The 55,116-nt window shown below is 64.1% G+C and carries 56 protein-coding genes, 4 tRNA genes and 1 riboswitch (1 of these 61 only partly in view); of the genes, 53 read left to right on the top strand and 7 right to left on the bottom strand.

The annotated features are described in order from the left end of the window. Positions 1 to 17: 17 nt before the first annotated feature. Positions 18 to 2,591, bottom strand: coding sequence for a 5'-nucleotidase C-terminal domain-containing protein (locus AUP43_RS07205; RefSeq protein ID WP_067554390.1), 2,574 nt, complete (start codon positions 2,589 to 2,591; stop codon positions 18 to 20). Positions 2,592 to 2,797: 206 nt separating this feature from the next. Between AUP43_RS07205 and AUP43_RS07200 the strand changes: the two genes are divergently transcribed. The 31 genes from AUP43_RS07200 (at position 2,798) to AUP43_RS07050 (ending at position 32,745) form a co-directional block, all read left to right on the top strand. Next, a complete protein-coding gene (locus tag AUP43_RS07200) occupies positions 2,798 to 3,580 on the top strand; it encodes an HpcH/HpaI aldolase family protein (RefSeq protein WP_084462624.1) in 783 nt (260 codons plus the stop codon). Between the two features lie 2 nt (positions 3,581 to 3,582). Beyond that, positions 3,583 to 5,052, top strand: coding sequence for a bifunctional ADP-dependent NAD(P)H-hydrate dehydratase/NAD(P)H-hydrate epimerase (locus AUP43_RS07195; RefSeq protein WP_067554383.1), 1,470 nt, complete (start codon positions 3,583 to 3,585; stop codon positions 5,050 to 5,052). Between the two features lie 87 nt (positions 5,053 to 5,139). Beyond that, a tRNA-Leu gene (locus tag AUP43_RS07190) sits at positions 5,140 to 5,224 on the top strand. 65 nt (positions 5,225 to 5,289) lie between these two features. Continuing rightward, positions 5,290 to 6,846 carry a trigger factor gene (gene tig, locus AUP43_RS07185; RefSeq protein WP_067554380.1) on the top strand — a complete coding sequence of 519 codons (1,557 nt, stop codon included), beginning with the start codon at positions 5,290 to 5,292 and terminating at the stop codon, positions 6,844 to 6,846. A gap of 111 nt (positions 6,847 to 6,957) precedes the next feature. Beyond that, positions 6,958 to 7,596: an ATP-dependent Clp endopeptidase proteolytic subunit ClpP gene (gene clpP, locus AUP43_RS07180; RefSeq protein ID WP_067554377.1), complete on the top strand. Its 639-nt coding sequence runs from the start codon at positions 6,958 to 6,960 to the stop codon at positions 7,594 to 7,596. A 188-nt stretch (positions 7,597 to 7,784) separates the two neighbouring features. After that, on the top strand, positions 7,785 to 9,053 hold the full coding sequence (gene clpX / locus AUP43_RS07175) for an ATP-dependent Clp protease ATP-binding subunit ClpX (protein ID WP_067554374.1): 1,269 nt from the start codon (positions 7,785 to 7,787) through the stop codon (positions 9,051 to 9,053). A gap of 210 nt (positions 9,054 to 9,263) precedes the next feature. Beyond that, positions 9,264 to 11,669, top strand: a complete 2,406-nt coding sequence (gene lon, locus AUP43_RS07170; RefSeq protein ID WP_067554371.1) for an endopeptidase La — start codon at positions 9,264 to 9,266, stop codon at positions 11,667 to 11,669. A 268-nt stretch (positions 11,670 to 11,937) separates the two neighbouring features. After that, positions 11,938 to 12,210: an HU family DNA-binding protein gene (locus tag AUP43_RS07165; protein ID WP_067554433.1), complete on the top strand. Its 273-nt coding sequence runs from the start codon at positions 11,938 to 11,940 to the stop codon at positions 12,208 to 12,210. Positions 12,211 to 12,304: 94 nt separating this feature from the next. Continuing rightward, a tRNA-Val gene (locus AUP43_RS07160) sits at positions 12,305 to 12,379 on the top strand. A 210-nt stretch (positions 12,380 to 12,589) separates the two neighbouring features. Further along, a tRNA-Asp gene (locus AUP43_RS07155) sits at positions 12,590 to 12,666 on the top strand. Between the two features lie 274 nt (positions 12,667 to 12,940). Then, entirely contained in the window at positions 12,941 to 13,306 is a 366-nt protein-coding gene (locus AUP43_RS07150) for an NADH-quinone oxidoreductase subunit A (RefSeq protein ID WP_067554369.1), read from the top strand. After that, positions 13,297 to 13,863 (top strand): NuoB/complex I 20 kDa subunit family protein, encoded by a 567-nt coding sequence (locus AUP43_RS07145; protein WP_067554366.1) that lies wholly within the window; start codon positions 13,297 to 13,299, stop codon positions 13,861 to 13,863. Before AUP43_RS07150 ends, AUP43_RS07145 begins: the two co-directional genes overlap by 10 nt. Positions 13,864 to 13,889: 26 nt before the next feature. After that, positions 13,890 to 14,525 (top strand): NADH-quinone oxidoreductase subunit C, encoded by a 636-nt coding sequence (locus AUP43_RS07140; RefSeq protein ID WP_067554364.1) that lies wholly within the window; start codon positions 13,890 to 13,892, stop codon positions 14,523 to 14,525. Next, entirely contained in the window at positions 14,525 to 15,703 is a 1,179-nt protein-coding gene (locus AUP43_RS07135) for an NADH-quinone oxidoreductase subunit D (protein WP_067554361.1), read from the top strand. The genes AUP43_RS07140 and AUP43_RS07135 overlap by 1 nt, the downstream gene beginning before the upstream one ends. Continuing rightward, positions 15,700 to 16,338 carry an NADH-quinone oxidoreductase subunit NuoE gene (gene nuoE / locus AUP43_RS07130; RefSeq protein ID WP_067554358.1) on the top strand — a complete coding sequence of 213 codons (639 nt, stop codon included), beginning with the start codon at positions 15,700 to 15,702 and terminating at the stop codon, positions 16,336 to 16,338. Before AUP43_RS07135 ends, nuoE begins: the two co-directional genes overlap by 4 nt. Further along, positions 16,338 to 17,630 carry an NADH-quinone oxidoreductase subunit NuoF gene (gene nuoF, locus AUP43_RS07125; protein ID WP_067554355.1) on the top strand — a complete coding sequence of 431 codons (1,293 nt, stop codon included), beginning with the start codon at positions 16,338 to 16,340 and terminating at the stop codon, positions 17,628 to 17,630. Before nuoE ends, nuoF begins: the two co-directional genes overlap by 1 nt. A gap of 23 nt (positions 17,631 to 17,653) precedes the next feature. Then, positions 17,654 to 19,729, top strand: a complete 2,076-nt coding sequence (nuoG, locus tag AUP43_RS07120) for an NADH-quinone oxidoreductase subunit NuoG (protein ID WP_067554352.1) — start codon at positions 17,654 to 17,656, stop codon at positions 19,727 to 19,729. Continuing rightward, positions 19,722 to 20,732 carry an NADH-quinone oxidoreductase subunit NuoH gene (nuoH, locus tag AUP43_RS07115; protein ID WP_067554350.1) on the top strand — a complete coding sequence of 337 codons (1,011 nt, stop codon included), beginning with the start codon at positions 19,722 to 19,724 and terminating at the stop codon, positions 20,730 to 20,732. The genes nuoG and nuoH overlap by 8 nt, the downstream gene beginning before the upstream one ends. 95 nt (positions 20,733 to 20,827) lie before the next feature. Further along, on the top strand, positions 20,828 to 21,316 hold the full coding sequence (gene nuoI, locus AUP43_RS07110) for an NADH-quinone oxidoreductase subunit NuoI (protein WP_067554347.1): 489 nt from the start codon (positions 20,828 to 20,830) through the stop codon (positions 21,314 to 21,316). 71 nt (positions 21,317 to 21,387) lie between these two features. After that, the gene (locus AUP43_RS07105) at positions 21,388 to 22,002 is read left to right on the top strand and encodes an NADH-quinone oxidoreductase subunit J (RefSeq protein WP_067554344.1); all 615 of its coding nucleotides are present in this window, start codon (positions 21,388 to 21,390) and stop codon (positions 22,000 to 22,002) included. A 4-nt stretch (positions 22,003 to 22,006) separates the two neighbouring features. Beyond that, on the top strand, positions 22,007 to 22,315 hold the full coding sequence (gene nuoK / locus AUP43_RS07100) for an NADH-quinone oxidoreductase subunit NuoK (RefSeq protein ID WP_067554341.1): 309 nt from the start codon (positions 22,007 to 22,009) through the stop codon (positions 22,313 to 22,315). Positions 22,316 to 22,321: 6 nt separating this feature from the next. Continuing rightward, entirely contained in the window at positions 22,322 to 24,253 is a 1,932-nt protein-coding gene (gene nuoL, locus AUP43_RS07095; protein WP_067554338.1) for an NADH-quinone oxidoreductase subunit L, read from the top strand. A 3-nt stretch (positions 24,254 to 24,256) separates the two neighbouring features. Beyond that, positions 24,257 to 25,783 carry an NADH-quinone oxidoreductase subunit M gene (locus AUP43_RS07090; RefSeq protein WP_067554335.1) on the top strand — a complete coding sequence of 509 codons (1,527 nt, stop codon included), beginning with the start codon at positions 24,257 to 24,259 and terminating at the stop codon, positions 25,781 to 25,783. Between the two features lie 20 nt (positions 25,784 to 25,803). Further along, positions 25,804 to 27,252, top strand: coding sequence for an NADH-quinone oxidoreductase subunit NuoN (nuoN, locus tag AUP43_RS07085; RefSeq protein WP_067554332.1), 1,449 nt, complete (start codon positions 25,804 to 25,806; stop codon positions 27,250 to 27,252). Beyond that, positions 27,249 to 27,998 (top strand): biotin--[acetyl-CoA-carboxylase] ligase, encoded by a 750-nt coding sequence (locus AUP43_RS07080; protein WP_067554330.1) that lies wholly within the window; start codon positions 27,249 to 27,251, stop codon positions 27,996 to 27,998. The genes nuoN and AUP43_RS07080 overlap by 4 nt, the downstream gene beginning before the upstream one ends. 17 nt (positions 27,999 to 28,015) lie before the next feature. Next, positions 28,016 to 28,789 carry a type III pantothenate kinase gene (locus AUP43_RS07075; RefSeq protein WP_067554327.1) on the top strand — a complete coding sequence of 258 codons (774 nt, stop codon included), beginning with the start codon at positions 28,016 to 28,018 and terminating at the stop codon, positions 28,787 to 28,789. Continuing rightward, a complete protein-coding gene (locus AUP43_RS07070; protein WP_084462623.1) occupies positions 28,786 to 30,531 on the top strand; it encodes a ribonuclease J in 1,746 nt (581 codons plus the stop codon). Before AUP43_RS07075 ends, AUP43_RS07070 begins: the two co-directional genes overlap by 4 nt. Positions 30,532 to 30,571: 40 nt before the next feature. Then, positions 30,572 to 30,976, top strand: coding sequence for a methylmalonyl-CoA epimerase (gene mce, locus AUP43_RS07065; RefSeq protein WP_067554324.1), 405 nt, complete (start codon positions 30,572 to 30,574; stop codon positions 30,974 to 30,976). A 6-nt stretch (positions 30,977 to 30,982) separates the two neighbouring features. After that, positions 30,983 to 31,216, top strand: a complete 234-nt coding sequence (locus AUP43_RS07060; protein ID WP_067554321.1) for a DUF1467 family protein — start codon at positions 30,983 to 30,985, stop codon at positions 31,214 to 31,216. Between the two features lie 2 nt (positions 31,217 to 31,218). Continuing rightward, positions 31,219 to 31,755 (top strand): DNA-3-methyladenine glycosylase I, encoded by a 537-nt coding sequence (locus AUP43_RS07055; RefSeq protein ID WP_067554319.1) that lies wholly within the window; start codon positions 31,219 to 31,221, stop codon positions 31,753 to 31,755. Positions 31,756 to 32,358: 603 nt separating this feature from the next. Further along, complete coding sequence (locus AUP43_RS07050; protein WP_067554316.1) at positions 32,359 to 32,745, top strand: hypothetical protein; 387 nt, start codon at positions 32,359 to 32,361, stop codon at positions 32,743 to 32,745. Positions 32,746 to 32,804: 59 nt separating this feature from the next. Here the strand turns inward: AUP43_RS07050 and AUP43_RS07045 are convergent, their stop codons facing one another. Both AUP43_RS07045 and phnF read right to left on the bottom strand, forming a co-directional pair. Then, complete coding sequence (locus AUP43_RS07045) at positions 32,805 to 34,028, bottom strand: acyl-CoA dehydrogenase (protein WP_198154840.1); 1,224 nt, start codon at positions 34,026 to 34,028, stop codon at positions 32,805 to 32,807. 94 nt (positions 34,029 to 34,122) lie between these two features. Next, positions 34,123 to 34,842 carry a phosphonate metabolism transcriptional regulator PhnF gene (gene phnF, locus AUP43_RS07040; protein ID WP_067554312.1) on the bottom strand — a complete coding sequence of 240 codons (720 nt, stop codon included), beginning with the start codon at positions 34,840 to 34,842 and terminating at the stop codon, positions 34,123 to 34,125. 187 nt (positions 34,843 to 35,029) lie between these two features. On the opposite strand from phnF, the gene AUP43_RS07035 reads away from it, so the two are divergent. After that, positions 35,030 to 35,248 (top strand): DUF6898 family protein, encoded by a 219-nt coding sequence (locus AUP43_RS07035; protein ID WP_067554310.1) that lies wholly within the window; start codon positions 35,030 to 35,032, stop codon positions 35,246 to 35,248. 19 nt (positions 35,249 to 35,267) lie between these two features. Here AUP43_RS07035 and AUP43_RS07030 read toward each other — a convergent pair whose 3' ends face one another. Next, on the bottom strand, positions 35,268 to 35,714 hold the full coding sequence (locus tag AUP43_RS07030) for a MucR family transcriptional regulator (protein ID WP_067554307.1): 447 nt from the start codon (positions 35,712 to 35,714) through the stop codon (positions 35,268 to 35,270). Between the two features lie 353 nt (positions 35,715 to 36,067). Here AUP43_RS07030 and rpiB point away from each other — a divergent pair, with 353 nt between their 5' ends. The 12 genes from rpiB to AUP43_RS06970 all read left to right on the top strand — a co-directional run bounded on the left by rpiB (position 36,068) and on the right by AUP43_RS06970 (position 47,591). Then, entirely contained in the window at positions 36,068 to 36,502 is a 435-nt protein-coding gene (rpiB, locus tag AUP43_RS07025; RefSeq protein ID WP_067554304.1) for a ribose 5-phosphate isomerase B, read from the top strand. Between the two features lie 40 nt (positions 36,503 to 36,542). Beyond that, a complete protein-coding gene (gene glyA, locus AUP43_RS07020) occupies positions 36,543 to 37,850 on the top strand; it encodes a serine hydroxymethyltransferase (protein WP_067554302.1) in 1,308 nt (435 codons plus the stop codon). 63 nt (positions 37,851 to 37,913) lie between these two features. Next, positions 37,914 to 38,384: a transcriptional regulator NrdR gene (nrdR, locus tag AUP43_RS07015; protein ID WP_067554300.1), complete on the top strand. Its 471-nt coding sequence runs from the start codon at positions 37,914 to 37,916 to the stop codon at positions 38,382 to 38,384. 14 nt (positions 38,385 to 38,398) lie between these two features. Next, positions 38,399 to 39,490, top strand: coding sequence for a bifunctional diaminohydroxyphosphoribosylaminopyrimidine deaminase/5-amino-6-(5-phosphoribosylamino)uracil reductase RibD (gene ribD, locus AUP43_RS07010; RefSeq protein ID WP_067554423.1), 1,092 nt, complete (start codon positions 38,399 to 38,401; stop codon positions 39,488 to 39,490). A gap of 75 nt (positions 39,491 to 39,565) precedes the next feature. Next, positions 39,566 to 39,716, top strand: a riboswitch (FMN riboswitch). Between the two features lie 138 nt (positions 39,717 to 39,854). After that, positions 39,855 to 40,469: a riboflavin synthase gene (locus AUP43_RS07005; protein WP_067554297.1), complete on the top strand. Its 615-nt coding sequence runs from the start codon at positions 39,855 to 39,857 to the stop codon at positions 40,467 to 40,469. 5 nt (positions 40,470 to 40,474) lie between these two features. After that, on the top strand, positions 40,475 to 41,623 hold the full coding sequence (gene ribB / locus AUP43_RS07000) for a 3,4-dihydroxy-2-butanone-4-phosphate synthase (protein ID WP_067554295.1): 1,149 nt from the start codon (positions 40,475 to 40,477) through the stop codon (positions 41,621 to 41,623). Between the two features lie 13 nt (positions 41,624 to 41,636). Next, positions 41,637 to 42,065 carry a 6,7-dimethyl-8-ribityllumazine synthase gene (locus tag AUP43_RS06995; protein WP_067554292.1) on the top strand — a complete coding sequence of 143 codons (429 nt, stop codon included), beginning with the start codon at positions 41,637 to 41,639 and terminating at the stop codon, positions 42,063 to 42,065. Between the two features lie 3 nt (positions 42,066 to 42,068). Continuing rightward, on the top strand, positions 42,069 to 42,593 hold the full coding sequence (gene nusB, locus AUP43_RS06990; protein ID WP_067554290.1) for a transcription antitermination factor NusB: 525 nt from the start codon (positions 42,069 to 42,071) through the stop codon (positions 42,591 to 42,593). Further along, positions 42,590 to 43,585 carry a thiamine-phosphate kinase gene (gene thiL / locus AUP43_RS06985; RefSeq protein WP_067554287.1) on the top strand — a complete coding sequence of 332 codons (996 nt, stop codon included), beginning with the start codon at positions 42,590 to 42,592 and terminating at the stop codon, positions 43,583 to 43,585. Before nusB ends, thiL begins: the two co-directional genes overlap by 4 nt. A gap of 38 nt (positions 43,586 to 43,623) precedes the next feature. Beyond that, positions 43,624 to 44,085 (top strand): flagellar basal body-associated FliL family protein, encoded by a 462-nt coding sequence (locus AUP43_RS06980; RefSeq protein WP_067554284.1) that lies wholly within the window; start codon positions 43,624 to 43,626, stop codon positions 44,083 to 44,085. 59 nt (positions 44,086 to 44,144) lie between these two features. Further along, positions 44,145 to 45,359 carry an MFS transporter gene (locus AUP43_RS06975; RefSeq protein WP_067554281.1) on the top strand — a complete coding sequence of 405 codons (1,215 nt, stop codon included), beginning with the start codon at positions 44,145 to 44,147 and terminating at the stop codon, positions 45,357 to 45,359. A 150-nt stretch (positions 45,360 to 45,509) separates the two neighbouring features. After that, positions 45,510 to 47,591 carry a sodium-translocating pyrophosphatase gene (locus AUP43_RS06970; RefSeq protein WP_067554278.1) on the top strand — a complete coding sequence of 694 codons (2,082 nt, stop codon included), beginning with the start codon at positions 45,510 to 45,512 and terminating at the stop codon, positions 47,589 to 47,591. 66 nt (positions 47,592 to 47,657) lie between these two features. On the opposite strand, the gene AUP43_RS06965 is transcribed toward AUP43_RS06970, so the two are convergent. Further along, entirely contained in the window at positions 47,658 to 48,152 is a 495-nt protein-coding gene (locus AUP43_RS06965; protein WP_232314905.1) for an outer membrane protein assembly factor BamE, read from the bottom strand. A gap of 169 nt (positions 48,153 to 48,321) precedes the next feature. Here AUP43_RS06965 and AUP43_RS06960 point away from each other — a divergent pair, with 169 nt between their 5' ends. The 8 genes from AUP43_RS06960 (at position 48,322) to AUP43_RS06925 (ending at position 52,940) form a co-directional block, all read left to right on the top strand. Then, positions 48,322 to 48,870, top strand: coding sequence for a ubiquinol-cytochrome C chaperone family protein (locus AUP43_RS06960; RefSeq protein ID WP_067554272.1), 549 nt, complete (start codon positions 48,322 to 48,324; stop codon positions 48,868 to 48,870). Further along, on the top strand, positions 48,867 to 49,439 hold the full coding sequence (locus AUP43_RS06955; protein WP_067554269.1) for a YceD family protein: 573 nt from the start codon (positions 48,867 to 48,869) through the stop codon (positions 49,437 to 49,439). The genes AUP43_RS06960 and AUP43_RS06955 overlap by 4 nt, the downstream gene beginning before the upstream one ends. Positions 49,440 to 49,555: 116 nt before the next feature. Beyond that, positions 49,556 to 49,735, top strand: coding sequence for a 50S ribosomal protein L32 (gene rpmF / locus AUP43_RS06950; RefSeq protein WP_067554266.1), 180 nt, complete (start codon positions 49,556 to 49,558; stop codon positions 49,733 to 49,735). Between the two features lie 27 nt (positions 49,736 to 49,762). Continuing rightward, positions 49,763 to 50,809, top strand: coding sequence for a phosphate acyltransferase PlsX (plsX, locus tag AUP43_RS06945; protein WP_067554263.1), 1,047 nt, complete (start codon positions 49,763 to 49,765; stop codon positions 50,807 to 50,809). Further along, positions 50,809 to 51,783 (top strand): beta-ketoacyl-ACP synthase III, encoded by a 975-nt coding sequence (locus AUP43_RS06940; RefSeq protein ID WP_067554260.1) that lies wholly within the window; start codon positions 50,809 to 50,811, stop codon positions 51,781 to 51,783. The genes plsX and AUP43_RS06940 overlap by 1 nt, the downstream gene beginning before the upstream one ends. 115 nt (positions 51,784 to 51,898) lie before the next feature. Beyond that, positions 51,899 to 52,204 (top strand): integration host factor subunit alpha, encoded by a 306-nt coding sequence (locus AUP43_RS06935; RefSeq protein WP_067554257.1) that lies wholly within the window; start codon positions 51,899 to 51,901, stop codon positions 52,202 to 52,204. 74 nt (positions 52,205 to 52,278) lie between these two features. Continuing rightward, positions 52,279 to 52,767: a MerR family transcriptional regulator gene (locus AUP43_RS06930; protein WP_067554254.1), complete on the top strand. Its 489-nt coding sequence runs from the start codon at positions 52,279 to 52,281 to the stop codon at positions 52,765 to 52,767. 96 nt (positions 52,768 to 52,863) lie between these two features. Next, positions 52,864 to 52,940 (top strand) — tRNA-Pro (locus AUP43_RS06925). A gap of 22 nt (positions 52,941 to 52,962) precedes the next feature. Here the strand turns inward: AUP43_RS06925 and AUP43_RS06920 are convergent. After that, complete coding sequence (locus AUP43_RS06920; RefSeq protein ID WP_067554249.1) at positions 52,963 to 53,418, bottom strand: hypothetical protein; 456 nt, start codon at positions 53,416 to 53,418, stop codon at positions 52,963 to 52,965. Positions 53,419 to 53,502: 84 nt separating this feature from the next. On the opposite strand from AUP43_RS06920, the gene AUP43_RS06915 reads away from it, so the two are divergent. Beyond that, entirely contained in the window at positions 53,503 to 54,237 is a 735-nt protein-coding gene (locus AUP43_RS06915; RefSeq protein WP_067554247.1) for an aldolase, read from the top strand. A gap of 39 nt (positions 54,238 to 54,276) precedes the next feature. Here AUP43_RS06915 and AUP43_RS06910 read toward each other — a convergent pair whose 3' ends face one another. Beyond that, on the bottom strand, positions 54,277 to 55,116 hold the 3' portion of the coding sequence (locus AUP43_RS06910; RefSeq protein ID WP_067554244.1) for a response regulator. It continues 228 nt past the right edge of the window; only the last 840 of its 1,068 coding nucleotides appear in the window; its start codon lies off the right edge, out of view; it ends in the stop codon at positions 54,277 to 54,279.

The following is a 55,116-nucleotide window of genomic DNA, read 5'->3' as shown; positions in this document are numbered from 1 at the left end:
AGTGTTTAGGTGCCCGATTAGGCAACGGCGAAATCCGCCACCGACAGATCGGCCAGGGCCACGCCCTGCAGGGTGATGCTGTTGCCGCCGCCGAAATCGATCACGACATTGCCGCCGCTGGCGACCGCCAGGTCGAGCAGGTCGGCCGCGCTGGCCACGCCGCTGCCATTGATGTTGGCGGTGAAGCTCAGCACATCGACGCCGGCCTCGAAGTCGGTCACCACATCTTCGTTGTTGGTGTCTTCGAAGAAGAAGGTGTCGGCCCCGTCGCCGCCAGTGAGCGTGTCGCGGCCCAGGCCACCCCAGATCAAATCGTCGCCAGCGCCGCCATCGACCGAATCATGGCCCTTGCCGGCATGCAGCTCCTCGTTCGCGGTGCCGCCCAGGATCGTGTCGCCGTTGCGGTTGCCGTTCACGTAGGTCTCGCCGGTATCGTCGGTGAGGTCGATGAGATCGAAGCCGTCGCCGGCCTCAATCGTGTCGTTGCCGGCGCCGCCGGTGATCGTGTCGTCGCCCGCGCCGCCGCGGATGCTGTCGGCGAAGTCGCCGCCCTCGATGGCCTCGCCATCATCCCCGGCTTCACGGACATCGACCAGCACCGCGTCGTCGCGGAATTCGAGATTCTGGATGCGTCGATCCTCGCTGGCCGCGGTGTCGGCCTCGGCGAACGGGGTGTCGCTGTATTGGGCGGCCATGTATTCGGCCAGGGCATCCTGCTCGGTGCCCGGATCGGCGAAGGTAGCCGCGCCCGCATCGGTCATGGCATCCGCAAGATCGACGCGGTTGGCGAAGTCCGGATTGGCGGCGATGAAGTCGTCGATCGGATAATTGTCGCCGCCCTCGGCCAGGAAGCTCAGCGTGACGATACGGATCGCCCGGCCGGCATCGCCGACCAGCTCGCCATCCTGCACGATCACGTCGGCGATGAAGCCGTTATCGTCGACGATGGCCATGTTCTGGATGCGGCTGCCGGCGGCCTGGGTGGTGTCGAAGCTGAACCGCACGCCGCCCCATTGGCCGAACTGGCCCGGCGTGGCGCTGCCGCCCGAGGCGGCCACGGTGTGCTCGGCGATCTGCTTCAGCTGATCGGCGGTCACGGTGACCAGCGACAGCGCATTGTTGAAGCGCAGCGAATTCAGGATGTCGAGCTGCGAGACCTCGCCCTCTTCCTTGCCCGACAGCTCGTTGGCCTGCGGCGGGGCCGGCTCGAACACGCCCGGCGAGGTTTCGGTGATCTGGCCGATGGCGGCGCGGATGCCGCCGCCATTCTTCACCGATACCAGCACCGTATCGTCAAGCTCCTGGGCGACGAACAGGTTGGCGTCGGCGGTAAGGTTGCCGAGGTTGGTTTCCTCGGAGCGCACCGAGTTGCGCACGCCGTTCAGATACACCTCGGTCGCGCCGAAGATGTTGCCGTCCTGGGCCGAGACGATGCTCTCGACCGCGCCGGTCAGCTCGCTCACCAGATCGCCCTTGGAACCGTCGGCGAAGGCGTCCCCGCTGCCATACAGCGCTTCGACCTGCTCCTCGGTCGCGGCGAACGCGCCGCTGACAGCCTCGTCAAGGCTCGACGTATCCAGCACGCCGTCATCGTCGAAGGTGACGACAAGGCGGCCGACATAGCTGTATTCGCCGTCGGTGCTGACAATGGCGACCGGGTCGCCGTCCGCGTTGGTGGTCAGGAACGGGTAAGTCTCGGCCGGGGTGTCGCCGTCCTGCAGACCGCGCTCGACATCCTCGGCATCGGCCAGCAGCGTGTCGGAGCCGCCGGCGATGATCACGTCAACGCCGCTCAGCAGGCCCGCCAGAGCCTTCTCCAGCGCGATCTGCTGCAGGTGGCTGACCAGCACGATCTTGTTCACGCCAGCGTCCAGCAGCTTGTCGATTTCCGGCTGGATGATCTCGGCCAGCGCTTCCATGTCGTCGACGCCGCCCGACAGCACCTCGACATTGCCCGGCGAGGAGATGGAGGCCAGAACCTGGGTCGTCGCGCCGATCACGCCGATCTGCTCGCCGTCGCGCTCGATGATGGTGGAGGCGGCCAGCTTCGGCGCGCCAGTGACCAACTCGCCATCGGCATTCAGCGACTGGAAGTCGGTATTTGCCAGCAACTCGTCGGTATATAGCGCGTTCAGGCTGCTGTTAGCGGAGAAATCCAGGTTCGCGCTGAGGTAGGGGAACATGGTGCCGAGCCATCCGGTGTCGGCTGTCGTCTCGCCCAGGCTGGGGCTGATGACCGACAGAAGCCCGTCGGTGCCGGCATCGAAATCGTGGTTGCCCAGCGCCGACGCGTCGAAGCCGATCGCGTTCATGATCGCGATGTCCAGGCGGCCGGACCCGGCGGACAGGCTCTCGAAGCTCTGCCCGTAAAGCTGCGTGAAGACAGCGTTCAGCGTCGCGGCAATGGAGGAATCGGCGGCGGCGTTGAAGAACGGGCCCGGAATGAAATTGTCGCCGGCGGACAACACGATGGTGTTGGCGTAGGTGTCCTCCAGATAATCGACGATGGCGGCAAAGTTTGGCGCGCGGCTGATCGCCTCGACACCGCCCTCAAGGTCTGAGGCGTGGAGGATTTGCAACGTGTAAGCCATGATGGTCCCTCGCATTATGGGGTACGGGACGCACCCGGGATCGCCACCGGGCCCGCCTGTAACCGGCCTTACCGGTTTATGGTTACGGGCTGGTGGCGGACCGATTGCCGTTCGGTGAAGCTTTCACGGCAGCTTGATTGCAGAGCGCGGAAGCCCGCATGCTGAAGCCGCGCCATACCAGCGTGAAACGATGAACGGGGACATGAATGTCGACTGATAAGTCTTTGAAGCAGCGCCTGAACGAAGGTCAACCGACCTTGGGTTGCTTTCTCAATATGGCGAATGGCATGGCGGCGGAGATTTGCGCCCGCGCCGGATTCGATTGCGTGCTGATCGATTGCGAGCATGGGCCGGGCGATATTCTGGCGGCGATCCACCAGATGCAGGCCGCCCAGGCCGCCGGCTGTCCGGCGACGGTGCGGGTGCCCTGGAACGATGCGGTTTATCTGAAGCGCATCCTGGATGCCGGGGCGCAAGGCGTGATGATACCGGCCGTCAGCAGCGCGGCGGAAGCGGCGGCGGCCGTGGCGGCCTGCCGCTACCCGCCGCGCGGCGTGCGCGGCATCGCTTTCCCGATCATCCGCGCCTCGGGCTATGGCACCGACCTGCCGAACTATCTGGAGAAGACGGTCGACGAATTGCTGATCATGGCGCAGATCGAGACGCCGGGCGGCGTCGAGAACGCGGCCGCCATCGCCGCGACAGACGGAATCGATCTGATCTTCGTCGGCCCGATGGATCTGTCCGCCGGCCTCGGCTATTTCGCGCAGCCCGATCATCCGGCGGTGCGCACGGTCATAGCCGGCGTGCAGCAGGCGGTGAAGGCGGCGGGCAAGCGTATCGGCATCATCCCGACGCCGGGCTACGACGCCCGCGCCTTGTTCGAGCAGGGCTTCGACATGGTGCTGGATGGGGCCGACATCGCCTTCCTGCGCGACGGGGCGATGGCGAAGGTGCGCGCCGTGGCCGATATCACCGGGCGCGGCTGACCATGCGGGCCGGCGATCTCGCCCTGCTGACCACGGCCGAAATGTACGCGGCCGACCGGCTGGCGATGGCGGGCGGGGTCGCCGGAACCACCCTCATGGAAGCGGCGGGCAGGGCGGTCGCCAACGCGATCCTGCGCCGCTATGGCAAGCGCCATGCGCTGGTGCTGTGCGGGCCTGGCAATAATGGCGGCGACGGCTATGTCATAGCCCGGTTGCTGGCGGCGGCGGGCTGGCCGGTCACGCTGGCGGCGCTGGGCACGCCGAAAGGCGATGCCGCCGTCATGGCGCGGACCTGGACCGGGCCGGTACAGCCTCTGGATCAGATCGCGTGGGACGGCGTTGGCCTGGTGGTCGATGCGCTGTTCGGGGCCGGCCTCAGCAAGCCGATGGAAGGCGCGCCCCGCGAGGCGCTGGAGCGGGCGGTGGCGCTGGGCCTGCCGCTCGTCGCCGTCGATGTGCCGAGCGGCCTGTCCGGCGATACAGGGGACGTGCTGGGCTATGCCCCGAAGGCGGCGCTGACCGTCACCTTTTTTCGTGGCAAGCCGGGGCACCTGCTGCTGCCGGGGCGTGATCTGTGCGGCGATGTCATCGTCTCGCCCATCGGCATACCGGACGGCTTGCTCGATGAGATCGGGCCGCGTTGCTGGCGGAATGCCCCGGCGCTCTGGCTCGACCGGCTGCCCCGGCTGCGGCCCGGCGGACATAAATACGGGCGCGGCCATGCGCTGATTCTGGGCGGGCGGATGACCGGCGCGGGGCGGCTGGCGGCGCTGGCGGCAAGGCGGGCAGGGGCGGGGCTGCTGAGCCTCGCGGTGCCGCCGGATACGGTCGATATCTATGCCGCCGACCATCCCGGCTCCATCGTGGTCGATTGGCCGGACGTGGCGGCGTTGCCCGACATATTGCGCGATCCGCGCCGTAACGCGCTGCTGATCGGGCCGGGCCTCGGCGTGGGGGAGGAGACCCGGGCCGCCGTCGCTGCCGTGCTGGCGACCGGCCGCCCCACGGTGCTGGATGCCGATGCGATCAGCGCCTTCGCCGGCGATGCCCAGGGGCTGAAGGCGCTGATCAAGGGCGAGTGCCTGCTGACCCCGCATGAGGGCGAGTTCGCGCGGCTGTTCGACTGGCAGGGCGACCGCCTCGCCCGCGCCCGCCGCGCCGCCGCGTGGCTGGGGGCGACTATTCTTTTGAAAGGCGCGGATAGCGTGATCGCGGCGCCGGACGGGCGGGCGGCGATCAATAACAACGCGCCGCCCTGGCTGGCGACCGCCGGCACCGGCGATGTGCTGGCCGGCCTGGCGCTGGGGTTGCTGGCGCAGGGCATGCCGATGACCGAGGCCGCGGCGGCCGCCTGCTGGCTGCATGGCGCGGCGGCGCAGGCGGCGGGACCGGGGATGATCGCCGAGGATATCGCCCCGGCGATTCCGGGCGTGCTGGCGCGGTTGGAGCGGATTCGCCGGCTTGGCGCTTGAGCGGGTGTTGCCGCCTTACGGCAATTGGTATACAAGCGCCCCCTTGGCGTTGCTCGGGGTAACGCTGGCGCGGCTGCGCGCCTGGAAGCGGGCGTGGTGGAATTGGTAGACACGCAGGATTTAGGTTCCTGTGGCGAAAGCCGTGGGGGTTCAAGTCCCTCCGCCCGCACCAAGCCTGCCCCGGTCGCAGCGCCTTCAGAATTTATCGCCACTGGCAGAAAACGATTCGAGAGCCCCATGGAAATCACCGAAACCAACTCCTCCGGCTTGATCCGCGAATACAAGGTCGTGGTCGCCGCCAAGGACATCGAGCAGAAGATGAATGTCCGCCTCGCCGAGGTGCAGGGCATGGTCAATCTGCCGGGCTTCCGTCCCGGCAAGGTGCCGTTGTCGCTGGTGAAGAAGCGCTTCGGCCCGTCGGTGATGGGCGAGGTGCTGGAGCAGGTGGTTCAGGACAGCTCCACCCAGGCGATGAGCGAGCGCGACGTGCGCCCGGCTCTGCAGCCGAAGATCGAGATCACCAAGTTCGATGAAGGGGCCGACCTCGAATACACCATGAAGGTCGAGGTGATGCCGGAGATCACGCCGGTCGATTTCTCCTCCATCGAGGTTGAACGCGAGACCGCCGAGGTCGCCGCCGACGAGGTCGAGAAGGCGCTGGGCCGGATCGCCGAGCAGCAGCAGCAGACCAACAAGGTCGAGGATGTTCGCCCGGTGAAGAGCGGCGATGTCGTCGTGATCGACTTTACCGGCAAGCTGGAAGGTAAGGATGACGACCGGCTGAAGGGTGAGGGCGCGCGCCTGGCGCTGGGCTCCAACAGCTTCATCGCCGGCTTCGAGGACCAGGTGGTCGGCGCCAAGGTCGGCGAGACCCGCGAAGTGAAGGTCAGCTTCCCGGAGGATTACGGCAATGCCGATCTGGCTGGCAAGGAAGCGGTCTTCACCGTCGAGGTGAAGGAATTGCACGAGCCGATCCCGGTCGAGCTGAATGACGAGTTCGCGAAGAATATGGGCTTCGACGGGCTGGATTCCGTGAAGAAGGCGATCCGCGAGCAGATCGAGGGCGAGTACAAGCAGGCTGCGCGCACCCGCGTGAAGCGCCGCCTGCTCGACAAGCTGGCCGATGCGCACAGCTTCGAGGTGCCGGAAGGCATGCTGGAAGCCGAGTACGAGGCCATCGTGAAGCAACTGGCCGACAGCGAAGGCCATGATCATGCGCATGACCACGATCATGATCACGATCACCACGGCCACGACCATGACCACGATCATCACGACCATGACCACCATGATCATGACCATGACCATGCGCACCATCATCATGCCGTGGACGAGAAGCTGAGCGACGAGGAGAAGGCCGAATATCGCGGCATCGCCGAGCGCCGTGTCCGCCTGGGCCTGCTGCTGTCCGAGGTTGGCCGGATGAACAACATCACAGTCGGCGAGGACGAGGTGCAGCGCGCCATGTTCCAGGAAGCCAGCCGCTATCCGGGCCAGGAACGCCAGATCGTGGAGTATTTCCGCAGCAACCCGCAGGCTCAGGCCAGCCTCCGCGCGCCGCTGTTCGAGGACAAGATCATCGATTTCATTCTCGAAATGGCCAAGGTCAGCGAAAAGACCGTGACCCCGGAAGAGCTGTTCAAGCCGATCGAGGAAGAGGGCGAGGACGCGTCTTCCGAGAAGAAGAAGCCGGCCAAGAAAGCCGCGGCCAAGAAGGCGAAGTCGGACGACGACGCCAAGGCCGAGGACAAGCCGAAGAAGCCGGCCAAGAAGGCCGCCGCGAAGTCGGAGTGATCCTGCGCTTGAAGCCGGGCTTGTTGCGGGCCAAATTCCCGTGACAAGATGCAGCCGCCGCCGGGCCCCATGCCCGGCGGTTCCGGTACGAAGCAGGAAAGCAGCCGAGTGATGCGTGAGCGTGATCCGATCGACGTCTACATGAATACCCTGGTCCCGATGGTGGTCGAGCAGACCAACCGGGGGGAGCGGGCCTACGACATCTATTCCCGGCTGCTGAAGGAACGGATTATCTTCCTGACCGGCCAGGTGCATGACGGCGTCTCCAGCCTGATCTGCGCCCAGCTTCTGTTCCTCGAGTCGGAAAATCCGACCAAGGATATCGCGATCTACATCAACTCGCCGGGTGGCGTGGTCACCTCCGGCCTGGCGATGTACGACACGATGCAATATATCCGCCCCGACGTGTCGACCGTGTGCATCGGCCAGGCGGCTTCCATGGGCTCGCTGCTGCTGGCGGCTGGCGCCAAGGGCAAGCGCTTCTCGCTGCCGCATGCGCGTGTGATGGTCCATCAGCCCTCCGGCGGCGCCCAGGGCCAGGCTACGGATATCGAAATCCATGCCCGCGAGATCCTGTCGATCCGCGCCCGCCTGAACCGGATTTACGCCGAACATACCGGCCAGCCGGTCGAGGAAATCGAAAAGGCGCTGGAACGCGACCGTTTTATGTCGGCCGAGGAAGCAAAAGCTTTCGGGTTGATCGATGACGTGGTCAGCAAGCGGCCGGTCCCTGCCGGAGAAGCCAAATAATCCGGTAAAACAATGCCTTGCATCCCACTCTTGGAGAATGGGACAAGGCTCACTATTTCTATGCAGGACGGTATTTACGACGCCTCTCGCTGTGCGATGCAGCGGGAGGCGCGTTTTTCACGTTGAGCCGAGCGAAAGCCTCTGGCTAACATAGGATCATTACGCGCACGTTACTCCACGGAGTGGAAATGAGTAAGTCCGGCGGTGGCGACTCGAAGAACACGCTCTACTGCTCGTTCTGCGGCAAGAGCCAGCACGAGGTTCGCAAGCTGATTGCCGGCCCGACAGTCTTCATCTGCGATGAATGCGTCGAGTTGTGCATGGACATTATCCGCGAGGAACATAAGAGCAATCTTGTGAAATCCCGCGATGGCGTCCCGTCGCCCAGCGAAATTCAGGCGGTACTGGATGATTATGTGATCGGGCAGGGGCATGCCAAGCGCGTGCTTTCCGTGGCCGTGCATAATCACTATAAGCGCCTGGCGCATGGTGCGAAGAACAGCGATGTCGAGCTGGCCAAGTCGAACATTCTGCTGGTCGGCCCGACGGGTTGCGGCAAGACTCTTCTGGCCCAGACCCTGGCGCGCATCATCGACGTGCCCTTCACCATGGCCGACGCCACGACGCTGACCGAGGCCGGCTATGTCGGCGAGGATGTCGAGAACATCATCCTGAAGCTGCTGCAGGCCGCCGATTACAATGTCGAGCGGGCGCAGCGCGGCATCGTCTACATCGACGAGGTCGACAAGATATCGCGCAAGTCCGACAACCCGTCCATCACCCGCGACGTGTCGGGCGAGGGCGTGCAGCAGGCACTGCTGAAGATCATGGAGGGCACCATCGCCTCCGTGCCGCCGCAGGGCGGGCGCAAGCATCCGCAGCAGGAGTTCCTGCAGGTCGACACCACGAACATCCTGTTCATCTGCGGCGGGGCCTTCTCTGGTCTGGAGAAGATCATCGGCCAGCGGCGCAAGGGAACCTCCATCGGCTTCGGCGCCGAGGTGCAGGGGCCGGACGAGCGCCGCACCGGCGAAATCCTGCGCGAGGTGGAGCCCGAGGATCTGTTGAAATTCGGCCTGATCCCGGAATTCATCGGTCGCCTGCCGGTGATCGCCACGCTGGAGGATCTGGACGAGAACGCCCTGGTCGACATTCTCTCCAACCCGAAGAACGCGCTGGTGAAGCAGTATCAGCGCCTGTTCGAGATGGAGGATGTGCGTCTGACCTTCCACGAGGAGGCGCTGCGCTCCATCGCGCAGAAGGCGATCCAGCGCAAAACCGGCGCGCGCGGCCTGCGCTCCATCATGGAAGGTATCCTGCTCGATCCCATGTTCGACCTGCCGAGCATGGAGGATGTGGAGGAGATCGTGGTCAACCGCGAGGTCGTCGAGAGCAAGGCGGCGCCGCTTTACGTCCATAGCCGCGACCGCGGCAAGGATGCGAACAGCAGCGCCTAGTTTGGCCGGTTGCAGCCCGCCGCCTCTGTTCCCGGGCGGGCAAATTTAAGGCTTCCTCCGGGGGCGCCGCTCAGGATGCTCTTGAAGGCGGTTTCGGAGGGGCCATTTGAGTTATCTAGGGATCGACTCCCTGTCCCGCACAACGTCTTGTGGTCTGCTTCCGCGCCACAGACATCCCATCCCGGCGGGATTTCAGTCGTAAGAGGTAATATGTACGAGCATTCGCGCGGCGGTACCTTCCCAGTTCTTCCGCTTCGGGACATCGTGGTGTTCCCGCATATGATCGTGCCTCTGTTCGTCGGCCGCGAGAAGTCGGTCCGCGCGCTTGAGGACGTCATGCGCGACGACAAGCAGATTCTGCTCGTCACCCAGAAGGACGCCAGCCAGGACGATCCGCAGTCCGGCGATATCTATCAGATCGGCACCATCGGCACCGTTCTGCAGCTGCTCAAGCTGCCGGATCAGACCGTGAAGGTTCTGGTCGAGGGCGGCCAGCGGGCACAGATCAAGCGTTTCAGCGACAACCCGGATTTTTTCCAGGCCTATGCCGAGGTGCTGGACGAGGTGACGGCGGAAAAGCAGGAGCTGGACGCGCTGTCCCGCGCCGCTGTCAGCCAGTTCGAGCAATATATCAAGCTGAACAAGAAGATTCCGCCCGAGGTGCTGGTCTCGATCAATCAGATCGACGATGCCAGCAAGCTGGCCGATACGGTCGCCTCGCATCTGGCGCTGAAGATCGCCGATAAGCAGCAGCTTCTGGAAACCGCTTCGGTCGCCGAGCGGCTGGAGCGGGTCTATGCCTTCATGGAAGGCGAGATCGGCGTGCTGCAGGTGGAAAAGCGCATCCGTAACCGCGTGAAGCGGCAGATGGAGAAGACCCAGCGCGAGTACTATCTGAACGAACAGCTGAAGGCGATTCAGAAGGAGTTGGGCGAGGGCGAGGAAGGCCGCGACGAGACCGCCGAGATCGAAGAGCGGATCAAGAAGACGCGGCTGTCCAAGGAAGCCCGCGACAAGGCGATGGGGGAGCTGAAGAAGCTGCGCTCCATGAGCCCGATGTCGGCCGAATCCACGGTGGTGCGCAACTATCTGGACTGGATGCTCTCGATTCCCTGGAAGAAGCGCTCCAAGATCAAGAAGGACATCAAGCTCGCCCAAGAGGTCTTGGACGCCGATCATTACGGCCTGGAGAAGGTCAAGGAACGCATCCTTGAGTACCTTGCCGTGCAGCAGCGCGTCGGCAAGATCAAGGGGCCGATCCTGTGCCTCGTCGGCCCTCCGGGCGTCGGCAAGACCTCGCTCGGCAAGTCCATCGCCAAGGCCACCGGCCGCAATTTCGTGCGCATGAGCCTTGGCGGCGTGCGCGACGAGGCGGAAGTGCGCGGCCACCGGCGGACCTATATCGGTTCGATGCCGGGCAAGGTCATCCAGGGCATGAAGAAGGCGAAATCCTCGAATCCGCTGTTCCTGCTGGACGAGATCGACAAGCTGGGCGCCGATTGGCGGGGCGATCCGAGTTCGGCCCTGCTGGAGGTGCTGGATCCGGAGCAGAACGCCACCTTCGCCGACCATTATCTGGAGGTCGATTACGATCTGTCGGACGTGATGTTCGTGACCACGGCGAATACGCTGCGCATGCCGCAGCCGCTGCTCGACCGCATGGAGATCATCCGTATCCCCGGCTATACCGAGGATGAGAAGGTCGAGATCGCCCGCGGTCACCTGATCGACAAGCAGGTGAAGGAAAATGGCCTGAAGCCCGAGGAATGGTCGATCTCCGAGGACGCCCTGCGCGACCTGATCCGCTACTACACCCGGGAAGCCGGCGTGCGCAGCCTGGAACGCGAGATCGCCAACCTGACCCGCAAGGCGGTGAAGGAGATCCTCTCCGAAGGCAAGGAACGCATCAAGGTAACCCGCTCGAACCTCGATAAATATGCCGGGGTGCGTAAATTCCGCTTCGGCGAGGCGGAGCTGGAGGATGCGGTTGGCGTCGTTACCGGCCTGGCCTGGACCGAGGTGGGCGGCGAGTTGCTGACCATTGAGGCGGTTACGCTGCCCGGCAAGGGCAAGGTGGCGGCCACCGGCAAGCTGGGCGATGTGATGAAGGAATCGGTGCATGCCGCCGAATCCTTCGTGAAGTCACGCGCCATCGCTTTCGGCATCAAGCCGACAATGTTCGAGAAGAAGGACATCCATGTCCATGTGCCGGAAGGGGCAACCCCGAAGGACGGCCCCTCGGCGGGCGTGGCCATGGTGACGACCATCGTCTCGGTGCTGACCGGCATTCCGATCCGTCGCGACGTCGCCATGACCGGCGAGATCACCCTGCGTGGCCGGGTGCTGCCGATCGGCGGCTTGAAGGAGAAGCTGCTGGCCGCCTTGCGCGGTGGCATCAAGACCGTGCTGATCCCGCAGGAGAACGAGAAGGACCTGGCCGACATTCCCGACAATGTGAAGAAGGGAATGGAGATCATCCCCTGCTCGGTGATCGACGATGTGCTGAAGGTCGCCCTCACCAAACCTCTGGTCGCCATTGAATGGGACGAGAACAATGTGGAGGCGGTTCCGCCGTCGAGCGAGGAAGGCGACCGGGGCGGGGTGGTTACGCATTGACCGGCAGCCCCTATCCATAACTTGAGATCATCAGCCCCCGCCTTGTGCGGGGGCTTTTGTATTTAAAGCGAATTCGACTTAAGACATCGCTTTGTGGATAAGCCTGTGTGAAACTGTCTTATCCCCAAAAAAGGTACGGATTCTGCGGTTTTCAGCGCCTTCTTCGATTGACGGCGGCAGATCGGGCGATCTAGAGTCCTTCCCGTCCTTGGGGCGTCCTTGGACATTGATGCAAGGCCTTTCTTTAGAGGATCCTAGGGGGGCTCACGTGAATAAGAATGAACTCGTAGCTGCGGTCGCAGACAGCAGCGGTCTGACCAAGGCGGACGCCGGTAAGGCGGTCGACTCGGTTTTCGACGCTATTTCCTCCGCGCTGAAGAAGGGGGACGAAGTTCGTCTCGTCGGCTTCGGTACCTTCGCCGTTTCCAGCCGTGCGGCTAGCGAAGGGCGCAATCCGCGCACTGGGGAAAAGATCAAGATCCCGGCTTCGAAGCAGCCTAAGTTTAAGGCTGGTAAGGGCTTGAAGGACGCGATCAACTAAGATCGCTCCTGTTGGGGCTTAAATCACGCCGGCGGCCCTCGGGTCGCCGGCGTGATTTTTTATGAGAAGCCTGCTATCAGAATGGCAGGGTTAAGGGCGATTAGCTCAGCGGTAGAGCGTCTCGTTTACACCGAGAGGGTCGGCGGTTCGATCCCGTCATCGCCCACCATGATCTTTGGAGAGGCCGTTTCGGCCTATCGTTTAGCGCCATGCCGGGAAAGCCGGCGCTGGTTGGTGTCGTCGTTTCCACATCGGTCCGGAGGCTGCGCAGCAGCCGCTCAATTAGCGGAAACCAATGTGTTGCAATGCGATTAAAGACCGTTGACACCTTTCGGTCGAACGGGTATCTCAGGGCTCCCTTTCACGAGGGGCCCTTTGCGGGGGTGTAGCTCAGTTGGTTAGAGTGCCGGCCTGTCACGCCGGAGGTCGCGGGTTCGAGCCCCGTCACTCCCGCCATTTCCTTACAGAAATGATTTGTCTCCAAGCGCTTGCATGACGATGTTGTGTCATGTGGCGCTTTGGTGCGCCCGCCTTTCCCGCCGGTCAGTATGTGGCGGAAATAAGGTGCGGTTTGCTTTGCCAAACACGCTGTCATCTGTATAGTGGCCGCCGAGTTGACGGCTAACGAAGGTGCGGCGCGGGGCTTTTCGCACTCGCACATGGCGAAGCGCCGTTTCGCTCTATATCATTCGCCGATGGCCTATCCGGTGTCTCGTAGGGGCCCGATCGCATGGAAGCATTGCTGAAAGAATATCTGCCGATCCTGATTTTTATCGGCGTCGCCGTCGGTTTGTCGCTGGCGATGGTGATCGGCTCCTATCTCGTCGCGCCGCAGCGCCCGGACTCCGAGAAGCTGTCCGCCTATGAATGCGGCTTCGAGGCGTTCGATGACGCCCGCAGCCAATTCGACGTGCGCTTCTACCTGGTCGCCATTCTGTTCATCATCTTCGATCTGGAAGTGGCGTTCCTGTTCCCCTGGGCGATTACGCTGGGGGATATCGGCATGTTCGGTTTCTGGTCGATGGTGGTGTTCCTTGGCATCCTGACCATCGGCTTCGTTTATGAGTGGAAGAAGGGAGCCCTGGAATGGGAGTGACGCTTCCGCGCGAGACTCTCGTGCCCGGTTCGACCGGGATGGGGTTGCAGCCCGGCGCCGAGCAGGATGTTCTGCTGCGCCGCGTGACCGACGAGATCAACGATCAGGGGTTCGTCGTCGCCCAGTTCGATAAGCTGCTGGCCTGGGCGCGCAGCGGTTCGTTGTGGCCGATGACCTTCGGCCTGGCCTGCTGCGCGGTGGAGATGATGCACACCGCCGCCAGCCGCTACGATCTTGACCGCTACGGCATCGTGTTCCGGCCCAGTCCGCGCCAGTCCGACGTGATGATCGTGGCCGGCACGTTGTGCAACAAGATGGCCCCGGCGTTGCGCAAGGTCTATGACCAGATGGCCGAGCCGCGCTACGTCATTTCAATGGGCAGCTGCGCCAATGGCGGCGGCTATTATCACTATTCCTATTCCGTGGTGCGTGGCTGCGACCGCATCGTGCCGGTCGATATCTATGTGCCGGGGTGCCCGCCGACGGCGGAAGCGCTGCTCTACGGCGTGCTTCAGCTGCAGAAGAAGATCGGCCGCACCAGCAGCTTCGCCCGATAGACTCCGCCGGTTAAGCGATTGGATTGATGACACAGGCTCTGATCGATCTGGGCGATTATATCGCCAGCGCCGCGCCGAACGAGGTGCTGAACACCGAAATCGGGGTAGGGGGGCTGTCCGTCTGGACCCGCTCGGCTTCGCTGCTGCGGCTGATGACCTTGCTGCGCGACGACAGCAATTGCCAGTTCAAGGTGCTGGTCACCGTAACCGCAGTCGATTACCCCGACCGCGAGGAGCGGTTCGAGCTGGTTTATTGCCTGCTCAGCCTGAAGCACAACCAGCGCATCACCGTGAAGCTGGCGACCGACGAGGCCAATCCCGTGCCGTCCGTGGTCTCCATCTTCCCCAGCGCCAACTGGTACGAGCGCGAGGTGTGGGATCTCTATGGCGTGCTGTTCAGCGACCATCCTGATCTGCGCCGCATCCTGACCGATTACGGGTTCGAGGGGCATCCGCTGCGCAAGGACTTCCCGCTGACCGGCTATGTCGAAGTGCGCTACGACGAGGAACAGAAGCGCGTCGTCTACGAGCCGGTGAAGCTGGTGCAGGATTTCCGCACCTTCGACTTCATGAGCCCGTGGGAAGGCATGACCCGCCAAGGGCCGGCCGTGGGGCTGCCGGGCGACGAGAAGGCCAACGTCCAGAATGAGGGCAAAGCCTGATGGCCGAGATGACGATCAAGCCGATGACGCTGAATTTCGGGCCGCAGCACCCGGCGGCTCACGGCGTTCTGCGTCTGGTTCTGGAGATGGACGGCGAGGTGATCGAGCGCGCCGACCCGCATATCGGCCTGCTGCATCGCGGTACCGAGAAGCTGATCGAGTACAAGACCTATCTCCAGGCCGTGCCCTATTTCGACCGGCTCGACTATGTGTCGCCGATGTGCCAGGAGCATGCCTACGCCCTGGCGGTCGAGAAGCTGCTGGGCCTCGAAGTGCCGGCGCGCGCGCAGTATATCCGGGTGTTGTTCTCGGAAGTGACGCGCATTCTGAACCATCTGCTGAACATCACCACCTTCGCGCTCGATGTCGGCGCCATGACGCCGCTGCTCTGGGGCTTCGAGGAGCGCGAGAAGCTGATGGAGTTCTATGAGCGCGTGTCGGGCGCGCGGCTGCATTCGGCCTATTTCCGGCCGGGCGGCGTGCATCAGGACCTGCCGGCGGGTATCGCGGACGACATGCTGGCCTGGATCGAAAGCTTCCCGAAGATCATCGACGATATCGAGAGCCTGCTGACCGAGAACCGCATCTTCAAGCAGCGCACCGTCGATATCGGCGTCATCAGCGCGGCCGAGGCTCAGGCCTGGGGCTTCTCCGGCCCGTCGCTGCGCGCCTCGGACGTGGCGTGGGATCTGCGCAAGTCGCAGCCCTACGACGCCTATGCCGATATGGATTTCGACGTGGTGATCGGCAAGACGGGCGATTGCTATGCGCGCTATCTGGTGCGCATGGAAGAAATGCGCCAGAGCCTGAAGATCATGCGCCAGGCTATCGAGAAAATGCCGTCCGGCCCGATCAAGTCGCTCGATCGCAAGGTTTCGCCCCCGAAACGGGGCGAGATGAAGCAGTCGATGGAAGCGCTGATCCATCACTTCAAGCTCTATACCGAGGGCTACCACGTCCCGGCCGGCGAGACCTATGCCGCCGTCGAGGCCCCGAAGGGCGAATTCGGCGTCTTCATTGTCGCCGATGGCAGCAACCGGCCTTATCGCTGCCATATCCGCGCGCCGGGCTATCCGTTCCTGGCGGCCATGGACTTCCTCTGCAAGGGCCACATGCTGGCCGATTCCGTCGCGATTCTCGGATCGCTCGACATCGTCTTCGGGGAGATCGACCGATGAGCGGCGGCGCTCCAGCCCAGAATTTCGTCCAGCCGGACAGCTTCGCCTTCACGGCGGAGAACCAGGCCAAGGTCGAAAAGATCATCGCCAAATACCCGGCGGGGAGGCAGCTCTCCGCAGTGCTGCCGTTGCTCGACCTGGCGCAGCGCCAGCACGATAATTGGGTGCCGCAGGCGGCGATGGAGCATATCGCCGGCATTCTCGGCGTGGCGCCGATGCGGGTGATGGAGGTCGCGACCTTCTACACCATGTTCCATCTGGAGCCGGTCGGTAAGTATCACCTGCAGCTCTGCACCACGACGCCGTGCTGGCTGCGCGGCTCGGACGCCGTGGTGTCGGCCTGCCGCAGCAAGCTGGGGATCGATTTCGGCCAGGTCACCGAGGACGGCAAATTCTCGATGGTCGAGGTGGAGTGTCTGGGCGCTTGCGTGAATGCGCCGATCCTGCAGGTGAACGACGATTTTTACGAGGATATGGATGGGGCGAGCACGGAGACGCTGCTCGACAAGCTGTCCCGCGACGAGGTGCCGCCGGCCGGTTCGATCATCGGCCGCCAGACCTCCGCGCCGGAGGGCGGCCCGACCACTTTGATCAAGAAGACGGATGCGTCCGGCAGCGATGGGGCGAAGGTCTGATGCTGAAAGACGAAGATCGCATCTTTACCAATCTCTACGGCCTGGAGAGCTGGCGGCTCGACGCGGCGCGCAAGCGCGGCGATTGGGACCAGACGAAGGATTTCATCGCCAAGGGCCGCGATTGGATCATCGATCAGGTGAAGGAATCCGGCCTGCGCGGCCGGGGCGGCGCCGGCTTCCCGACCGGCATGAAATGGTCCTTCATGCCTAAGGAGATCGGCGCGCGGCCGCATTACCTGGTCATCAACGCGGACGAATCCGAACCCGGTACCTGCAAGGACCGGGACATCATGCGCCACGATCCGCAGAAGCTGATCGAGGGCGCGCTGATCGCCAGCTTCGCCATGGGCGCGCATGCCGCCTACATCTATATCCGCGGCGAGTTCTATAACGAGGCGATGCGCCTGCAAGCCGCCATCGACGAGGCTTACGACGCCGGCCTCTTGGGCAAGAATGCCTGCGGCGCGGGCTGGGATTTCGACCTCTACCTGCATCGCGGCGCGGGTGCTTATATTTGCGGCGAAGAGACGGCGCTGATCGAAAGCCTGGAAGGCAAGAAGGGCATGCCGCGCCTGAAGCCGCCTTTCCCGGCGGCGGTCGGCCTGTATGGCTGCCCCTCAACGGTGAACAATGTCGAGAGCATCGCGGTGGTGCCGACCATCCTGCGGCGCGGCGCTTCCTGGTTCGCCGGTCTCGGCCGGCCGAAGAATGTCGGCACCAAGCTGTTCTGCATTTCCGGGCATGTGAACAAGCCCTGCAATGTGGAAGAGGAGATGGGCATTCCGCTGCGCGAACTGCTGGAGAAGCATGCCGGCGGCGTGCGCGGCGGCTGGGACAATCTGCTGGCGGTGATCCCCGGTGGTTCTTCCGTGCCGGTCCTGCCGGCCGAGCAGTGCGACGATCTCTACATGGATTTTGATACGCTGCGCGAGAAGCGCTCCGGCCTTGGCACGGCGGCGGTGATCGTGATGGACAAGTCGACCGACATCGTGAAGGCGATCTCACGCCTGTCCTATTTCTACAAGCATGAGAGCTGCGGCCAGTGCACGCCGTGCCGCGAGGGCACGGGCTGGATGTGGCGCGTCATGGAGCGCATGGTGCGCGGCGAGGCCGACGTGGCCGAGATCGATATTCTCGAAGACGTCACCCGCCAGGTCGAAGGCCATACCATCTGCGCGCTGGGCGACGCGGCGGCATGGCCGATCCAGGGCCTGATCCGGCACTTCCGGCCGGAGATGGAACGCCGGATCGCCGCCCGTAAGGGCGCGGTTACGGCCAAGGCCGCGGAATAGCGTAGGGGTTTGGGGGAAAATCCATGCCGAAAGTCACCGTAGACGGCATCGAGGTCGAAGTCCCGGCTGGGGCGACGGTCCTTCAGGCCTGCGAGGAGGCGGGGAAGGAAATTCCGCGCTTCTGCTATCACGAGCGCCTGTCGATCGCCGGCAATTGCCGCATGTGCCTGGTGGAGATGGAGAAGGCGCCGAAGCCCATCGCTTCCTGCGCCTTTCCGGCCGCCGACGGCATGGTCATCAAGACCGATACGCCGCTGGTGAAGAAGGCGCGCAACGGCGTGATGGAGTTCCTGCTGGCGAACCATCCGCTGGACTGCCCGATCTGCGACCAGGGCGGCGAATGCGACCTGCAGGACCAGGCGATGGCCTATGGCGCGGGCTCCAGCCGGTTCCTGGAGAATAAGCGCGCGGTCGAAGACAAGCATATGGGCCCGCTGATCAAGACGATCATGACCCGCTGCATCCATTGCACGCGCTGCATCCGCTTCGCCAGCGAGGTCGCGGGCGTCGACGATCTCGGCGCGGTCTATCGCGGCGAGAACATGCAGATCACCACCTATCTCGAAAAGGCGCTGGCCTCCGAGCTGTCGGCCAATGTGATCGATCTCTGCCCGGTCGGCGCGCTGACGTCCAAGCCCTACGCCTTCGAGGCGCGGCCCTGGGAGTTGAAGAAGACCCCCTCGGTCGATGTGATGGACGCCGTCGGCTCGGCCATCCGGGTCGATTCGCGCGGCTCGGAAGTGCTGCGCGTGCTGCCGCGTGTGAACGAGGCGGTGAATGAGGAGTGGATTTCCGACAAGACGCGCTATGCCTGCGACGGGCTGCTGCGCCAGCGGCTGGATACGCCCTATGTGCGCAAGAACGGCAAGCTGATGCCGGTCGAGTGGCCGGAAGCGCTGCAGACCGTGGCCGACCGCCTGCGCCGCACCCCGGCCGAGAAGATCGGTGCGATTGCCGGCGACACGGTCGATGTCGAGGCGATGTATGCGCTGAAGTCGCTGCTGGAAGGCTTGGGCGTCGCCAGCCTGGATTGCCGCCAGGACGGCACCAAGCTGACCGCCGGGCCGCGGGCCGGCTATATCTTCAACAGCGCCATCGCCGGCATCGAGGAGGCGGATTTCATTCTGCTGGTCGGCAGCAATCCGCGCGTCGAGGCCCCCATCGTCAATGCCCGCATCCGCAAGCGCTGGCTGACTGGGAAGCTGAAGGTCGCCTCCATCGGCGCGCCGGCGGACCTGACCTACGATGCGGAAAATCTGGGCGACAGCCCGACGCTGCTGGGCGATCTGGTCTCCGGCAAGCATGATCTGGCCGAGGCGCTGTCCAAGGCCGAGCGGCCGATGGTCATTGTCGGGCAGGGCGCGCTGACGCGGGCCGACGGTGCTGCGATCCTGGCCCAGGCCCGGGCGCTGGCGGAGAAGGTCAGCCTGGTCCGCGATGGCTGGAACGGCTTCAACGTGCTGCACACGGCGGCATCGCGCGTCGGCGGGCTCGATCTCGGCTTCGTGCCGGGCGCGGGCGGCAAGGACGTGGCCGGCATCCTCGCCGGGGCCGAGGCGGGCGAGATCGAGACGGTCTATCTGCTGGCCGCCGACGAGATCGACACCGACCGGCTGAAGAACGCCTTCGTGATCTATCAGGGCCATCATGGCGACCGCGGCGCGCATGTCGCCGACGTGATCCTGCCGGGGGCGGCCTATACCGAGAAGGACGGCATCTACGTCAATACCGAGGGCCGGGTGCAGCTGGGCCGCATGGCCGTGTTCCCGCCCGGCGACGCGCGCGAGGATTGGAAGATTCTGCGCGCCCTGTCCGAAGGGCTGGGCCGCACGCTGCCTTACGATTCGCTGGCGCAGCTTCGCCAGAAGCTGGTTGCCGACTACCCGATCTTCGCGCAGGTCGATCATGCCGAAGGCGGGGAGTGGGGCAGCTTCGGGACCGAGGGCACGGTGGACGCTGCCGCCTTCGCCTACCCGATCCAGAATTTCTATATGACCGACCCGATCAGCCGCGCCTCGGTGACCATGGCGAAATGCACCGAAGCCTTCGTGCTGACCAGCGCGGCCGACCAGCAGGAAAAGACGGGCACCCATGGCTGATTTCTGGGACGGCTACGCACTGCCGACGATCATCATCCTGGCCCAGATTCTGGCCATCATGGTGCCGCTGCTGGTGGCCGTGGCCTATCTGACGCTGGCGGAACGCAAGGTCATCGCCGGCATGCAGATGCGCACCGGCCCGGCCAAGGTGGGGCCGTTCGGCCTGTTGCAGCCGCTGGCCGACGGCTTGAAGCTGTTCGGCAAGGAGACCATCCTGCCGGCCGGCGCCAACCGCCTGGTCTTCATCATGGCGCCGATGCTGACCTTCGTGCTGGCGATGGTGGCCTGGGCGGTGATTCCGGTGGGCGACGGCATGGTGATCGCCGATATCAATGTCGGCATCCTGTACCTGTTCGCGATCTCCTCGCTGGGCGTCTACGGCATCATCATGGCCGGCTGGGCGAGTAACTCTAAATATCCGTTCCTGGGCGCGCTGCGCTCGGCGGCGCAGATGGTGTCCTACGAAGTCTCCATCGGCTTCGTGATCATCACCGTGCTGCTGTGCGTCGGCTCGCTGAATCTGTCGGACATCGTGAACGCGCAGAAGACGGTCTGGTTCGCCATTCCGCTGCTGCCGATGTTCGTGGTGTTCTTCATCTCGGCCCTGGCGGAAACCAACCGCGCGCCGTTCGACCTGCCGGAAGGCGAGTCGGAGCTGGTGGCGGGCTATTTCGTCGAATATTCCTCCATGTCCTTCGCCCTGTTCTTCCTGGGCGAATACGCGAACATGATCCTGATGAGCGCGATGACCACCATCCTGTTCCTGGGTGGGTGGCTGCCGCCGTTCGATATCGCGCCGCTGAACTGGATTCCCGGCCCGATCTGGTTCGCGCTGAAGATTGCCCTGGTGCTGTTCCTGTTCCTGTGGGTGCGCGCGACCTTCCCGCGCTACCGCTACGACCAGCTGATGCGCCTGGGCTGGAAGGTGTTCCTGCCGCTGTCCCTGGTCTGGGTGATCCTGACCGCGGGCGTGCTGGTGGCGTTCGACTGGTTGCCGGCCTGATGGCGGGCGTTTTCCTTGCCATCCGGGAGGCGGCGACTATGGTAGGCGCCGCATCCGGGGTGGATGTGATCTTGACGGGGTTGGAGTAAGACAGCATGGCGTTCGTCGATCGCAGTGCCCGTGCTTTTCTCCTCACGGAGCTGGTCTCCGGCATGGCGCTGACCCTTAAGTATTTCTTTCGTCCGAAGGTGACGCTGAACTATCCCTACGAAAAGGGACCGATCAGCGCCCGCTTCCGGGGCGAGCATGCGTTGCGCCGCTATCCCAACGGGGAAGAGCGCTGCATTGCCTGCAAGCTGTGCGAGGCGGTGTGCCCGGCGCTAGCCATCACCATCGAGGCGGAACCGCGCGCCGACGGCAGCCGCCGGACGACGCGCTACGACATCGACATGACGAAATGCATCTATTGCGGCTTCTGCCAGGAAGCCTGCCCGGTCGATGCGATCGTCGAGGGGCCGAACTTCGAGTTCGCCACCGAGACCCGCGAGGAGCTGTTCTACAACAAGGACAAGCTGCTGGCGAACGGCGACCGGTGGGAAGCGGAGATCGCGGCCAATCTTCGGATCGACGCGCCATACCGCTAAGGCGCGCGAGAGTTTGAGAGAGGGAAGGCTTCGGCCTTCGGGGGCCCTTCGGGGGGTACAGTAAGGGGTTGATGGTGATCCAGGCGCTGATCTTCTATCTGTTCGCGAGCATTACCGTGGCGTCCGGCGTCATGGTTATCGCTTCGCGCAACCCGGTGCATTCCGTGCTGTACCTCATTCTGGCCTTCTTCAATGCGGCCGGGCTGTTCGTGCTGATCGGGGCCGAGTTTCTGGCGATGATCCTGGTCGTCGTCTATGTCGGCGCGGTGGCCGTGCTGTTCCTGTTCGTAGTCATGATGCTGGACATCAACTTCGTGCAGCTGCGCGAGGGCTTCCTGCAATATCTGCCGATCGGCGGGCTGATCGGGCTGATCCTGCTGGTTGAGCTGGGGCTGGTGTTCGGCACCTGGGTGCTGGCTGCGGATGTGGCGCAGATCGCCGCGTTGCCGATCCCGGCGGTCGATCAGGTGACTAATACCGAGGCCATCGGCCGGGTCATGTATACGAAGTATGTCTATCTGTTCCAGGCATCCGGCCTGGTGCTGCTGGTGGCGATGATCGGCGCCATCGTGCTGACGCTGCGCCAGCGCGAGGGGGTGCGCAAGCAATCCATCGCCGTGCAGAATGCGCGCCGCCGCGAGGATGTGGTGGCCACGGTCAAGGTTCCGACGGGCGGAGGGGTGTGACGCCATGGTGATCGGTCTTTCCCATTACCTCACGCTGGCGGCGATCCTGTTCACGCTGGGCATTTTCGGCATCTTCCTGAACCGGAAGAACGTCATCATCATCCTGATGTCGGTCGAACTGATGCTGCTGGCGGTGAACATCAACCTCGTCGCCTTTTCCGCCTTCATGGGCGATCTGGTCGGCCAGATCTTCGCCATGCTGGTGCTCACCGTGGCGGCGGCGGAGGCGGCGATCGGCCTCGCGATCCTGGTCGTCTATTTCCGCAATCGCGGCTCCATCGCCGTCGAAGACATCAATATGATGAAGGGCTGACCAGGGATGTTTGCCGGAATAGTCTTCCTGCCCCTTCTGGGCGCCATCGTCGCCGGCTTCTTCGGCCGGATCATCGGCGACCGCGCGGCGCAGATCGTCACCTGCGCGCTGATGCTGGTGTCGATGCTGCTGTCGATCCTGGCCTTCGTCGATGTGGCGCTGGGGGGCAACCCGCGCACGGTCGAGCTGTTCACCTGGATACAGTCCGGCGCGCTGGACGTGTCCTGGGCGCTGAAGGTCGACACGCTGACCGCCGTCATGCTGATCGTCGTCACCGTGGTGTCGTCGATGGTGCATGTCTATTCGGTCGGCTACATGTCGCACGATCCGGCGATCCCGCGCTTCATGGCCTACCTGTCGTTGTTCACCTTCTTCATGCTGATGCTGGTGACGGCCGACAATCTGATTCAGATGTTCTTCGGCTGGGAGGGCGTGGGCCTGGCTTCCTACCTGCTGATCGGCTTCTGGTTCCAGAAACCGACGGCGAACGCGGCGGCGATCAAGGCCTTCCTGGTGAACCGCGTCGGCGATTTCGGCTTCATGCTGGGCATCTTCGGCTGCTTCCTGCTGTTCGATACGGTGAATTTCGACCAGCTGTTTCAGGCGGCCCCGGAGGCTGTCGGCCAGAAGATCAATTTCCTGGGCATGCAGCTTGATGCGCTGACCACCGTGTGCCTGCTGCTCTTCGTGGGGGCAATGGGCAAGTCGGCGCAGTTCCTGCTGCACACCTGGCTGCCGGACGCGATGGAAGGCCCGACGCCGGTCTCCGCGCTGATCCACGCCGCCACCATGGTGACTGCCGGCGTGTTCATGGTCGCGCGCCTGTCGCCGATGTTCGAATACGCCCCGCAGGCGCTTATGGTCGTCACCTTCTTCGGCGCGATCACCGCGATCTTCGCGGCGACGGTCGGCATGGTGCAGAACGACATCAAGCGCGTCATCGCCTATTCGACCTGCTCGCAGCTTGGCTACATGTTCTTCGCCATCGGCGTGTCTGCCTATTCGGCGGCGATCTTCCATCTGATGACGCATGCCTTCTTCAAGGCGCTGCTGTTCCTGGGCGCGGGCTCGGTGATCCACGCCATGTCGGACGAGCAGGATATCCGCAAGATGGGCGGCATCTGGAAGCTGATCCCGCTGACTTACGGGCTGATGTGGATCGGCTCCCTGGCGCTGGCCGGCGTGCCGTTCTTCGCCGGCTTCTATTCCAAGGACATCATCCTCGAATCCGCCTTCGCCAGCGGCAGCCAGATCGGCCATTTCGCCTTCTGGCTCGGTATTCTGGCGGCCTTCCTGACGGCGTTCTATTCCTGGCGCCTGCTGATCCTCACCTTCCACGGCAAGCCGCGCGCCGACCATCACGTGATGGAGCATGTGCATGAATCGCCGAAAGTGATGACGATTCCGCTGATCGTGCTGGCGCTGGGCGCGATCTTCGCCGGCTTCGTCGGCTATGAGGCATTCGTCGGCGACGGCAGGGCGGAATTCTGGGGCGCGTCGATCCTGGTGCTGGAAGGCAAGGATGTGATCGAGGCGGCGCACCATGTGCCGCTCTGGGTAAAGCTGCTGCCGATCGTGGTCGGCGCGGCAGGCATCGCGACGGCCTATTTCGTCTATATGCTGCGCCCGGGCACGGCGGACGCAATCGCCGAGCAGTGGCGGCCGGTCTATCTGTTCCTGCTGAACAAATGGTACATCGACGAGCTGTACGACTTCCTGTTCGTGCGCCCTGTGCGCTGGCTCGGTCGCTTCCTCTGGAAGGAGGGCGATGGCCGCGTCATCGACGGCTTCGGCCCGGATGGCGTCGCCTTCACCACGCGCCTGATCTCCCAGCGCACCGCTCTGCTGCAGTCCGGTTATCTCTACCACTATGCCTTTGCCATGATGGTCGGCGTGGTGGTGCTGGTGACCTGGTACGTGTTCTCTCGGATGGCCTGATCCATGACCAGTAGCTGGCCCTTGCTCTCGCTCGTCACCTTCCTGCCGCTGGTGGGGGCGCTGTTCATCCTGGTGACGCGCGGCGAGCCCGACGTGGTTGCGCGCAACGCCCGGAACATGGCGCTGTGGACCTCGCTCATCACCTTCTTCCTGTCGCTCATGATCTGGGCGCAGTTCGACAACTCGACCGCCGAGTTCCAGCTTGTCGAGAAGGTCGAATGGATGCCGGAATTCGGCATCGGCTATCATATGGGCGTCGACGGCATCTCGATGTTCTTTGTGCTGCTGTCCACCCTGCTGACGCCGATCTGCGTGCTGGCGAGCTGGGAGTCGGTGAAGCACCGGGTGAAGGAGTATATGATCGCCTTCCTCGTCCTGGAGACGATGATGGTCGGCATGTTCTGCGCGCTCGACCTGGTGCTGTTCTATGTGTTCTTCGAGGCCGTGCTGATCCCGATGTTCATCATCATTGGCATCTGGGGCGGCGCGCGGCGCGTCTATGCGGCGTTCAAATTCTTCCTCTACACGCTGCTCGGTTCGGTGCTGATGTTGCTGGCCATCCTGGCGATGTATTTCGATGCCGGGACCACCGACCTGCCGACGCTGATGCAGCACGGCTTCGATGCCGGCATGCAGTACTGGCTGTGGCTTGCCTTCTTCGCCTCCTTCGCGGTGAAGGTGCCGATGTGGCCGGTGCATACCTGGCTGCCGGACGCCCATGTCGAGGCGCCGACGGCCGGCTCCGTCATCCTGGCCGGCGTGCTGTTGAAGATGGGCGGCTACGGCTTCATCCGCTTCTCCGTGCCGCTGATGCCGGAGGCGACGGAATTCTTCGCGCCGCTGGTCTTCGCGCTGTCCATCATCGCCATCATCTACACCTCGCTGGTGGCGCTGGCGCAGGAGGACATGAAGAAGCTGATCGCCTATTCGTCGGTTGCCCATATGGGCTTCGTGACCATGGGCATCTTCACGCTGACCATGCAGGGCATGCAGGGCGCGATCTTCCAGATGCTGAGCCACGGCATCGTCTCGGGCGCGCTGTTCCTGTGCGTCGGCGTGGTCTATGACCGGCTGCACACCCGCGAGATTTCGCGCTATGGCGGCCTGGTGAACAACATGCCGCGCTATGCGCTGGTGTTCATGGTGTTCATGCTGGCCTCGGTCGGCCTGCCGGGCACCAGCGGCTTCGTCGGCGAGTTCCTGTCGCTGATGGGCGCGTTCCAGGCCAATACCTGGGTTGCCTTCCTGGCCTCCACCGGCGTCGTTCTGGGCGCTGCCTACATGCTGTATCTGTATCGCCGCATGATCTTTGGCACGCTGGACAAGGACGATGTGAAGGCGATGCTGGATCTGAACTGGCGGGAGAAGGCGATCTTCGCGCCGCTCATCGTCCTGGTGCTGTGGATGGGCATCTATCCCGCCACCTTCCTGGACGTGATGGCGGTGTCGGTCGAAAACCTGCTCGACAATTACCAGACGGCCATCGCGGCGGGGCAGTCCGCCGCCTCGACCGCCATCGCCGCACGCTGACCGACGGGGCTTAAGAGACCATGGAACCCACAACCCTCGTCCTGCTGCCGGCCATCCCGGAAATCTTCCTGGCCTGCGCCGCCATGGCCCTGCTGATGATCGGCGTGTTCATCGGCGACAAATCGCTGCGCCTGGTCTCCTGGCTGGCGGTCGGCAGCTTCGTCGTCACCGCCGTGCTGCTCTACGCCTTCACCGGCTGGGGCGGGCGGGAACTGGCCTTCGACGGCCTGTTCGTGGCCGACCCGTTCGCGCTGTTCGCCAAGCTGTTCATTCTGCTGGGCTCGGCCGTCGCCATCATCCTGTCGATGGATTATCTGGAGCGCGAGAACACCGCGCGCTTCGAATATCCGGTGCTGATCGTGCTGGCCACGGTCGGCATGATGATGATGGTCTCGGCCAATAGCCTGATTTCGCTCTATGTCGGCCTGGAATTGCAGAGCCTGGCGCTGTACGTCGTCGCCGCGATCCGCCGCGATACGATCCGCTCCACCGAGGCCGGCCTGAAATATTTCGTCCTGGGCGCGCTGTCCTCGGGCATGCTGCTCTATGGCAGTTCGATGATCTACGGCTTTACCGGCAGCATCGATTTCGCGGTGCTGGCGGAGCGGGTGCAGGGCGAGGCTTCCGTCGGCGTGATCGTCGGCATCGTGTTCCTGGCCGCGGGGCTGGCCTTCAAGGTTTCCGCCGTGCCGTTCCATATGTGGACGCCGGACGTCTATGAAGGGGCGCCCACTCCGGTGACCGCGCTGTTCGCCACCGCGCCGAAATTCGCCGCCATCGCGCTGTTCTGCCGGGTGATGATGGAGCCGTTCGGCGGCATTGCCGACCAGTGGCAGCAGATTGTGGTGCTGATCTCCATCGGCTCGATGATCCTGGGCGCGCTGGCCGCGATCAACCAGACCAACATCAAGCGCCTGATGGCCTACAGCTCGATCGGCCATATGGGCTATGCGCTGATCGGCCTGGCGGCGGGCAGCGAGATCGGCGTGCGCGGCGTGCTGATCTATATGGCGATCTACATCGTCATGAATGTCGGCACCTTCGCCATCATCCTGTGCATGCGCCAGCAGGGCCGCATGGTGGAGAATATCTCCGACCTGGCAGGCCTCTCCAAGACGCATCCGATGATGGCCGTGGCCTTGACCATTTTCATGTTCTCCATGGCGGGTATTCCGCCGCTGGCCGGCTTTTTCAGCAAGCTCTACGTCTTCCTGGCCGCCATTGAGGCGCAGCTCTATACACTGGCGGTCATCGGCGTGGTGTCCAGCGTGGTCGGCGCGTTCTACTATCTGCGCATCGTAAAGCTGATGTATTTCGATGAGCCGGTGGAAACGCTGGACCGTCCGATCGGCCGCGAGATGGGGGCGGTGATCGCCGTCAGCGGGTTGTTCACGCTGCTGTTCTTCGTGTGGCCCGCGCCGATTTTGAACGCCGCCGCGCAGGCGGCGGCCTCCCTGTTCGCGGGATGACCGGAAGCCTGTCCTCCTTCGATATCGTCGCCCTGGGCAGTGTCGTTTCGACCAACGACGAGGCCCACCGGTTGGCTAGGGAGGGCGCGCGCCATCTGACCGTGGTGACAGCCGAGGAGCAGCAGGGCGGCCGTGGCCGCCGTGGTCGGGCCTGGGCTTCGCCACCGGGCAATGTGTATCTCAGCGTCATCCTGCGTCCGGATTGTCCGCCCGCGAGGGCAGCGCAGATATCCTTCCTGGCTGCCCTCGCGGTGCGCGACACGGTGCGCCTGGCGGTCGGCGCTATCGCCCCGGTGGTGGTGAAATGGCCGAACGACGTTCTGGTCAATGGCGGCAAGATTTCCGGTATCCTGCTGGAGACCGGCGGCGGCACCGCGCAGGCGGTGGATTACGTCGTCATCGGCATCGGGGTGAATGTGCAGCACCATCCCGAGAATGCAGAGCGCCCGGCGACCAGCCTGGCGGCGCTGGGTGGCGATGCCGACGTGTCGCAAGCCCGGGCGACGCTGCTGGAGCGGTTGGGCTACTGGTACTATATCTGGTCGAGCCAGGGTTTTGCGCCCATCCGCCAGAACTGGCTGGCCGACGCGGTCGGCCTTGGCGAGAAGATTGAGGTGCGCCTGCCGGATCGGACGCTGAACGGCGTATTCGGCGATCTGGATGCCGATGGCGCGCTGTTGCTGGATACCGAGGCCGGCCGGCAGCGTATTTCCGCCGGCGACATCTATCTGCGCAATCCGGATTAGGAGAGGCGGGCAGGGCCATGCTGCTGGCGATCAACTCCAACAACACCAACATCAAATTCGGCCTGTATGACGGCGATACCGAGCGCGGCTCCTGGCGCATCGGCACCGATACCAAGCGCACGGCCGACGAATACGCCGTCTGGATCAGCCAGCTCATGACCTTGAAGGGCATGAAGAGCGCCGACGTTACCCAATGCCTCATTGCCTCGGTCGTGCCGGACACGCTGTTCAATCTGAAAATGCTGTGCCGCAGCTATTTCAATTGCGATCCGCTGATCTATACCGACCCGGAGGTGATCAAGGGCACCGTCGCCAAGGTCGACCGGCCGGAGGAAGTCGGCGCGGACCGTCTGGTCAACACGGTTGCGGCGCACCATCTGTATGGCGGGCCGGCAATCGTGGTGGATTTCGGCACGGCGACGACCTTCGACGTGGTGGACGGGGACGGCAATTACTGTGGCGGCGCTATCGCGCCCGGCATCAACCTGTCCATCGAGGCGCTGCGCATGGCGGCGGCCCTGCTGCCGCGCGTGGCGGTGCGGCGGCCGGAGAAGGTGATCGGCTCCACGACCGTCGGCTGTTTCGAATCCGGCATCTTCTGGGGCTATGTATCGCTGATCGAGGGGCTGGTGGCGCGCATCCGCGCCGAATTCGGCCAGCCGATGAAAGTGGTGGCGACCGGCGGGCTGGTACCCTTGTTCGCCGAGGCCACGGATATTTTCGACCATTTGGACCAGGACCTGACAATGCGGGGTCTGGTAATCGTGAATCGTCTGAACAGGACACAATGAGCAGCAAGCGCAAGGCGAACGGTACGCACCCCAAGACATCCAAAGCGAACGGAACGGCGATCAACGGCCATAGCAGCGGCGATTTCCTCGACCCGGAGGATAAGGGAGTCTATTTCCTGCCATTGGGCGGCGCCGGCGAGATCGGGATGAATCTCAACCTGTACCGGTCGCAGGGCAAATGGCTGATGGTCGATCTGGGCGTCACTTTCGGCGACGATTCCATGCCGGGGATCGAGGTGGTCATGCCCGACCCGTCCTTCATCGTCGAGCGCAAGGACGAGCTGGTCGGCCTGGTGCTGACCCATGCGCATGAGGATCATCTGGGGGCAGTGCCCTATCTGTGGCAGCAACTGCGCTGCCCGATCTATGCCACGCCCTTCACTGCCTCGGTGCTGCGCCGCAAGCTGGAGGATACCGATTTCGGCCGCGAGGTGGAGATCACCATCGTGCCGATGTCGGGCCGGTTCGATGTCGGGCCGTTCGAGATCGAGCTGGTGACCCTGACCCATTCGATTCCCGAGCCGAACGCGCTGGTGATTCGCACCGGCGGGGCCAAGCCGATCCTGCATACCGGCGACTGGAAGTTCGATCCCGACCCGCTGGTCGGCCCGACCTCGGACGAGGCGCGGCTGCAGGAGATCGGGGAGGAGGGGGTGCTGGCGCTGATCGGCGATTCCACCAACGTCTTCCGGGCTGGCTCCGCCGGCTCCGAGGCCGATGTGCGCAAGAACATGATCGAGCTGGTCGCCAAATATAAGACCAACCGCGTTGCCGTCGCCTGCTTCGCCTCGAACGTGGCGCGGCTGGAGACCATGGCGAAGGTGGCGGAGGCGAACGGCCGCCATCCGGCGCTGATCGGCCGGTCGCTATGGCGCATGACCGCCTCGGCGAAGGAGAATGGCTATCTCCAGGGCATCGATTTCGTCAGCGAGCACGATGCCGGCTTCCTGCCGAAGGACAAGGTGCTGCTGATCTGCACCGGCAGCCAGGGCGAGCCCCGCGCGGCGCTGTCGCGCATCGTCTCCGACAGCCACCCGCATGTGACGCTGGAGGGCGGCGATACGGTGATCTTCTCGTCCCGCGTCATTCCGGGGAACGAGAAATCCATCGCGCGGGTGCAGAATGCGCTGATCCGCCGCAATATCGAGGTGGTGACGGCGACCAACGATGACATCCATGTCTCTGGCCATCCGGCGCGCGACGAATTGATCCGCATGTACCAGCATGTCCGCCCGGAGGTCGCCATTCCGGTGCATGGCGAGAGCCGGCATCTGATCGAGCATGCGAAGCTGGCGCGGGAATGCCAGGTGCCGGTGGCGCTGTCGATTGCCAATGGCGATGTGGTGCGCCTGCATCCCGGCCCAGCCGAAGTGGTCGACGAGGTGTTCGCCGGCCGGCTGGCGGTGGATGGCAAGCGCCTGGTTTCGCTAGGCGACCCGGTGCTGCGCGACCGCAACCGGCTGATGCATAGCGGCGCCATCGTCATGACCATCGTGCTCGACAAGGCCGGCAAGCTGCGCACCGATCCGATGGGCAGCTTTCAGGGCGTGCTGGAGGGCGAAGATCCGATGCGAGAGGACATCATCGACATCGCCGCCGACGCGGTGGAGGGGCTGCGCGCGGCCGACCGCAAGGACGATGCCGCGGTGGCAGAAGCGGTGCGCATCGCCGTGCGCCGGGCGATCAATGCGGAGCTGGGGCGCAAGCCTGTGACAGATGTGCATGTGGTCAGGCTGGCCTGAGCGGCCTATCATCGCGCACCCGCATCGAAGGAGAGAGTGAATGATCGGCCGGTTGAACCATGTCGCCATCGTGGTGCCGGATATCGCGGCGGCGGCCAACCTGTACCGCACCGCGCTGGGGGCGAATGTCTCCGATCCGGTGGATATGCCCGAGCATGGGGTGACGACCGTCTTCGTGACTCTGCCCAACACCAAGATCGAGCTGTTGCAGCCGCTGGGCGAGAAATCGCCGGTGCAGGCTTTCCTGGATCGTAACCCGTCCGGCGGCATGCATCATGTCTGCTATGAGGTGGAGGATATCCTCGCTGCCCGCGATCATCTGAAGGCCGAGGGCGCCCGTGTGCTGGGCGATGGCGAGCCGAAGATCGGCGCGCACGGCAAGCCGGTGCTATTCCTCCATCCAAAGGATTTCTGCGGCACGCTGGTCGAAATCGAGCAGGCCTGAGCGATCATGTATTGGACCTCAGGCATTGTCGTTTTCGTTATCGTCTGGTGGCTGGTGTTTTTCATGATGCTGCCGGTCGGCGTGAAGATCCCCGAGCAGCCGGGCGAGGGGCACGCCACCAGCGCGCCGGAGAAACCGATGCTGCTGAAGAAGGCGCTGATCACCACGGGCATCGCCATTGTGGTGACCGGGCTGATCTTCATGGTTATCCTGTCCGACTATCTGTCTTTTCGAGGCTAGGCATGTCCGGCTATTGCGACAGCGCGCCCGGCCACCCGGTGCACGCCAGCTACCACGATACGGAGTATGGCTTTCCGGTCAGCGACGATAAGGTGCTGCTGGAACGCTTCGCGCTGGAGATCATGCAGGCCGGCCTGTCCTGGGAGATCACGCTGAAGAAGCGCGCCGCGCTGTTCGAGGCGTTCGAGGGCTTCGATCCGGATGTGGTGGCCGCCTATGGCCCGGTGGAGACGGAGCGCCTGCTGGCCAATCCCGGCATCATCCGCAACCGGCTGAAGATCGCAGCGATCATCCGCAATGCCGGGCGGTTTATCGAACTACGGCCGGAGTATGGCTCCTTTGCCGGCTGGCTTGATGCGCACCACCCGCTCGACAAGGCCGGCTGGGTAAAGCTGTTCAAGAAGAACTTTGCCTTCACCGGCGGCGAGATTGTGAACGAGCTGTTGATGAGTACCGGCTACCTGCCCGGTGCCCACCGCCCCGACTGCCCCGTCCACGCCCGCATCCTGGCGCAAAATCCGCCCTGGCGGCGAGCGTAGGGGCTTTAGCTTTTACCTGTTCGAATCGTCACCCCCCGCAGTTTTGCGGGGTCTTTGTTTCTGCCTGCCGGGATCATCGGTCGAGAAAGCTGAATCCCGGATTCCTGGTGCAAGGCCGGCAGGGGCGATTGGTTCTGATATCGGGTTCGTGCCAGGATTTGTAGGGGAAAGCCGAAATCACGAGTATTGTTTTGCTCGTTTTATAATCAAGAGCCTGTTTACGACGGCTGCAAATGCATTTTTTATGTGCAAAAAGTATAAAAAATCACCAAAAACAAATGGCAAGAGCAGGTTTGCTCTTGCCATAGTGCATTGCACAATTCATATTTCCACTCAGGTCAGGGGTCGTTATCGACCTTTGATCGACGCCTGGTGGCGATTCCTCCCTAAACTCGGGCCGTGCCGTTTTTTAGCGGCACGGTCTTTTTTATGTCCGCAAAGACTACGGAATAAGTTTTTCGAAGTCATCAATTTTCTGCATGTTAGAGCTATATATTACCTGTCGGGATAGATGGGATCGTTCGTGTGCAGTTGAATTTTACGCCTTCGCCGCTTCTGTTCCTCGCGTTTCTTGGCGTCACCTTGGCTGTCGCACCGAATAGTTTGCGCGCAGAAGAAATCATTGTCGGCGGCAATGTCTGCCAGCGCGCGGTGGCACATAAGCCGGAAGTCGGGGCGACCTACCAGCCCGGCGTCGACGCCTATGGAAGGCCAGTCGCCCCGGCCGATCTGGGCGGTGGCTCGGCGATCCGCATTCCCGAGACCATCGGCATCGACATCACGGTGGATTTGCAGAAGCGCTTCGGCCTGCCCGGCAATTCGCGGCTGTTCTTTCCGGAGGCCCAGATCGGCCGGGTGGAGGTCGGGCGCGACGGCAAGGTGCTGTTCAATGGCGAACCGGTGAGCGGCGACGAGCAACTCGCCATCGAGGCGGCCTGCCGCGAGGCGTTGGGGCTGCCGCCGATCCCGCTGCATAAGCCGGGCGGGTAGGGCGCAACAAAAAGGGCGGCCCGCGGGCCGCCCTTTGTGCATTCTACAGGCCAGGTTCCTTACATGAAGGACTGGATGCCGGTCTGGGCGCGGCCCAGGATCAGCGCGTGCACGTCATGTGTGCCTTCGTAGGTGTTGACCGCCTCCAGATTCAGCACATGGCGGATGACGTGATACTCGTCGGAGATGCCATTGCCGCCATGCATGTCGCGGGCGACACGGGCGATGTCCAGCGACTTGCCGCAGGAATTGCGCTTGGCCAGGGAGATCATCTCCGGCGCGGCGCGACCCTCATCCATCAGCCGGCCGAGGCGCAGGCAGGTATGCAGGCCCAGCGTGATTTCGGTCTGCATGTCGGCCAGCTTCTTCTGGATCAGCTGATTGGCGGCGAGTGGGCGGCCGAACTGCTTGCGGTCCATCGTGTACTGGCGCGCTGCGTGCCAGCAGAACTCGGCGGCGCCCAGGGCGCCCCAGGAAATGCCGTAGCGCGCCTTGTTCAGGCAGCCGAACGGACCCTTCAGCCCCTCGACATTCGGCAACAAATTCTCATCCGGCACGAATACCTCGTCCATGACGATCTCACCGGTGACCGAGGCGCGCAGGCTGAACTTGCCCTCGATCTTCGGCGCGGACAGGCCCTTCATGCCCTTTTCCAGCACGAAGCCGCGGATCACCCCATCCTCGGTCTTGCCCCAGACCACGAAGACGTCGGCGATGGGGGAGTTGGTGATCCACATCTTGTTGCCGGTGACGACATAGCCGCCATCGACCTTCTTGGCGCGGGTCTTCATGCTGCCGGGATCGGAGCCGTGATCCGGCTCGGTCAGGCCGAAGCAGCCGACCCATTCGCCGGTGGCCAGCTTCGGCAGATATTTCTGGCGTTGCGCCTCGCTGCCATATTCATGGATCGGGTGCATCACCAGGCTGGACTGCACGCTCATGGCAGAGCGATAGCCGGAATCGACGCGCTCGACCTCGCGGGCGATCAGCCCGTAGCACACGTAATTCACGCCGGCGCAGCCATAGCCGTCGATGGTGGAGCCGAGGAAACCCTGCTCGCCCATTTCGTTCATCAGCTCGCGGTGGAATATCTCCTTGCGGAAGCCTTCCTGCACACGGCTCATCAGCTTTTCGTCGCAGAAGGCGCGCGCGGCGTCGCGCACCATGCGCTCGTCTTCGCTCAGCGCATCGTCGAGCAGCAGCGGGTCTTCCCAGGAGAAGCTGGGCTTATGCGCCTTGCCGGCGGCGGGTTTCAGGGCGGTGGCGGCCTGCGGCGGTGTCATTGGTTAAACTCCGGATTCAAGCGGATATCGTCTTTGGCGACTGAGTTGTTCACCAAACTAACATAGCGCGCAAGGGCAGAAACAGTAGCTTGCTCTATTCGACGACAAGCTGTACCCGGTCGGAGGCGAAGCGGCCGATGCCATATTCGACCGGTCTGCCGTCGGGCGTCACATTCACCGCCTCGACCACCAGGATGGGCCGGTTGCGCGCCTGTTTCAGCAGGTTGGCCTCGCGCTGGTCCGGCAGGCGGGCGGTGATGCGCGAGCCGGCGCGGCTATAATCCGGCACGCCCAGGCGCATCAGCGCCTTGGTGATTGAGCCCAGCTCGCGATACAGCGCATCAATGCCGGCGAAGCGCACGCCGTCGAAATAATGCGATGTATAGGAGATCACCCGGTCGTCGACCCCGTTCAGCGTCTCCAGCAACAGGCACGGCGCACCGGGGGCAATGTTCAGGGCGGCGGCGATATCCTCGCCGGCCGGCACCGTCTCGCTGTGGAAGAAAACGCCGCCGGGCCGGCGCTTCAGCCGCGAGATATTCTCGGAAAACCGGGTTCGCGGGCCGATCATGTAATCGACCACATCCTCCTGCACGAAGCTGCCGCGCCCCTGTTCCACGCGCACCAGGCCCAGCGCCGCCAGATGCCCCATGGCGCGGCGCAGCGTATGGCGATTGACCTGAAAGCGCTCCGCCAACAATCCTTCCACCGGAAGTTTGCTGCCTGGCGGGAAGCGGCCGGTGGCGATATCGTCCGCAAGCGATTCGGCGATCTGCTGCCAGACCGGTCCGGAAGGGGCCTTGCGCGGCATCATGAAAGAATTGCGCGCGACGGCGCGTGAAAGAGCTCAGGCACGCTGGAGACCCTGGTTCGGATAAAGCCGATCCGCTAAGCTCTAGTGCATTACCTATACTTGGGGAATATCCCGAAATGTTACATGTTTATGTCGGTTCTGGGTCAGCGCCCGTCGGGACCGATGGTGCGTTTCGGGGTGGCTGGCCATGAGTCCGGCGTCCGACGATGACCGGGTAATCTTCGAATTCTACCCAATCGGCAGCTATGTGAAGGTCAGCGCTATCGACCCCCGCACCATGGTGGAGGTTTCCATCGTCGGCGATCCGGCGCGGGGAGAAACCGCCTTGCGCCATGCGGCGATGCAGAAGCTGCGTTACGTTCTGGAAAAGCGCGCCAAAGGCGGCCGGGGCGGGCTGATCGTCTAGGCAGCCCGGGGAAGGGCGTTCAGCCTTTCTTGCTGCGCCCGCCGCTGCTGCCGCGGCCCAGGCCAATCTTCTTGGCGAAGGCGGAGCGTTGCTTGGCATAGTTGGGCGCGACCATCGGGTAATCCGCTGGCAGGCCCCATTTGGCGCGGTATTCTTCCGGGGTCATGCTGTAATTCGTGCGTAGATGGCGCTTCAGCATTTTCAGCTTCTTACCGTCTTCCAGGCAGATGATATATTCATCCGTCACCGAGCGACGCACCGGGATCGCCGGTTTCTGCGGCTCCGGCGCCAGCTGCGCTACGGCCTGCCCATTCAGCTGGCGCAATGAATTATAGATCGTGCCGATCACCTCGGAAAGCTGAGATGACGGTAAGACATTGTTCTGCACATAAGCGGAAACGACTTCGGCCGTCATGCGCAGCAGATCGTTTTGCGCCTTCTTCTCTTCTGCTGACTCGCTGTTCATTTAACTATCCACAATCACATTAAGCATTCTAAACTGATATCGCTAATCCACCGATATAGTCAATCCCCTTGTTAGTAATCATCAGGCATCCTGCGGCATAGCGCCGTGCGGAACTAGTAAAAATTGGTTTCTCAGAAAATAGCGACAATGCCTTCTACCGTGCCTTTAGGGAAAACAGTCCCCTTGTTGCTGCCTGTTTCTTATGCAGTGGGGGCAGGGGTAATTGTTAACAAAATTGGCTGAGATGATAGGCCAGACCTTGTGGCCGGCTGACAGGCGCGGCGGACATATGGTAGTGTCTTAGTGCCGGTACGATGCCGGCACCTTATGAAACACGATGCGTTCAAGCGGTCATGCAGCAAAATAGAATTGCCATCGCCTCCGACCATGGGGGCTTCGCGCTGAAATCGGCGCTGAAAGCCTATCTCGTCGACCGGGGCCATGAGGTACTGGATCTGGGCGCGGATAGCACCGAGTCGGTCGATTACCCGGATTTCGGCAATAAGCTGGCCGCCGCCATATCGCAGGGCGAGGCGGCGCGCGGGGTGGTTATCTGCGGCACCGGCATCGGTATCTCGATTGCGGTGAACCGCCATGCCGGGCTGCGCGCGGCCCTGTGTCACGATGTCACCACCGCGCGCCTGTCGCGCGAGCATAACGACGCCAATGTGCTGGCGCTGGGCGCCCGGGTGGTCGGCGAGGAGGTGGCGAAGGATTGCCTGGCCGCCTTCCTCGACACACCCTTCGCCGGCGGTCGCCACGCCCCGCGCGTCGCCAAGCTCGGCTAAATCCATAATCCTTGCTCTCTATGACTGTGAAAGCCCCCTGATGACCTCCTCCCAGACCAAAATCGTCGCCCATGACCGCTTCTTCGAGGCGTCGCTGGCGGAGACCGACCCCGAGCTGAAGGCCGCGCTCGACCAGGAGCTGCATCGCCAGCAGAGCCAGATCGAGCTGATCGCTTCGGAAAATATCGTGTCCCGCGCGGTGCTCGAAGCGCAGGGCTCGGTGCTGACCAACAAGTACGCCGAGGGTTATCCGGGCAAGCGCTATTACGGCGGCTGCGAGTTCGTCGATGTGGCCGAGACGCTGGCCATCGAGCGGGCGAAGAAGCTGTTCAACTGCGCCTTCGCCAACGTGCAGCCGCATTCCGGCGCGCAGGCCAATCAGGCGGTGATGCTGGCCCTGGTGCAGCCGGGCGACACGGTGATGGGCCTGTCGCTCGCCGCTGGCGGCCACCTGACCCATGGCGCCGCCCCCAACCTGTCGGGCAAGTGGTTCAACGCCGTGCAATATGGCGTGCGTCAGCAGGATGGCTTGATCGATTATGACGTCGTCGAGGAGATGGCGCAGGAGCATAAGCCGAAGCTGCTCATCACCGGCGGGTCGGCCTATCCGCGCACCATCGATTTCGCGCGCTTCCGCAAGATCGCCGATTCGGTCGGCGCGATCTTCTGGGTCGACATGGCGCATTTCGCCGGGCTGGTGGCTGGCGGGGCCTATGCCGATCCGCTGCCGCACGCCCATGTGGTGACCACCACCACGCACAAGACGCTGCGCGGCCCGCGCGGCGGTATGATCCTGTCGAACGACCTGGAACTGGGCAAGAAGATCAATTCCGCCGTGTTCCCCGGCCTGCAGGGCGGCCCGCTGATGCATGTGATCGCCGGCAAGGCGGTGGCGTTCGGCGAGGCGCTGAAGCCGGAGTTCAAGCATTACGCCGGCATGGTGGTCGAGAACGCCAAGGTGCTGGCCGGCACGCTGATGGAGCGTGGGCTGGACATCGTCTCCGGCGGCACCGACAGCCATGTGGTACTGGTCGATCTCAGGCCGAAGAAGCTGACCGGCAACATCGCCGAGAAGTCGCTGGAGCGCGCCGGCATCACCTGCAACAAGAACGGCGTCCCGTTCGACCCGGAAAAGCCGATGGTGACGTCCGGCGTGCGCCTGGGCTCGCCCGCGGCCACCACGCGCGGCTTCGGCCCGGCGGAGTTCCGCCAGGTCGGCGAGTTGATCGGCGATGTGCTGGACGGTCTTGCGGCCAATCGCGAAGATAATTCAGCGACGGAGAATGCGGTGCGCGAGCGCGTCAAGACGCTGTGCGACCGGTTCCCGATCTATCCGGATCTCGGCTGAGCATCGTTTGCGTAACGCGGCCGGTGTGACGCGCCGGCCGCCAGTGAGGGGGAGTAGGGGGAGATGCGCTGTCCGTTCTGCGGGAATGACGACACGCAAGTGAAGGATTCGCGGCCGACCGAGGACAATTCGGCGATCCGCCGCCGTCGCTTCTGTCCGGAGTGTGGATCGCGCTTCACTACCTTCGAGCGGGTGCAGCTGCGCGACCTGATCGTGGTCAAGCGCAGCGGCAAGCGCACGCCCTTCGACCGCGACAAACTTGCCCGATCGCTGCAGATCGCCTTGCGCAAGCGGCCGGTGGAGATCGAGCGGCTGGAGCGGGTGGTGAACTCCATCGTGCGCCGGCTGGAAAGCTCAGGCGAGACCGAAATTCCTGCCTCGCAGATCGGCATGATGGTCATGGAGGCGCTGCGCACGCTCGACCCCGTGGCCTATGTGCGCTATGCCTCGGTCTATAAAAACTTCCGCGAAGCCAAGGACTTCGAGGAGTTTGTTGGCCAGCTGGATCAGGATGGGGAGCCGGTCAAGATTTGACCGATCTGGCCTATATGCGCATCGCCCTGGGCCTCGCCGAACGCGGGCTCGGGCAGGTGGCGCCCAATCCGGCGGTCGGCTGCGTCCTCGTCTCCCCTGAAGGACATATCGTCGGGCGGGGCTGGACCCAGCCCGGCGGCCGGCCACACGCCGAGACCGAGGCGCTTTCGCGCGCCGGCGACCGCGCCCGGGGGGCGACCGCCTATGTCACGCTGGAGCCTTGCGCCCATCACGGGAAGACCCCGCCCTGCGCCGATGCGCTGATCGAAGCCGGCATCGCCCGTGTGGTCGCGGCGCTGGAAGATCCCGATCCGCGCGTCTCCGGCGGCGGCCTGGAGAAGCTCCGGGCGGCTGGAATCGTGACCGAGATCGGCCTGTGCGCGGCGGAGGCGGCGTTCGTGAATGCCGGCTTCCTGACTCGCATCCGCGACGGCCGGCCGCTGGTCACCCTGAAGGCCGCGACCACGCTGGACGGCCGAATCGCCACCCATGGCGGCGACAGCAAATGGATCACCGGGGTGGAGGCACGCCGACGTTCGCATCTGCTGCGCGCCCAGTCCGACGCCATCCTGGTCGGCAGCAACACGGTGCTGGCCGACGACCCGGAACTGACCTGCCGCCTGCCGGGACTGGAGGGCCGCTCGCCGGTCCGCATCGTGGCCGATGGCCGGCTGCGCCTGCCGCTGACCAGCCGGCTGGTGATGACCGCGAAGGACGTGCCGACCTGGGTGTTCACCCGCGAGGGCACCGACCCTTACCGGCTGGAGGCGTTCCGCGATCTCGGCGTCGAGGTGATCGAACTGCCGGCAATCGAGGATATGCTGCTGGATGTCGAGGCCATGCTGGCCGAACTGGGCAGGCGCGGCTTGACCCGCCTGCTGGTCGAGGGCGGGGGGCAGATCTCCGCCGCCCTGCTGGCGCGCGACCTGGTCGACCGGCTGGTCTGGTTCCATGCCCCCAGCATCGTCGGTGGCGATGGCCTCCCCGCCATCGCCGGCCTCGGCCTGGACCGCATCGCCGATGCCCGCCGCTTCGTGCGTCATCACCTCATCCCCGTCGGCGAGGATGTCATGGAAAGCTATGTCCGCCCTGGCGTGATCGCTTAGGTCGCCGCGCCCGGTGGAGGCCGGTATTCCGTGAAAGCTATTGCTGGCCTCGCCGTCAGGGCCTATATCACCGGCAGACGTTCTCGGGGCGGGGCGAAAATCCCCACCGGCGGTAAGCAGGGAGAGCCTGTAAAGCCCGCGAGCGCCCGGCAAGCCCTCGCCGGGGTCAGCAGATTCGGTGAGATGCCGAAGCCGACGGTCATAGTCCGGATGAAAGAGAACGGGACGGTTTGATCGGTTGTCCCACTAAGGGTTGCCGATGCTCTCCCGTGCGCCCCGATTCTGGATTATTGCTTAGGAAAGCAGCCATGAATCGGTGCTCCCAGTTTTTCTCCTCCATACCGGCGACGGGTAGGTGAGCCTTATGTTCACCGGCATCGTCACGGATATCGGCCGCGTCGCGGAAATCATTCCCGGCGGCGATACCGACTATATCATCCAAACCGCCTACGATCCCGCCAGCGTCGCGCTGGGCGCGTCCATCGCTTGTTCCGGCGCCTGCCTCACCGTGACCGAAAAAGGCGCGGGGGAGCAGGGCAACTGGTTCCGCGTCAGCGTTTCGGCCGAGACGCTGGCCAAGACCACCATCGGCGCCTGGCGTGTCGGCACGCGGGTCAATCTGGAACGCTCCCTGAAGCTGGGCGACGAGCTGGGCGGCCATCTGGTGCTGGGCCATGTCGATGGCATCGCCCGCCTGGTCTCGGTCGAGCCGGAGGGCGACAGTCACCGGCTGGTGCTGGAGGCGCCGTTCGAGCTGGCCGGCTTCGTGGCGCCGAAAGGCTCGGTCTGCCTGGACGGGGTGTCGCTCACCGTGAACGCAGTCGAGGACCGGGCGAACGGGGCGGCGCAGTTCGGCATCAATATCGTCCCGCATACCTGGCGGAACACCACGCTGGCAGACCGCGCGCCGGGCGACGGCATCAACATGGAAATCGACGTGCTGGCGCGTTATGTCGCGCGGCTGCAGGCAAGAAAGTAATCTCGATGAGCACTCCCACCGACACGACCGAGCTGCGCAAGGCGACCTATCACGAAGCGCTCTCCTCCATCGAGGAGATCATCGAGGATGCGCGCAACGGCAGGATGTTCATCCTGATCGACGACGAGGATCGCGAGAATGAGGGCGATCTCGTTATCCCGGCGCAGATGGCCACGCCCGATGCGATCAACTTCATGGCCAAGTTCGGCCGAGGCCTGATCTGCCTGGCGATGACCAAGGAGCGGATCGACGAGCTGGGCCTGCCGCTGATGCCGCGCAAGCATACCTCCCGGCACGAGACCGCCTTCACCGTCTCCATCGAGGCGAAGGAGGGGGTGACGACCGGCATCTCCGCCGCCGACCGGGCATTGACCGTGGCCGTCGCCATCGACCCCTCCAAGGGCCGCGACGAGATTGTCACGCCGGGTCATGTCTTCCCGCTGGTGGCGCGCGACGGCGGCGTGCTGGTGCGCGCCGGCCATACCGAGGCGGCGGTCGACCTGGCCCGCATGGCGGGGCTGCTGCCCGCCGGCGTGATCTGCGAGATCATGAATGATGACGGCACCATGGCCCGCCTGCCGGATCTGGTGCAGTTCGCGCAGTATCACGGGCTGAAGGTCGGCACCATCGCCGACCTGATCGCCTATCGCCGCCGCACCGAGAGCATCGTGCGCCGGGCGCTGGAAAGCCAGATCGACACCATCCATGGCGGTCCGTTCCGCATGGTGATCTTCGTGAACAAGGCCACCTATGCCGAGCATATCGCGCTGGTGAAGGGCGACATCTCCACCTCGGAACCGGTGCTGGTGCGCATGCATGCGATGAACGTGCTGGACGATGTGCTGGGCGACAAGGCCAGCGGCAAGGGCGGCCAGTTGCAGCAGGCGCTCGGCATGATCGCCGAGGAGGGGCGGGGCGTTGTGGTGCTGATCCGCGAGCCGACCGCCACCGCCTTGTCGGACACGGTGCGCGCCCGGCTGGAGAATGAGCGCGCGGGCGGCGAGCTGCGGGATTATGGTGTCGGCGCGCAAATCCTGCTCGATCTGGGCCTGCGCGACCTTATTTTGCTGTCCAACAGCCAGAAAACCATCGTCGGGCTGGACGGTTACGGCCTGAATATCGTAGAGCGTCGGTCGATCCGCCGCGAAAGCTGAAAGAAATTCATCGATGACCAATGTTCTAATCGTCGAAGCCCGGTTCTATGAGGACCTGGCCGATGAGCTGGTGAAGGGGGCCGCCGCCGCGCTGGAGGCCGCTGGCGTGGGCTATGATCGCGTCGCCGTGCCGGGCGCGTTCGAAATTCCCGCCGCCATCGCCTTCGCCGCGCGCAGCGACCGCTATGCCGGCTATATCGCGCTGGGCTGCGTCATCCGGGGCGAGACCACGCATTACGATTATGTCTGCGGTGAAAGCGCTCGGGGCCTGCAGGATCTGGCCCTGCAGCGCAACCTGGCCATCGGCTACGGCATCCTGACCTGCGAGACGGGCGAGCAGGCCTGGGCGCGCGCCAGCGTCGCCAAGAAGAACAAGGGCAAGGCCGCGGCCGAGGCCTGCCTGGCGATGATCGCCCTGAAGCAGCGTTTCGGCGTGGCCTGAGCGATGACCGCCAGCCCCAGCAAGCCGACCGGCCCGCGCCAGCCTTCCGCGAATGCCCGCAAGCGCTCCGTCGCGCGCCTCCAGGCGGTGCAGATTCTCTACCGCATGGAAATGACCGACGAGCCGCCCGAGGTGGTGCTGCCGGACTTCCTGGCCAGCGCGTCGGCCGGCGAGGTGGATGGCGTGGCGCTCAGCCAGGCCGACATCGCGCTGTTGAAGGATATCGTCCATGGCGTGTTCCACCGCGACCAGAAGGATATCGATCCGATGCTGGTCGCCGTGCTGCCCGCCGACTGGCCGCTGGACCGGCTGGAGAGCGTGATGCGCGCCATCCTGCGCGCCGGCGGCTTCGAGATGCTGGCCAAGGCCGATGTGCCGGCCCGCGTCGTCATCAACGAATATGTCGATCTCGCCCATGCCTTCTACGAGGGCAAGGAGCCGGGCTTCGTGAACGGCGTTCTCGACAAGCTCGCGCGTACCCTGCGTCCCGAGGAGTTCAGCGAGGGCGGCGGGCGCGACGCTCCGTGAGCGAGGGGTTGAACGAGTTCGGCCGGATCGCCCGGTTCTTCGCGCCGCTGGCGGAGCGGGAGGCGGGTGCGCTGGGTCTTACCGACGACGCCGCGCTGATCGAGTGCGAGGCCGGCCGGCAGATCGTCGTCACCACGGATGCGCTGGTCGCCGGCGGCCATTTCCTGCCCGACGACCCGCCCGATATGGTGGCCCGCAAGGCGCTGCGGGTGAATATCTCCGACCTGGCGGCGATGGGCGCCGTGCCGTTCGGTTACACGCTGGTCACGGCGCTGCCGCGCGATCTGCGCGGGGAGCCGGGCGACGCCTGGCTGGAACGCTTCGCCGCCGGCCTTAAGCTGGATCAGGAAGAATTTGGTCTAAGCCTTTTAGGTGGCGATACAATCTCCACTCCGGGGCCGTTGCTCATCTCGGTCACGGCCTTCGGTAAGGTGCCGACCGGCAAGGCGGTGACGCGCGCCGGCGCGCGGCCGGGCGACCTGGTGTTCCTGTCCGGCAGCCTGGGCGATGGGGCGCTGGGGCTGCGCGTCCTGCAAGGCACGCTGAAGGGGCTGTCGCGCCCGCACGCCGAGGCGCTGGCCGACCGCTACCGCCTGCCGCGCCCGCGCGTCACGCTGGGCCCGAAGCTGATCGGCCTGGCCAGCGCGATGATGGACGTGTCCGACGGGCTGGTGGGCGATTTGGCGCATATTGCCGAGGTATCCGGCGTCGGGGCGGAAATCCGGGTGCAGAATTTGCCGCTCTCGCCGGCAGTGTTCGCCGCCATCGAGCATGACAAGCGCATCGTCGAATCGGTGCTGACCGGCGGTGACGATTACGAACTGCTGTTCACCGCCCCCTCGGCGCGGCGCGGCGCGGTGCTGGCCCTGGCCGAGACGGCCGGCGTGCCAGTCACGGAGATCGGCCGCATCCATGCGCGCGGCGGCGTGCAGGTGCTGGATCTGGCGGGCGAGCCGATGACGCTGGGCGCCGCCGGCTACCTGCATTTTTGACGGTGTGATTTTGTCCGCCCGCAAGCGATGATGCCGCCATGAAGATCGTCATCATCCTGGTGGTCCTGTTGGCACTGATCGGCGGCGGCGGTTTCGCCGCCTGGACCTTTATGCCGGAAATCGTGCGCCCGCTGCTTGGCATGGATGTGCCGGCGGGCATGGAAAAGCCGAAACCGCCGCCGCCGACCTCCGTCATCGATCTGGAGCCGATGGTGATGCCGTTGTTCGAGAACGGCACGGTGCGGCGATTCTTCGTCATGGAAATGTCGGTCGAGGTCTATCAGCCGGACGGGCCGGTGCAGTTGCAACGCCAATTGCCGCGCTTGCAGGACGCCTATCTGGTCTATCTGTTGTCGCTGCAATCTAAGGGCATGGGGCCGGGGCAGGTCGATCTGGCATTTCTGAAGGAACGCCTCCTGAAGGTAACCCGCGACGTGCTGGGCCCGAACGTGGTGCACGACCTGCTGTTCAAGAACGTCTTCGAGCGTCCCGTTTCCTGATGGTCTGATCGGGCGTACTGGCATGGCTGCCCAATTGTTGGGCATGCTATCTCGTGCCGATGAGTAGCGCCGATACGGTCCGGTCCCGGCCCGATCCCACCCGCAAGAACGTCATCCTACTGGCTTGCTGCCAGGCGTTGTCGATGACGGGCAATTCGCTGACCATGACGGTCTCCGCCATCGTCGGCACCATGATCGCGCACGATAAGAGCCTGGCGACGCTGCCGCTGGCCTTGCAATTGACCGCGACGATGCTGACCACGCTGCCGGCCTCGATGCTGATGAAGCGGCTGGGCCGACGACCGGGATTCATGCTGGGGGTGGTGGTCGGCATCATCGGCGCACTGACCGCGTCATACGCCATTTTCCACGCTAATTTTCCGTTGTTCTGCGCCGGTGCGATGCTGATGGGCGTCAATCAGGGCTTTGCCTTGTTCTATCGCTTTGCCGCCGCCGATACCGCCAGCGAGGCATTCAAGAGCAAGGCGATCTCGCTGGTGATGGCCGGCGGCGTGTTTTCCGCCGTGGCCGGGCCGAACCTGGCGAAATGGTCGCGTGATCTGTTCGAGCCGATCCTGTTCGCCGGCAGCTACCTCACCATCGCCATCGTCTGGTTGCTGCCGCTGGTGCTGCTGCTGTTCATCGAGATACCGCGCCCGACCCTGGCGCAGCGCGCCGACAAGGGCCGGCCGATCCGCGAGATCGCGCGCCAGCCGGTGTTCCTTGTGGCGGTGATCGGCGCGGTGATCGGCTACACCATGATGAACATGGTGATGACCGCCACGCCGCTCGCCATGCTGGCCTGCGGGCTGGAATTTACCGACGCCGCCTTCGTTATCCAGTGGCATGCGCTGGGCATGTTCGCGCCGGCCTTCTTCACCGGCAGCCTGATCACCCGGTTCGGCGTGCTGAACGTGATGCTGACCGGGGCGGCGCTGATGATCGGCTGCGTCGCCATCAATCTGTCGGGACAGGATATCCAGCGCTTCTGGTTCGCGCTGGTGCTGCTGGGGGTGGGATGGAACTTCCTGTTCGTCGGCGGCAGCAGCCTGCTGACCAAGGCCTACCTGCCGGCCGAGAAGGAGAAGGTGCAGGCGCTGAACGATTTCCTGGTGTTCGGCTCGGTCTCGATCGGTTCCTTCTCCTCGGGGCTGTTGCAGAATGTGTTCGGCTGGTCTGTCGTCAATCTGACCATTCTGCCCTTCGTCTGCATCGCGATTCTGATGGTTCTATGGCTGCGGATCAGCCGCGGCACGGCCAGCCCGACATCTTAGTTTTTGCTTCTTAATCTTTTGCTTTATTTGAGCTTCCTGTTACGCTTGCCCTCGTAACAAGGGAGGGACAGGCGCGTCGGCGCCCGGCCCGGGGATAACAAAAACGGCCCTGCCGATTCCGACCGGGCCATCAACAAGGGGCTCTCATTAATGGTAGGTCTATACCTATTGGTCATCGCCTGCGGCGCGATAGCGCTTCTCTATGGGCTCTACGCCTCGCGCAGCGTGCTGGCGGCCAGCGCCGGCAATGCCCGTATGCAGGAGATCGCGGGGGCGATCCAGGAAGGCGCGCAGGCATATCTCAACCGCCAATACCGCACCATCGGCATCGTCGGCGTCATCGTCGCGGTGATCCTGGTGGCGACACTGGGCGTTCTGACGGCGGTTGGTTTCGTGATTGGCGCGGTATTGTCGGGCATTGCCGGCTATGTCGGCATGAACGTGTCGGTGCGCGCCAATGTGCGCACCGCCGAGGCCGCGCGCCAGGGGATGGAGCCGGCGCTCGACATCGCCTTCAAGTCGGGGGCCATCACCGGCATGCTGGTGGTCGGCCTGGGCCTGCTGGGCGTATCGCTCTACTACCTGGCGCTGCTGCAGATGGGCACGCCCCTGCGCGGCATTCTGGAAGCGCTGGTGGCGCTGAGCTTCGGCGCGTCGCTGATTTCGATCTTCGCCCGCCTGGGCGGCGGTATCTTCACCAAGGGCGCCGATGTCGGCGCGGACCTGGTCGGCAAGATCGAGGCCGGCATCCCGGAGGACGATCCCCGCAACCCGGCGGTGATCGCCGATAATGTGGGCGACAATGTTGGCGATTGCGCCGGCATGGCCGCCGACCTGTTCGAGACTTATGCCGTCACCGTCGTCGCGACCATGCTGCTGGCGGCGATCTTCTTCGTACCGGCGCTGCAATCGACGCTGATGCTCTACCCGCTGGTCATCGGCGCGGTCTGCATTCTGGGGTCGGTCGCGGGCACCTTCTTCGTGAAGCTGGGGGGCAGCCGCAAGATCATGGCGGCGCTCTATAAGGGGTTGATCGTCACCGGCCTGATCTCGGGCGTGCTGATTGTCATCGCCACCGCCATGATGCTGGGCTTCTCCACGCCGCTGGAGATGACCGAGGGCCGCAGCGTGACCGGCGGCGGGCTGCTGATCTGCGCCTTTGTCGGCCTGGCGGTGACCGGTCTGCTGGTCTGGATCACCGAATATTACACCGGCACCGATTTCCGGCCGGTGCGCAGCATCGCCAAGGCGTCGGAGACCGGGCACGGCACCAACATCATCCAGGGCCTCGCCATGTCGATGGAGGCCTGCGCCTTGCCGGTGATCGTCATCTGCGCCGGCATCCTGATCGCCTACATCGCCGCCGGCCTGTTCGGCATCGCCATCGCCGCGACCACGATGCTGGCGCTGGCCGGCATGGTGGTGGCGCTGGATGCCTACGGCCCGGTCACCGACAATGCCGGCGGCATCGCCGAGATGGCCGATCTGCCGCCCGAGGTGCGCGAGGTGACGGACGCGCTGGATGCCGTGGGCAACACCACCAAGGCGGTCACCAAGGGCTATGCCATCGGCTCCGCCGCGCTGGCGGCGCTGGTGCTGTTCGCCGCCTATACCGAGGATCTGCGGCATTATTTCCCGGATCTGGACGTGCAGTTCCGCCTGCAGGACCCCTATGTGGTGGTGGGGCTGTTCTTCGGCGGGTTGCTGCCTTACCTGTTCGGCGCCATGGGCATGACCGCCGTGGGCCGCGCCGCCGGCGCCGTGGTGGTTGAGGTGCGCCGTCAGTTCCGGGAAATCCCGGGCATCATGGAGCACAAGGCCAAGCCGGAATACGGCAATGCCGTGGATATGCTGACCAAGGCGGCGATCAAGGAGATGATCGTGCCCTCCTTGCTGCCGGTGCTGGCGCCGGTGGTGCTGTATGTCGCCATCGCCATCGTCGGCGGCCAGACGGCGGCCTTCACCGCGGTCGGCGCGATGCTGCTGGGCACCATCGTCACCGGCCTGTTCGTCGCCATCTCAATGACCTCGGGCGGCGGCGCCTGGGACAATGCCAAGAAGTACATCGAGGACGGCAATCACGGCGGCAAGGGGTCCGAGGCCCACAAGGCCGCGGTGACCGGCGATACGGTCGGCGATCCTTACAAGGATACGGCCGGCCCGGCGGTGAATCCGATGATCAAGATCATCAACATCGTCGCCATCCTGCTGCTGGCCGCGCTGGCGCAGTAAACGCCGGCAGCCAAAACGTGAAACGCCCCGGTGCAGACCGGGGCGTTTTTCTTTCTGGCGGCGATTTTAACGGCCGGGGGCGGAGATAACCGGCCCGCGATTCTGCGTCGGCGCGTTGAAGCGGCCCAGATTGCCGAAGAGCTGCTGCAGCAGCCCCAGCTTGCGGCCGGCAGTCGGTGTCTCCCGATCGACAACCTGTATCTTCTGAGCATCGTCTTCGGTGAGCTTTTTCACTTCATCGACCGTGCCGTTAGGGTCGAAATGCACGACGACGATGCGTTGCTCCACTGTTTCCGGATCGAAGAAGGCGACCGTCTCGGTGCGCTTGCCGATATAGTACCAGCTCTCCCGGTCGAAGGTGGATGTGGCCGAGGGCGAGCCCAGCGCCTGCTGCACCTCGGCGCGCGAGGATTGGCCGGGCTTGATCTGCGCCAATATGTCGGGATCGACCATATTGCCGCGCGTATCGACGGTGGTCGTGCAGCCCGCGGCCAGCAAGGCAAGGCAGGCAACGCCAAGCAGGGCCGGGATGCGGGACGGTTTGAAGGGTCGCTGTTTCACGGAGCGCGTGGTCCTGTCCGTCTGACGAAATCCGATTATCCGGCGCTATCGCTTGACCTGATGCCAGCGGCGCGCGATTTATGCGGGAAGGTCGCACCGCGCCGCTGCCCTGTCAATGTCGAGGGACAGGCTCCGCACAGGCGGGCGATAATCGTTTCAGGTGCAAGGAATGCTCGAACGCTTGTTTGGCCGCCGCCCGGCGGCCCCCGATCCGGTTTACAGCCTCTATGGCGAACTGGTCGATCTGGCGCGCCAGCCGGAGCCCTATCTGGCGCTCGGCGTGCCGGATACGCTGGATGGCCGCTTCGAGATGGTGTCGCTCTATGTCTATCTCACCTTGCGCCGGCTGCGAAGCGAGGGAAAATCCGCCGCCCCCTTTTCCCAGGGACTGTTCGACGCCATGTTCGCGGATATGGATCAGAGCTTGCGGGAGCTGGGCGCCGGCGATCTGGGCGTCGGCCCGCGGGTGAAGAAGATGGCGGAAGCCTTTTTCGGCCGGGTATCGGCTTATGATCGCGGGCTTGCCGCCGACGATGCGGCCCTCTCCGAGGCGCTGCGGCGCAATCTCTACGGCACCGTGGAGCCGACCGACGGGCAGCTTGCCGCCATGGTCGCGAAAATGCGCGCCCTTGAGACCGCCTTCGCGGCCGAGCCGACCGAAGGCTTGCTGGCGGGGCATCTGTCGCCGGCCCTTGCGGCACGAAAGGAGCCATCATGACGAAGAGCGAAATCGTGACGCCGGAATTCTCGCATTCCATCGCCGTGGCCAACATTGGGCCACGGGGCCTGACAGTGAAAATCGAGGCCAATGAGTCAGAGCGTCAGGCGCTGGCCCGGCGGTTCGATCTGCTGGCGCTCGACCGTCTGTCGGCCAGCCTGCGCGTGACGCTGACCCCCGCCGGCGTGACGGTGGAGGGGGATATGGTGGCCGATGCGGTGCAGCGCTGCGTGGTCACGCTGGGCCCGGTGCCGGAGCATATCGACGAGCATTTCGTGCAGCGTTTCTCCGAGGATGCGCCCTCGGACGAAGAATTATTCGCCCGGATCGAGGAGCAGGGACTGGATTTCCTGCTCGATGAGGACGAGCCACCCGAGCCGATCGAGAACGGCCGGATCGACCTTGGCGAGGCGGTGGTGCAGCAATTCGCCGTGCTGCTTGACCCGTATCCGCGCGCGCCGGATGCGGCGTTGCAGTTGAAACGCCCGGGCATTACCCTCAACGACGAAACGCCGCTCGATGAGGAGAACCCGTTCGCGAAGCTCGCCACGCTGCGGGAAAAATCGTGACATGTGCGGGAACGGCTTGCTGACTGAGCGGTTTTTGGCTAAACAAGCGCGCTCCGCCGGGTCGCAAGCGATTGCGAGCCCGCGATCTCTGTATAGACCTGTAGAAAGTCGGACCAATGGCTGTCCCCAAGAAGAAAAAGTCCAGCTCGCGCCGCGACATGCGTCGTTCGCACGATGCCATCAGCGCGACCAACAGCAATGAATGTCCCAATTGCGGCGAGCCCAAGCTGCCGCATCATGTGTGCGGCTCCTGCGGGTACTATAAGGGCCGTGAGGTTGCCGAGGCCGCCGCGTAAGGTCTTTCCGGCGCAGGGAGCCGACACTTGACCGCACGTCTGACGCTGTCCCTGGATGCAATGGGGGGCGACAACGCGCCTGAAATGGTCATCCGGGGCGCGGAACTCGCGCTTGAGCGGTTCCCTGACCTGCACTTCCTTATTTTTGGCCGCGAAGAGCAGATCGCGCCGTTGATCGTGCCTGGCAGCATCCTCGCCAAGGCGTCGGAAATTCGCAACGCGCCCGATGTTGTCGGCAGCGACGCGAAGCCGTCCGTCGCCCTGCGCGGCGGGCGTAGCTCCAGCATGCGCCTGGCGATTGACGCGGTGCGCTCCGGCGATGCCTCAGGCGTCGTCTCCGCCGGCAATACCGGCGCGCTGATGGCGATGGCGAAGTTCGTGCTGCACACCGTGCCCGGCATCGACCGCCCGGCCATCGCCTCCTTCTTCCCGACGCAGCGCGGCGAAAGCGTGATGCTGGACCTTGGCGCTAACCTCGAATGCGACGAGGAGAATTTGGTGCAGTTCGCCATCATGGGCGACGTATTCGCGCGCGCCGTGCTTGGCCTGCAACGCCCGTCCATCGGCCTGCTGAATGTCGGCGTCGAAGGGCAGAAGGGGCATGAGCATATCCGCCGCGCCGCCACCCTGCTGCGCGAGAGCGGCATGCCGCTGGATTTCCGCGGCTTCGTGGAAGGCGACGATATCGGCGCCGGCACCGTGGATGTCATCGTCACCGACGGTTTCACCGGCAATGTCGCGCTGAAGACGGCGGAGGGCACGGCCAAGCTGATCGGCCTGTTCCTGCGCGAATCCTTTAAATCCTCGCTGCTGTCCCGTATTGGCTATCTGTTGAGCCAGCCGGCGATCAAGCGGCTGAGAAGCCGGGTCGATCCGCGCCGCTATAATGGCGCGATGTTCCTGGGCCTGAACGGCATCGTCATCAAGAGCCATGGCGGCACCGATGCCTTCGGCTTCGCCAACGCCATTGGTGTCGCGGCCGATTTGTGCATGCAGGGCTTCATCGACCGCATCAAGGACGAAATCCAGAATCTCACCCTCGAAGCAAGCAATCAGAAAGCGGCGGCTCTGTAATGGTATATCGGTCTCGGCTGACCGGCTGGGGAGCGTATCTCCCGGCGCGTATCGTCACCAATGACGAGTTGGCGAAGCGGATCGATACGACGGACGAATGGATCGTCCAGCGCACCGGAATCCGCCAGCGCCATATCGCCGCCGAGGGCGAGTTCACCTCCGACCTGGCGCTGCATGCCGCCGCCGACGCTCTGGCCAAGGCCGGCAAAGCCGCGGACGAGGTCGACCTGCTGATCGTCGCCACCACCACGCCGGACGAGACCTTCCCATCCACCGCCACCAAGGTGCAGGCCCGCCTGGGGATGACGCGCGGGGCGGCCTTCGACGTGCAGGCCGTGTGCGCCGGATTCATCTATGCGCTGGCGGTGGCGGATAATTTCATCCGCGCCGGGCAGGCGAAGAACGCACTGGTGATCGGCGCGGAGACCTTTACCCGCATCCTGGATTGGGAGGATCGCGCCACCTGCGTGCTGTTCGGCGACGGCGCCGGCGCGGTGCTACTGACGGCGGAGCAGGGGACGGGGGCCAATACCGACCGGGGCATCCTCTCCACCCACCTGCATTCCGACGGGCGCGAGCACGACGCGCTTTATGTCGATGGCGGGCCATCCATGACCGGCACGGTGGGCCAGGTCCGCATGGTCGGGCGCGAGGTCTACAAGCATGCCGTGGTGAAGCTGGGCACCGTGATCGAGGAGGCACTGGCCGCCAACAACCTCACGGCCGCCGATATCGACTGGCTGGTGCCGCACCAGGCCAACCGCCGCATCATCGACGGTATGCGCCAGCGCTTCGGCCTGCCGGAGGAGAAGGTGGTGCTGTGTATCGACCGGCATGCCAACACTTCCGCCGCCTCGGTGCCCCTGGCGCTGGCCGAGGCGATGAATGACGGGCGAATCCAGCAAGGCGATCTGGTGCTGCTGGAGGCCATCGGCGGCGGCCTGGCCTGGGGGGCGGGGCTGCTGCGCGTCTGACTCCTCAGTTTCCAGACTTAAAGTCAATCGTCACTTAAACGATCAGCGCCATCCCTTTGTAATTGACGGTTTTATCTCGCCGCGTTACCGTGAATCTCCTTTCAGGAGACATGGCATGACTGAAAAGACCGTTACCCGGGCGCAGCTGAGTGAAGCGGTATATCAGGAAGTTGGCCTGTCGCGGAACGAATCGGCCGACCTCGTTGAGACCGTTCTGAACGAAGTCGCCGACGCGTTGGAGCGCGGCGAGATGGTGAAGATTTCCTCCTTTGGCAGCTTTTCGGTCCGCCAGAAGGGCCGTCGCATCGGGCGCAACCCCAAGACCGGCGAGGAGGTGCCCATTCTGCCCCGCCGCGTGCTGGTGTTCCGGCCCTCGCATGTGTTGAAAGGCCGGATCAACGAGGATCTGACCGGCAATTGACCGGCTCATGGGGCCGTCGCAATAGAAGTTTGCGGAATGTGATGTGGCAGTAATGCACATCGGAGCGAGGCGGAGTGGATAGCACAAGCGAACAGGGCGCGCGCCGTCGCGGCACGGGCAAGTCAGCGGCCGCGTTCCGCACCATTAGCGAGGTCGCGACCGACCTTGACGTGCCCCCGCATGTGCTGCGCTTCTGGGAAACCAAATTCACTCAGATCAAGCCGATGAAACGCGGTGGCGGCCGGCGCTATTACCGGCCGGAGGATGTGGATCTGCTGCGCCGCATCCGCGAGCTGCTGTACAAGGACGGCTATACCATCAAGGGCGTGCAGCGCCTGCTGCGCGACGGCATCGCCAAGGGCGAGCATGACGAGGATGACGACTTCCTCGACGATGACGACGACGAAATGGATGTGCCGGGGGAGGATGACAAGCCGGACCTGTTCAGCGAGGCCGAGCCGGCCGACGAGTTGCCGCGTAACCTGCGCGGGACCATCGAATCCACCATTCGCGAGTTGCTGGAGTTGCGGGAAATCTTGCGCAAGGCGGCGACGCGGAACTGAGGCTCGGGCGGCGAAAATAGTCGTCGAAAGCAGGGCTTAACCGCCGCTTCGCCGTTGCGTCTTGGACGCTTGGCTTGTATGGTCCGCCTCCTCGGTCGGAGCGTAGCGCAGCCTGGTAGCGCACTTGTCTGGGGGACAAGGGGTCGTGGGTTCGAATCCCGCCGCTCCGACCAACTGCCTCCCCCAAATCGCTGGTTATTGCAGTCGTCCATAGGATGGGCCGGCGCCGATCTGGCGGGTCATCTGCTCGAACACACGTTCGATATTGTCGTTCATCTCGCTCATATAAGCGGCCATGCCCGGCTCAATGCCGCGCAGCAGCCGCATGGTGCCGTCATCCAGCCGGGGATGCAGCGTCGCATAGGCGACCGAGACGCCGCTGCGCCGGTCGATCTCGTGCAGGGCGACATCGAAGCTCAACCCGTCGCGCACCAATTCGGCCAGGATCAGAACGAATTGCTGGCGGCTGCAGAAGAAGCTGGGGCAATCGAGCCGGGCGCTGACCATATCGGCCTGCAAGGCCGGCGCGCCGCTATCCAGCACCAGTGCATTCGGGTCCAGGGCCACCATCCGGGCGGCGGTCGCCAGATGGCGGTAGCTGGCGCTAAGCCGCCAGACCGTCAGCCGGTCGCTGTTCATCTCATCGCCCATCGATTGCCCTTATCGCCTCAACGCCGCTAGACTGTTGCCGTGCCAGCGATATCGCAACCGCCAACAGCCGCCAAGGTTTCTTTCATGCCCTTTATCGACGAAAAGCAGCAGGCCCGCATTGACCTCGCCGCCGCCTTCCGCTGGGCGGAGCGGCTGAGCTTTCATGAAGGGGTTTGCAATCATTTCAGCTTGCAGATTCCGGGGGAGGCGGATCGCTTCCTGATCAATCCGCACGGCGCGCATTTCTCAGAAATCAGCGCCAGCATGCTGTGCACGCTGGATGCCGAGGGCAATGCGCAGGGCGGCAGCAATCCGCCGGAGCCGACGGCCTTCTATATCCACTCGGCCATTCACCGCGCCAATCCGAACGCCGCCTGCGTGCTGCACACCCATATGCCCTACGCCACGGCGTTGTGCCTGGTCGAGGGCGGGCGGCTGGAGATGGCGAGCCAGAACGCCCTGCGCTATCTCGACCAGATCGCCTATGACGAGCGCTATAACGGGTTGGTCCTGGATTGGGAGGAGGGCGACCGCATCGCCCGCGTGCTGGCGGACAAGCGGGTGCTGTTCCTGGCCAACCACGGTGTCATCGTCGTCGGCCCCACCGTCGCCGATGCATTCGACGATCTCTACTATCTGGAGCGCGCCTGCCAGCATCAGGTGCTCGCCATGTCGACCGGGCGGCCGCTGAAGCCCATCGATCCCCAGGTTGCCGCGATGACCTACGAGCAGATCGAAGGCGAGCGGATCAACGCCCAGTACCATTTCCAGGCCCTGAAACGCATCCTGGACAAGCAGGAACCGGACTACGCGTATTGAGGGGGAGGGGGCACGCCCCGCTTAGAGGGTCGGCGGTTCTTACCCGCCCTTGTACTTCTTCACCGCCAAATTGAGCATGCGGACCAGCTCCTTGCCGATGGCGCCGCCGTCGCCCTTGACCTTTTCGGCCATGACGGCGCGGATGCCGTCGATATGGGCCTTGATCAGCTCCAGCAGTTCCGGCGAGACGTCGGTGACATCGCGCTCCAGCGTGGTGTATTCGTGCAGGGAGCGGCCGAAAGTGGTGATCAACGGGTAGCCGAAGGTCGCCCCCTGGCCGCGCAGCTCGTGGGCGACCTGGTTCATCTCGCCAAGCTGCAGGAAGGCCTTGGGCGGGTCCTCCACCGCCTGCTTGTGGCTGGCCTGCAACTGCGTGACATAGCTGCGCACCCAGTCGGCGTAATCGTCGGCCATCTGCTTTACTTGCATTTCAGCCGCCTTCAGCAGTTCCGGATCGATGCCGCCGGCGGTGCTGCCGCCAAAGGCCAGCACCTTGTCCTTCAACCGGTTCGGCAGGCGGAACATCCAGGCCCGCGCATCGGCCGGGGCGCTGCGCAGCGAGCGCGCGGTGTAGACCACGGCGATCTTCGACTTGTCCGGGCTGCGCTGGTCCTCGCCGCTGATCGGCTGGTCGGTGCGCCGCCGGTCGGGGCCGAAATAATCCTGGGTGTAGATGAAGGGGCGGGGATTTTCGATCGCCGCCTGCAAATGCGTGGCGATGGCCCGCACGGTGAAGGGCTTGGCCAGGAACTCGCTGACGCCCAGATCGCGGATCGCCGCCACCCGGTCGCGGTCGACCGCGCCGCTGATCATGATGAAGGGCATGAAACGATCCGGCGATTCCTCGTGCCGACGCACCCAGCGCAGCAGCATGGCCCC

This window comes from Oceanibaculum pacificum, assembly GCF_001618175.1.
Classification (GTDB): Bacteria; Pseudomonadota; Alphaproteobacteria; order Oceanibaculales; family Oceanibaculaceae; genus Oceanibaculum; species Oceanibaculum pacificum.
The sequence above is the reverse complement of the archived record's forward strand: the minus strand, read 5'-3'. Positions and strand labels throughout refer to the sequence as shown.

What these genes read in the sequence shown, in the direction of transcription:
- AUP43_RS07080 (WP_067554330.1), top strand. Translation starts at nt 27,249, where the DNA reads ATGACCGGAAGCCTGTCCTCCTTCGATATCGTCGCCCTGGGCAGTGTC.
- ribB (WP_067554295.1), top strand. Translation starts at nt 40,475, where the DNA reads ATGAGCACTCCCACCGACACGACCGAGCTGCGCAAGGCGACCTATCAC.
- nuoL (WP_067554338.1), top strand. Translation starts at nt 22,322, where the DNA reads ATGTTTGCCGGAATAGTCTTCCTGCCCCTTCTGGGCGCCATCGTCGCC.
- AUP43_RS06975 (WP_067554281.1), top strand. Translation starts at nt 44,145, where the DNA reads ATGAGTAGCGCCGATACGGTCCGGTCCCGGCCCGATCCCACCCGCAAG.
- AUP43_RS06940 (WP_067554260.1), top strand. Translation starts at nt 50,809, where the DNA reads ATGGTATATCGGTCTCGGCTGACCGGCTGGGGAGCGTATCTCCCGGCG.
- nuoI (WP_067554347.1), top strand. Translation starts at nt 20,828, where the DNA reads ATGGCGTTCGTCGATCGCAGTGCCCGTGCTTTTCTCCTCACGGAGCTG.
- AUP43_RS06955 (WP_067554269.1), top strand. Translation starts at nt 48,867, where the DNA reads ATGACGAAGAGCGAAATCGTGACGCCGGAATTCTCGCATTCCATCGCC.
- AUP43_RS07150 (WP_067554369.1), top strand. Translation starts at nt 12,941, where the DNA reads ATGGAAGCATTGCTGAAAGAATATCTGCCGATCCTGATTTTTATCGGC.
- nusB (WP_067554290.1), top strand. Translation starts at nt 42,069, where the DNA reads ATGACCGCCAGCCCCAGCAAGCCGACCGGCCCGCGCCAGCCTTCCGCG.
- AUP43_RS07035 (WP_067554310.1), top strand. Translation starts at nt 35,030, where the DNA reads ATGAGTCCGGCGTCCGACGATGACCGGGTAATCTTCGAATTCTACCCA.
- rpiB (WP_067554304.1), top strand. Translation starts at nt 36,068, where the DNA reads ATGCAGCAAAATAGAATTGCCATCGCCTCCGACCATGGGGGCTTCGCG.
- AUP43_RS07070 (WP_084462623.1), top strand. Translation starts at nt 28,786, where the DNA reads ATGAGCAGCAAGCGCAAGGCGAACGGTACGCACCCCAAGACATCCAAA.
- AUP43_RS06920 (WP_067554249.1), bottom strand. Translation starts at nt 53,418, where the DNA reads ATGGGCGATGAGATGAACAGCGACCGGCTGACGGTCTGGCGGCTTAGC.
- clpX (WP_067554374.1), top strand. Translation starts at nt 7,785, where the DNA reads ATGAGTAAGTCCGGCGGTGGCGACTCGAAGAACACGCTCTACTGCTCG.
- ribD (WP_067554423.1), top strand. Translation starts at nt 38,399, where the DNA reads ATGCGCATCGCCCTGGGCCTCGCCGAACGCGGGCTCGGGCAGGTGGCG.
- lon (WP_067554371.1), top strand. Translation starts at nt 9,264, where the DNA reads ATGTACGAGCATTCGCGCGGCGGTACCTTCCCAGTTCTTCCGCTTCGG.
- AUP43_RS07140 (WP_067554364.1), top strand. Translation starts at nt 13,890, where the DNA reads ATGACACAGGCTCTGATCGATCTGGGCGATTATATCGCCAGCGCCGCG.
- AUP43_RS06995 (WP_067554292.1), top strand. Translation starts at nt 41,637, where the DNA reads ATGACCAATGTTCTAATCGTCGAAGCCCGGTTCTATGAGGACCTGGCC.
- glyA (WP_067554302.1), top strand. Translation starts at nt 36,543, where the DNA reads ATGACCTCCTCCCAGACCAAAATCGTCGCCCATGACCGCTTCTTCGAG.
- AUP43_RS07075 (WP_067554327.1), top strand. Translation starts at nt 28,016, where the DNA reads ATGCTGCTGGCGATCAACTCCAACAACACCAACATCAAATTCGGCCTG.
- mce (WP_067554324.1), top strand. Translation starts at nt 30,572, where the DNA reads ATGATCGGCCGGTTGAACCATGTCGCCATCGTGGTGCCGGATATCGCG.
- AUP43_RS07145 (WP_067554366.1), top strand. Translation starts at nt 13,297, where the DNA reads ATGGGAGTGACGCTTCCGCGCGAGACTCTCGTGCCCGGTTCGACCGGG.
- nuoH (WP_067554350.1), top strand. Translation starts at nt 19,722, where the DNA reads ATGGCTGATTTCTGGGACGGCTACGCACTGCCGACGATCATCATCCTG.
- AUP43_RS06970 (WP_067554278.1), top strand. Translation starts at nt 45,510, where the DNA reads ATGGTAGGTCTATACCTATTGGTCATCGCCTGCGGCGCGATAGCGCTT.
- AUP43_RS06935 (WP_067554257.1), top strand. Translation starts at nt 51,899, where the DNA reads ATGACTGAAAAGACCGTTACCCGGGCGCAGCTGAGTGAAGCGGTATAT.
- nrdR (WP_067554300.1), top strand. Translation starts at nt 37,914, where the DNA reads ATGCGCTGTCCGTTCTGCGGGAATGACGACACGCAAGTGAAGGATTCG.
- nuoG (WP_067554352.1), top strand. Translation starts at nt 17,654, where the DNA reads ATGCCGAAAGTCACCGTAGACGGCATCGAGGTCGAAGTCCCGGCTGGG.
- AUP43_RS07105 (WP_067554344.1), top strand. Translation starts at nt 21,388, where the DNA reads ATGGTGATCCAGGCGCTGATCTTCTATCTGTTCGCGAGCATTACCGTG.
- AUP43_RS07005 (WP_067554297.1), top strand. Translation starts at nt 39,855, where the DNA reads ATGTTCACCGGCATCGTCACGGATATCGGCCGCGTCGCGGAAATCATT.
- clpP (WP_067554377.1), top strand. Translation starts at nt 6,958, where the DNA reads ATGCGTGAGCGTGATCCGATCGACGTCTACATGAATACCCTGGTCCCG.
- AUP43_RS07195 (WP_067554383.1), top strand. Translation starts at nt 3,583, where the DNA reads ATGCGGGCCGGCGATCTCGCCCTGCTGACCACGGCCGAAATGTACGCG.
- AUP43_RS06960 (WP_067554272.1), top strand. Translation starts at nt 48,322, where the DNA reads ATGCTCGAACGCTTGTTTGGCCGCCGCCCGGCGGCCCCCGATCCGGTT.
- nuoK (WP_067554341.1), top strand. Translation starts at nt 22,007, where the DNA reads ATGGTGATCGGTCTTTCCCATTACCTCACGCTGGCGGCGATCCTGTTC.
- AUP43_RS07135 (WP_067554361.1), top strand. Translation starts at nt 14,525, where the DNA reads ATGGCCGAGATGACGATCAAGCCGATGACGCTGAATTTCGGGCCGCAG.
- nuoE (WP_067554358.1), top strand. Translation starts at nt 15,700, where the DNA reads ATGAGCGGCGGCGCTCCAGCCCAGAATTTCGTCCAGCCGGACAGCTTC.
- AUP43_RS07060 (WP_067554321.1), top strand. Translation starts at nt 30,983, where the DNA reads ATGTATTGGACCTCAGGCATTGTCGTTTTCGTTATCGTCTGGTGGCTG.
- AUP43_RS07205 (WP_067554390.1), bottom strand. Translation starts at nt 2,591, where the DNA reads ATGGCTTACACGTTGCAAATCCTCCACGCCTCAGACCTTGAGGGCGGT.
- AUP43_RS07090 (WP_067554335.1), top strand. Translation starts at nt 24,257, where the DNA reads ATGACCAGTAGCTGGCCCTTGCTCTCGCTCGTCACCTTCCTGCCGCTG.
- AUP43_RS06980 (WP_067554284.1), top strand. Translation starts at nt 43,624, where the DNA reads ATGAAGATCGTCATCATCCTGGTGGTCCTGTTGGCACTGATCGGCGGC.
- tig (WP_067554380.1), top strand. Translation starts at nt 5,290, where the DNA reads ATGGAAATCACCGAAACCAACTCCTCCGGCTTGATCCGCGAATACAAG.
- AUP43_RS06915 (WP_067554247.1), top strand. Translation starts at nt 53,503, where the DNA reads ATGCCCTTTATCGACGAAAAGCAGCAGGCCCGCATTGACCTCGCCGCC.
- phnF (WP_067554312.1), bottom strand. Translation starts at nt 34,842, where the DNA reads ATGATGCCGCGCAAGGCCCCTTCCGGACCGGTCTGGCAGCAGATCGCC.
- AUP43_RS07055 (WP_067554319.1), top strand. Translation starts at nt 31,219, where the DNA reads ATGTCCGGCTATTGCGACAGCGCGCCCGGCCACCCGGTGCACGCCAGC.
- nuoF (WP_067554355.1), top strand. Translation starts at nt 16,338, where the DNA reads ATGCTGAAAGACGAAGATCGCATCTTTACCAATCTCTACGGCCTGGAG.
- rpmF (WP_067554266.1), top strand. Translation starts at nt 49,556, where the DNA reads ATGGCTGTCCCCAAGAAGAAAAAGTCCAGCTCGCGCCGCGACATGCGT.
- AUP43_RS07030 (WP_067554307.1), bottom strand. Translation starts at nt 35,714, where the DNA reads ATGAACAGCGAGTCAGCAGAAGAGAAGAAGGCGCAAAACGATCTGCTG.
- AUP43_RS07045 (WP_198154840.1), bottom strand. Translation starts at nt 34,028, where the DNA reads ATGACACCGCCGCAGGCCGCCACCGCCCTGAAACCCGCCGCCGGCAAG.
- AUP43_RS07200 (WP_084462624.1), top strand. Translation starts at nt 2,798, where the DNA reads ATGTCGACTGATAAGTCTTTGAAGCAGCGCCTGAACGAAGGTCAACCG.
- nuoN (WP_067554332.1), top strand. Translation starts at nt 25,804, where the DNA reads ATGGAACCCACAACCCTCGTCCTGCTGCCGGCCATCCCGGAAATCTTC.